Raw genomic sequence first — 57,671 nt, 5'->3', positions numbered from 1 at the left:
ACCGTCCTCGCGGACATCCGCGACACCGAGTCCCTGGAGCACATCTTCGAGAAGCGGCAACCCGAAGTCGTCTTCCACGCGGCGGCCCTCAAGCACGTCTCGTTGTTGGAGCAGTTCCCGGACGAGGCCTGGAAAACCAACGTGATGGGCACGCTCAACGTTCTCAATGCCGCGGCCAACGTGGACGTGGACGTGTTCGTCAACGTCTCCACGGACAAGGCCGCTAACCCCACCACCGCGTTGGGGCATTCCAAGCGGGTAGCGGAAAAACTCACGGCGTGGATGGCCGGTCAGACCGGGAAACGCTACGCGTCCGTGCGATTCGGCAACGTCTTCGGCTCGCGCGGTTCGATGCTCCCATTGTTTGCCGAGCAGATTCGCCAGGGTGGACCCATCACGGTGACTCACGCTGACGCCACCCGCTACTTCATGACCATCCCCGAGGCCTGTCAGCTGGTCATTCAGGCCGGTGCCATCGCCAGCGGGGGAGAGGTCCTCATCTTGGACATGGGCGAACCCGTCAGGATCTTGGACATCGCCGAACGACTGCGCACGATGTCCGGCCGCGAAGACGTGGAGATCGTGATCACCGGTCTGCGCCACGGCGAGAAGCTCCACGAGGATCTGATCGGCGCGGGCGAGAGTGACGAACGCCCACTGCACCCCAAGATCTCTCATGCCCGGGCCGAACGCCTGGACCCCGCACATCTGGACCGCCATGTGTGGAAGGTGCGCGGCGGCATGCTGTTCACCGGTTCCATCCCCGTCATCACGGACAGCACCCAGCCCCGCATCACCGACTTTTCCGTCCCCCGGGCACGAGAACACCAGAAGCCATCCCCCCACGCTGACCGCAACGGGGGAGACCGCTCATGACAGGTTCCATCATCACCACAATGTTCATCTCGTCCCGCGTCGAAGGCCCGGGAGCCATTCCGGAGGCCGAGATGCTGGAGGAGTTGTTGACTCTCGCTCTCTGGCTGGGCGGCGGGGCGTTCCTCATCTCCGTCCTCCTGCCGTTCGTGATCAAACCGCTGTTGGCCCGTTGGGGAGTCATCGATATCCCGTCGGACCGGTCATCTCATGATCGTCCGGTGATTCGCGGCATGGGACTCGCCGTGGCCGTGGCCATTGGCGTGATGTACACACTGGCCCTGGCGCTCGGAGTGGTTGAGGTCGACCGTTCCGTGTCATTGATCGTGCTGGCCATGATGGTCGCGAGTGCCGCTCTGGGCTGGCTCGAGGATTACCGGGGCGCGTCCGTGGGAACCCGCCTCGGGGTACAGCTGCTGATCGGTGCGCTGGGTACGGGCGCCCTGATCGTGTCTCTGGGGATCGCCGTGTGGTGGTGGCCGGTGGGCGTGATTGCCACGGTCGCCTACATCAATATCGCCAACTTCATGGACGGGATCAACGGGATCTCCGGAATGCACGGCACGGTGGTGGGCCTGTTCTACGCCTGGGCCGGTGCGGCGAACGACATGACCTGGATGATGTGTGCTGGTCTGGTCGTTGCGGGTGCCTTCGCGGGCTTCCTGCCGTGGAACCTGAGCCGAGGCACCGTCTTCCTGGGCGACGTCGGCTCCTATGTGCTCGGCGGAAGCTTGGTCGCGATCGCGATCGGAGCATTCCTCTCCGGTGTGTACGTGGAGTACTTGCTGCCGCCCCTGCTGATTTATTTCGCGGATACCACCGTCACGCTCGTCAAGCGGGTTCAGCGCGGCGAGATCTGGTACAAACCGCACCGCGAGCACGTGTACCAGCGCCTCACTGACGTGGGTCTGTCTCACGTTCAGTCCTCGCTGGTCGTCACACTCGCGACGGTCCTGGTGAGCCTCATTTCCTTGTGGGGGCTGAGGGCCGACGGCGCCGGTTCGGTTCTCGCGGGCCTGGCCACCGCCGCCGTGGTGGTCCTCTACCTGTGCCTGCCTCGTATCCTTCGACCCTTGACCCGCCGTGGTCGACGGATCGTGACGCCATCATGAGCTCAGGGGAATCCGTTTCCGTCCCGACGACGCCGGCACGGGAGGTCTACGGCCGTCCCGTTCTGGTTCTGAGCGTCACATCCATACTTCTTGCTGTGATTCTCATCACCTGCGTGGCCGTCATCGATGTGGATCCGTTGTGGCGATCCATTGGTCTGGGCACTGGGTTGGTGATTCTGAGTACGGGCCTCACGGTCTTCGTGACCGTACTCATGTACCGACTGGCGCCGGCCGCTACCGCTCCCGCACTGGCCCTGCTGTACCTGCTCAAGGTCGTGGTCATGGGGTGGTACCTGCTGTCGGTGGGTGCTCCCGACTGGCTGCACTCGCTGGGGTTCGCCATCTCGGTTGCCGCCGGCCTGGTCCTGTCCTGGCTGGTCCTGGCACCCATTGCCATGCGGGCCAGCTCCGTTTTGGCCAGTGAATACACGGCGGTGGTACGCGCAAAGGAAGAACAGGCCGCAGCCGAAGCGCAGGCCGAGTCGCCAACTATCCTGGATGGAAACTCATCCGAACCGACCGAAGGCGGAGAGCATGACCGAGCGTGAACCCGATCTTTCCAACTCACCGCAACATGACGGGCGGCGTGTCGGAACGCCCGCGGCCGGCTCGGAATCCGACGAGGCGCTCAGTACCGCGGGCGAGCTCGTTCAGAGCGGTGGATTGGCCGGGGGGCTGACCATGTTGCTGTACATCGTGGTCGGTGGAGGGTTCTGGAGTTTGGTAGGCTGGGGCGCGGATCACCTGCTGGGAACAGGGTGGTTGGTGATCGTGGGAGCCGTATTTGGTGCGGCTGCCGGGATCTATCTTGGTTACCTCCACATGCGGGAGGGCCTGAACTCCAGTCCGACCCAGATGGAGAACCCGACAAAGACATCGACGTCTGATCAGGGCCCCTCGCCCCGAGTGTGACCGGTCTGGATACCGCAGAAAGGACCCGTATTGAACCCCGCCTTGAGGATTCCGGCCGAATTTGTGGCCCCGTCAGTTGAGGACGCGCACCTGCCTCCCTTCTTCACCGTGGGCACACTTGAAGTCGGCAAGCATTCTTTGTTGATCCTGTTGTCGGTGGTTCTCATCGCAGGGTTCTTCATGTACGTGGTCCGCCGCCGCGCCCTGGTCCCCTCCAAGGGTCAGTACCTGGGCGAAATGGGATACGGCTTCGTCCGTAATCACCTGGGCCGCGACATCATCGGCGAGAAGGAATTCCGCCCGTACGTCCCGCTGCTCTTCACCTTCTTCTTCTTCATTCTGGTCAACAACCTGTTCGGCTCCATTCCGGTGCTGCAGCTTCCGACCTTCTCCCACCCGGGCACCGCCTATGTCTTCGCGGCCGTCGCCTACGTCGTGTGGGTCTTCGTGGGCATCAAGCGCCACGGTTTCGGTGGGTTCTTCGTCAAGATGACCATGCCGCCGGATGTTCCCAAGGTCCTCTACATCGTTCTGATCCCGCTCGAGTTCCTTTCGAACATGATCATCCGCCCCGTCACGCACGCACTTCGTGTGTTCGCCACGATGTTCGCCGGCCACATGGCCATCATGGTTGCCGCCGGCTTCACCGCGTACCTCGCCACCGGCGTGGGTGGCGCACTCGGTATCGGCGGATCCGTCTTCGGCGTGATCCTGGGCCTCTTCATTTACTTCCTGGAGGTTCTGATTCAGATCCTGCAGGCCTACATCTTCACCCTGCTGTTTGCCGTGTATGTACAGGGCTCACTGCAGGAGGGGCACTGACCCCACGAAGCAGCGGTCCACTCGGACTGCTGATGTGACCATCGTCCATTTACGATTCCAGTAATGGCATCACTGCCCGACACGGGCACCCAGAAAGGAAATATCCATAATGGAAGGTTCGCTTAGCGTCATTGGCTACGGTCTCGCTGCCATCGGTGGTGGCATCGGTGTGGGTTTGATCTTCGCTGCTTACATGCAGGCAGTTGCTCGCCAGCCCGAGTCCCAGCGCGTGATTCAGCCGATGCTGTTCATGGGCTTCGCCGTGGTCGAGGCACTGGCCATCCTGGGCTTCGTGCTCGCACTCCTCTAAGAGCGGTACGTCCGCACTTAGCCCTTAACTAGAGAACAGGAATCGCGCACATGACCGCAATGTTGTTGGCAGCAGAAGAAGGGGCCAGCCCCCTTCTCCCCAACGTCTGGGAAATGCTGATCACTTTCATTGGGTTCCTGATTCTGCTTTTCATCGCGATCAAGTTCATCGCTCCGGCATTCGAGAAGGTCTACCGTGACCGCACCGAAGCCATCGAAGGTGGACTTGCCAAGGCCAAGGCCGCTCAGGCAGAGGCCAAGGCCGCTCGCGACGAGTACAACCAGCAGCTTGAGAGCGCCCGCCTCGAAGCCCAGAAGATTCGTGAGGAAGCCCGCACCGAGGGCGAGAAGATCCTCGCGGACTTCAAGGATCGCGCCAACGTCGAATCCGCTCGGATCACGGAGAACGCACACAAGGCCATTGAGGCCGAGCGTGCCGCCGCAGTGGTTTCCTTGCGCGACGAGGTCGGTACCTTGGCAACACAGCTCGCTTCCAAGATCGTCGGGGAATCCCTGAACGACGACGCTCGTGCAAACCGCGTGGTCGATCGCTTCCTGGCCGATCTTGAGACCGAGCAGGGTCGCACAGGAGCTGCACGGTAATGGCAGAAGCATCGAACGAACCATATCGTCCCCTCACAGTGGACATTGATCGCTGGGCTTCGGAAGCAAACGTCGAAACGGCTAAGCAGCTGTTCGGCATGCTCGACGTCATCGACGGCAACGGCGCTCTGCGCCGGGCGCTGACGGATCCGTCACGCGCTGCCGACGATCGTGTCAAGCTCGTACACAAGCTCTTCGGGGAGCGGACCCACAAGTCCGACACCGTGGAGGCTGTGTCCGGGTTTGTGCACCGACTGATGGGCAACGAGGAACACGATCCCGCTATCGAGATCGTGTCCGAGCTTGTGAAGCAGCGCTCCGCCAACGAGCGACAGCTCGGTGATGGCATTGAACGAACCGCAGTGATGATGGCAGCAGCGTCTGCCGAGAACCGCGGTGGGCTCAATGCCATGGAATCCCTGGTGGATGAACTGATTCAGTTCAAGAACACCGTGGATCACTCCGAGGAGATCCAGGGTGCCTTCGCCGATTCGCGCGCCAGCGCGGAAGCCAAGGCACAGCTCGCATCCCGACTGATGCCCAATGCATCTGAAGAGGGCAAGCTGTTGACTCAGCGTGCCGTCAGCGAGCCCCGTGGAGCTCTGCCCGGTCGTTTGATCGAGCGCTTCGCAGAGATCGTGGCCGATCGTCAGCAACGCTGGATCGCCCGAATCGTGACGTCTCGTCCACTGAGCCACGAACAGCTGGAGAAGCTGCGTCAGAGCCTCAACGCTCTGTACAAGCGCGATCTCAAGCTGGCCGTGGAGGTGGACCGTTCACTGATCGGCGGCTTGCGAGTCCAGGTCGGTGAAGAAGTCATCGACGGGTCTGTGACCCATCGTCTGGATCAGTTGCAGCAGCGAATCGGAGCCTGATCCCCTGGTGGAGCGGGGATCGCGGGGAGTCGGTCGATGCCGGCATCTCGTCGCGTTGCCTCCACCGGCCGTTGACACGGTCAGCAGGCGATGGGGCAACGCATCGCGACAAAAAGAAGTTAGGTCATTGCGCGGGCGATGATCACGAAACGTAGAGAGCAGGGACAGCAGATGGCCGATGTGACCATCAATGCCGACGAAGTCCGTAGTGCGCTGAACGAGTTCGCGGCGTCCTACGAACCCGGCAATGCAGAACGAGTAGAAGTCGGACGTGTCGCCAGCGCCGCTGACGGTATCGCCCGTGTCGAGGGTCTTCCCTCGGTCATGGCCAACGAGCTCCTGAAGTTCGAGAACGGCGTTCTCGGCCTGGCCTTGAACCTGGACACTCGCGACATCGGTGTCGTGGTGTTGGGTGACTTCCAGGGCATCGAAGAGGGCCAGGAAGTTCACCGTACCGGTGAGGTTCTGTCCGTACCTGTGGGCGAGGGTTACCTCGGCCGCGTGGTGGACCCGTTGGGTGAGCCGCTGGACGATCTGGGACCGGTGGCAACCGACGGCCGTCGCGAGCTGGAGCTGCAGGCTCCGGGCGTGACCATGCGTAAGTCGGTCCACGAACCGCTGCAGACCGGTATCAAGGCCATCGACGCCATGATTCCGATCGGCCGTGGCCAGCGTCAGCTGATCATTGGTGACCGTCAGACCGGTAAGACCGCCATTGCCGTGGACGCCATTCTGAACCAGCGTTCCAACTGGGAATCGGGCGACGTCGAGAAGCAGGTGCGTTGCATTTACGTGGCCATCGGCCAGAAGGCATCCACCATTGCTTCGGTGCGTCAGACCCTCGAGGACAACGGCGCTCTGGAGTACACCACCATTGTGGCTGCTCCGGCTTCCGAGTCCGCCGGTCTGAAGTACCTGGCCCCGTACGCGGGTTCCGCTATTGGTCAGCACTGGATGTACAACGGCAAGCACGTTCTGATCGTTTTTGACGATCTCTCCAAGCAGGCTGAGGCCTACCGTGCCGTGTCACTGTTGCTGCGTCGCCCGCCGGGACGTGAAGCGTACCCGGGTGACGTCTTCTACCTGCACTCCCGTTTGCTGGAGCGTTGTGCCAAGCTCTCCGACGAGCTCGGTGCCGGTTCGATGACCGGTCTGCCGATCATCGAGACCAAGGCGAACGACGTCTCCGCGTTCATTCCGACCAACGTGATTTCGATTACCGACGGTCAGATCTTCCTGCAGTCGGACCTGTTCAACGCGAACCAGCGCCCCGCAGTGGACGTGGGTATCTCCGTGTCCCGCGTGGGTGGTGCCGCTCAGGTCAAGGCCATGAAGAAGGTCTCCGGTACGTTGAAGCTGGACTTGGCGTCCTACCGCTCCATGCAGGCCTTCGCGATGTTCGCATCCGACCTGGATGCCGCGTCCCGCCAGCAGCTGACCCGCGGTGAGCGACTGATGGAGCTGCTCAAGCAGCCCCAGTACACCCCGTACCCCGTGGCGGACCAGGTCGTGTCCATCTGGGCAGGTACCACCGGTCAGCTCGACGACGTCGAGGTCGCCAACGTGAACGACTTCGAGAAGGCCCTGATCGAACAGGTCCGTCGAACCACCAACGTGATGGATTCCATTGAATCCACGGGCAAGCTCGAGGACGACGCCATTGAGGCGTTGAAGACGGCTGTTGCCGAGGTCAAGCGCGACTTCCGCGGTTCGAAGCACGGTATTGAGCCGGGTCACGAGGAGCACGAGTCCCTCGAGACCGAGGACGTCAACCAGGAAAAGATCGTCAGGAAGTAACCGAGTCAGCGGTGTGCCGGTGACGGCACACCGCTGCGGTGCCGAAAGGAAGTTTCATGGGAGCGCAGATTCGGGTCTACCGACAGAAGATCTCATCCACCTCGTCAATGAAGAAGATCTTCAAGGCGATGGAGATGATCGCGACTTCGCGCATCAACAAATCCCGTCAGAGCCTCGAAGCGGCGTACCCGTACGCCAACGCGCTGACCCGTGCGGTCTCCCAGATCGCGTCTCAGCACAACATTTCCCACCCGTTGACCTCGACCGTGGATGATGTTCGTCGTTCCGCAGTCGTGATCTTCACGTCCGACCGTGGTTTGGCCGGCTCCTACTCCTCGAACGTGCTCAAGCGCGCGGAGGGTCTGTTGGAGATGCTGAACTCGGAGGGCCGGGAAGTTCGGGTCTATCTGGTGGGTCGTAAAGCCAAGGCGTACTTCGATTTTCGTCGCCGCGATTACGACGAGTTCTGGACGGGCGATACCGATAACGCCAACCCCGAGCGTGCTGAGGAATTGACCGAGCGTTTGCTCGGCGACATCAGCGCAAGCTACGACGACGGTGGCGTGGACGAGATCCACTTGGTGTACACGGCTTTCAAGTCCATGGTGACTCAGGAGCCGCGCGTGCTTCGCCTGCTTCCTCTCGAGGTAGTTGATGCCAACAACCTCGGCGACGAAGTGTCCGAGGACTACCAGGATCTTGAGGAGACGAACAACAACTTCGAGTTCGAGCCGAACCCGGAGGAGTTCCTCAACGAGATCCTGCCGCGCTACATCAAGTCTCGTATCTACTCGACCCTGTGCCACGCGGCCTCCAGCGAGCTGGCTTCCCGTCAGCGCGCCATGAAGGCCGCCGGCGACAATGCGGATGAGCTCATCAAGAAGTACACCCGTTTGATGAACAACGCCCGCCAGGCCGAGATCACCACCGAGCTGACCGAAATCGTCAGTGGCGCCGAAGCCCTCTGATCAGGGCCAGCCACTACCCACCGCCGAAATGAAGTGAGAGAAATGACTGCCACTATCAATGAACAGGCCGCTCAGCCGGTCTCGGGCGGCGCGACCGGCCGAGTCGCCCGAGTGATCGGCCCTGTGGTCGACGTCGAGTTCCCTGAGAACCAGGTTCCCGGTGTCTACAACGCGTTGACCGCCGACTACGAGTTCAACGGTGAACCTCGCAAGATCACTTTCGAGGTCGCACAGCACCTGGGCGACAACATGGTTCGTGCCATCTCCCTGCAGCAGACCGACGGTCTGGTGCGCGGTACCCAGGTCAAGGACTCCGGCGCACCGATCTCCGTGCCCGTTGGCGACGTGGTCAAGGGCCACATCTTCAATGTGCTGGGTGACTCGCTGGATCTGCCCATCGAAGAGCTGGATGTCCAGGACCGTTGGCCCATTCACCGCAAGGCGCCGTCCTTCGCGGAGCTCGAGGGTTCCACGGAAATGATGGAAACCGGCATCAAGTCCATCGACCTTCTGACCCCCTACATCAAGGGCGGTAAGATTGGTCTGTTCGGTGGTGCCGGTGTGGGCAAGACCGTGCTGATCCAGGAAATGATCACCCGTGTGGCTCGTAACTTCGGCGGTACCTCCGTGTTCGCCGGTGTGGGTGAGCGTACCCGTGAGGGTAACGACCTGTGGGTCGAGATGGAAGAAGCCGGCGTGCTCAAGGACACCGCCTTGGTGTTCGGCCAGATGGATGAGCCGCCTGGAACTCGTTTGCGCGTGGCCCTGTCCGGGCTGACCATGGCGGAGTACTTCCGCGATGTTCAGAACCAGGACGTGCTGCTGTTCATCGACAACATCTTCCGTTTCACGCAGGCCGGCTCCGAGGTCTCGACCCTGCTGGGTCGTATCCCCTCTGCCGTGGGCTACCAGCCCACCCTGTCGGACGAGATGGGTGTGCTCCAGGAGCGCATTACCTCGACCCGTGGACACTCGATTACGTCGATGCAGGCCATTTACGTGCCCGCGGATGACTACACCGACCCGGCTCCGGCCACCACCTTCGCGCACTTGGACGCCACCACCGAGCTGTCCCGTGAAATCGCGTCGCGTGGTCTGTACCCGGCTATCGACCCGCTGTCCTCGACCTCCCGCATCCTGGACCCGCAGTACGTGGGTCAGGCCCACTACGACGTCGCAACGCGCGTCAAGGGCATCCTGCAGGAGAACAAGGAACTCCAGGACATCATTGCCATCCTGGGTGTCGAAGAACTCTCCGAAGAGCAGAAGGTCGTGGTGTCCCGCGCCCGTCGCATCGAGCAGTTCCTGTCCCAGAACACCTACACCGCTAAGCAGTTCACCGGTGTGGAAGGCTCCACGGTTCCCCTCGAGGAGACCATTGAAGCCTTCGGCAAGATCTGTGACGGCGAGCTGGACCACGTTCCGGAACAGGCGTTCTACAACGTGGGTGGCCTCGATGACGTCATGCAGCGCTGGGACGAGATCAAGTCCCAGACCGGCGAGAAGTAATCATGGCTGAGCTCATCGTTGAGGTCGTTGCCCTGGACCGCAAGATCTGGGCAGGTACCGCGAAGATGGTTCGTGTTCGCACCACGGAGGGTGACATTGGCATCCTCCCCGGGCACGAGTCCGTTGCGGGACTGCTCAAGCCGGGCGAGTTCGCTGTCGAGCGCGTGGACGGCGGCCGTCTGAGCGGTCACATTGATTCGGGATTCATCTCGGTCGACAGCAATCGCGTGACGGTTGTCGCGGACGAGGTCAATTTCGACGGACAGTCCGAGTCCGAGTAGTTAGTTCGTAGCTAGAACCGTGCATCGTGGCCCCCGTACCTTTTGGGTACGGGGGCTCGTGCAGTCTTTGAGCGTGGTCTCGACCGCGTGATCTGGAGGACCCATGGAAGAGAAGATCGAGGTTCACGGACCCACCAAGGTGTCCGGCGTGCTCCCGGTATCGGGGGCCAAGAACAGTGTGCTCAAGTTGATGGCTGCTACCTTGCTGGCATCGGGGGAGTCGACCATCACGAACGTCCCTGAAATCCAGGACGTCACCATCATGGCGGAGCTGTTGCGACGGTTGGGGTGCACGGTTCGTTATGATCCCGCACAGCAGACCGTGGATATCGATGTTCCCGAGGTCCTAGGACACCAGGCTGATTACGATCTGGTTCGTGCGATGCGCGCCTCCATCTCCGTCTTGGGTCCATTGGTCGCGCGCTGTCACCGCGCGGAAGTCGCCCTTCCGGGCGGCGACGCCATTGGCTCACGCGGGCTCGACATGCACCGCGCCGGGCTCGAGGCCATGGGCGCGAAACTGAGCATCGAGAAGGGCTTCCTGCGAGCTTCCGTTGCGGACAACCTGCACGGCACCACCTATCACCTGGACTACCCGTCGGTGGGTGCCACTGAGAACTTGATGATGGCCGCCGCACTGGCGGACGGTGTCACCGTACTGGAGAACGCCGCCCGTGAACCCGAGATCGTGGATATCGGCCGCATGATGCAAGCCATGGGTGCCCACATCGACGGACTGGGTACCAGCACCATCACCATCGAAGGTGCGCACAAGCTGCATCCGGTGACCCACCGCACCGTTCCGGACCGCATCGTGGCCGGCACGTGGGCCTTCGCTGCTGCCGTTACGGGTGGCCGGGTCGAGATCGTAGGTGCCGAGCCGGCGCACCTGACGATGGTTTTGGAAAAGCTGCGCGGTGCTGGCTGCACCATCGACACGTCGCAGGGACGTTTCATCGTTCAGGGCCCCGAACGTCCCACGGCGATCAACGTGTCCACACTGCCTTATCCCGGGTTCCCCACGGATCTGCAGCCCTTCGTCGTTGCCCTGAACGCCGTGGCGGAGGGCTCGGGTATGGTCACGGAAAACGTCTTCGAGGCCCGCTGGGGCTTCACCGCAGAGTTGGAACGGCTGGGTGCCCGGGTCCGATTGGACGGCCACCACGCCCGCGTGGACGGGCTTCCGGCGGAACAGTTGTCCGGCGCTCCGGTCGAGGCCAAGGACATTCGCGCGGGCGCCGCCCTGGCGATCGTCGGGATGGCCGCCACTGGTGTCACGGAAGTCTCCGGCGTGGAACACATCGATCGTGGCTACGAGCACTTCGTGGACCGACTCTCCAACGCTGGAGCCAAGGTTCAGCGGCGCATTGTGGGCGGTCTGTTCTAAATAACCCGCTGGAGTCTCAGTAGTGCTCGATCGGGGACCTGAGCTACACGCGCCCCGGCCCCGTGAGCCCGAGAGCGAGAGCCTGCGTTCTCCGCTTCTAACCCGGCCTTGCGCCCGGTGGTCGAAGCCGACAAACACAAAACCCCGCATCCACCTGGATGCGGGGTTTTGTTCGGGGTGAAACTATCAGATGACAGTCACGCCGGTAGCCTGGGGGCCCTTCTGGCCCTGACCGATTTCGAACTCGACGCGCTGGTTCTCTTCGAGAGTGCGGAATCCACCGGTCTGGATTTCGCTGTAGTGAACGAAAACGTCACCCTCAGCGTCGTCCGGGGTAATGAAGCCGAAGCCTTTTTCTGCGTTGAACCACTTAACGGTGCCCTGAGCCATAATGGGGCGCTCCTTCTGGAGTAAATAAATTCGTGTACTTGTTGTTGTACACCTGAACAGGTACCGCGAGAAGGCTGTGGATGCGGCTCACTAGATGTTGCGCCACAGCGCCAGTCAGAACTTCACGCTCGCTACCATTCCTGCGAGCATGTAAAACATGAAGCGAAGAACGGTACTAGCTTCACACACCCGGCGAGCAAGGTCAACAGCAGTCAGTCTGCTGATCACAAAAGTCGCTGGCCATTCACAGGTTGTTTACCTACCCACCGGTAACCATCGTGCCTAGAAGAGCCGCGATTGGGTGTCCACGTTGCCGCGCATTTCCTCGTAGTCCAAGGTCACACATTCAATGCCCCGGTCGTGAGCCAGGGTGCGGGCCTGCGGTTTGATCTGTTGGGCAGCGAAGACACCGCGCACCGGACGCAGCAGGGGATCGCGGTTGAGCAGTTCGAGATAGCGGGTGAGTTGCTCCACGCCGTCGATGTCGCCGCGGCGTTTGAGCTCCACCGCCACGCTGGCGCCGGAACCGTCGCGGGCGAGGATGTCCACCGGCCCGATGGCCGTGGGATACTCCCGGCGCACCAGGGAGAAATCGTCGCCGAGCAGTGTGATTTGTTCGGCCAGCAATCGCTGCAGATCGGCCTCCACGCCGTCCTTGATGAGACCGGGATCAACCCCCAGGTCGTGGCCGATGTCATCGTGGATCTCGTAGATGTCGATCAGCAGGCGGTCGTCGGACTTGGCCGCCTGCACGATCCAGGATTCGCGCACACCCTCCTCGATCTGCTCGGGCGTCGGCTCGCCCACGTGCAGTTTGGCGGGCGGGCTCATCCAGTTCAACGGCTTGTAGGAACCGCCGTCGGAATGCACCAGCACGGACCCGTCCGCCTTGAGCATGAGCAGGCGTCGGGCCAGGGGTAGGAGGGCGTTGAGGCGGCCTTCGTACCGCACGGAACAGTCAGCTATTACCAATCGCACCGGGCAAGCCTATCGCCCCGGGGACCGCGGCGCGCACCCGGGTGCGTACGACGTCGCTCGGCCGCTGTCATGGGGTTTCGCGCCGCACATGCCAAGCCGGTGCACTGGAGGCACTGAGGCTGTGGTGTGGGTGATCGGCGCATGAGGTGGGGCTACCCCGGGACCGGGCCGAGCGGCGTCGTCGGCGTGGGGTCGCTAGCGCGCGTCCTGGCGCGGGACGAAGACTTCCCGAACCAGGAGGAGGCCGGCGGCGGCCGTAGGGATGGCGATGACCGCGCCCAGGATTCCCCACAGGGCACCGCCTGCGGCCACGGCGATCACGGCCACTGCACCCGGGACCGCCACGGCGCGTTTCATGATGCGGGGCGAGACGAAGTACGCCTCGATCTGCAGGTAGGCGAAATAGCACAGGGCGAACGGAAGCACCGTGTCCCAGCCGCCCAGGATGGCGAAGAGGGTAACCAGGATACCCGCGAGCACCCCACCCACCAGGGGGATGAACGCGAGCACCGCAACGAACAGCACGAGCAGCGTGGCGTAAGGGACACCCGTGACCGTCATCAGGATGAAGGCCACGGAGGCGTTGATGACGGCGACGCACGCCTGGCCGACCACGTAGTTGCCCACGCCATTGATCATTTGGTCACCGAGCCGCTGGACCCGCGCGCGGCGGCTGGCCGGCGCCAACCGGTAGCCCCAGGCCTTGGCCATGGGAAGCGAGAAGAGGAAGTACAAGGACAGGGCCATCACGATGATCGTGCCCGTGACCGCGTTGATCACCACACCACCCACGCTCACGACCGAGCCGAACATACCGCCCAGCAGATCTTGGTTGGTGGAGAGCTGGGTCTGCCACGAGGCCACCGTCTGTTCGAAAGTTGCGGCAATGTTGAAGCGCTCGTCCAACGCTTCGAAGAACGAGGACCCCATGAACTGGTTGACCAGCTGGGGAATGGTGCCCATGAACTGTTGGGCCTGATTCACCATGCGGGGCACGACCAACACGATGAATGCCGACATGGCCAGGGCCAATGCGAGGATGACGGCGGAGACAGCCAAGGGTCGAGGTAGTCCGCGGGCTTCGAGCCAGCGCACAATGGGATCCAACCCCAGCGCAATGAAGGCCGCGGTGACCACCCAACCGGCCAGACTGCCCACGTTGGTCAGAACATAGAAACCGAGCAGGGCGATTCCGACGCCCAGGGTCAGGAAGAAACCGGTCTGAACAGGATGGCCTCCGGCGAACAGTCCTTTGTCCCACGGGGCGCGGCGAGGTGCCGGGGCGGCACCGGGAGTGATACCCGGTTCCGGAGGCACATCGAATCGATGGCGCGACGGACGGAATCTTTGGGAAGACTTCTCCGGCGGCAAAGGTGGTGTGGTCACGCCGGAAGCGTACAACGCACGCCTGTATTGGGGCAGTCGTGGCGCGCGTGGCGATAATGGCTGTAGTGAACGCAGAACGCGGTCCGACAACGACTCATTCGAGACGATGGGCCCGGACACGCGAGGACGAGACTCCGAAGGAGATCGAGCATGAGTGAATTCCCGCAGCAATCAGGCCAGCAGCGCCAGCCCGAGGCGCAGGAGCAAGCCGTGCCGGCGTCCGTGCGCGGAGCCATGGATCTCGGCACCATGCAGACCGGGGGAGCGGCAGGCCCCGGGGCGGCGCCGTCGGCCGGTGGTGGCGAGGGTGCCAGCTACCGCGTGAGCATCACCGCGCAGGATTTTCAGAAGTACGCCGAGCAGTCGGCGACCGTGCCCGTGGTTGTGGCCCTGTACGCGCCGCAGAGCCCCGAATCCGAGACCTTCGTGGAAACCCTGGCGCAGCTGGTGGACAGCTACCAGGGCAAGTTGTTGCTGGGCACCGTGGACGCGTCCAAGGAACAACAGGTCGCGCAGGTGTTCCAGGCCCAGACCGTTCCCACGGTCGTGGCCATGCTGGGCGGTCAGGCCGTGCCCCTCGTGAATTCGACTGTTCCCGCGGAGCAGATGCGGCAGCTTTTCGACGAGTTGCTCACGTTGGCCGCGCAGAACGGGGTGACCGGAACCGCCGAACCTACCACTGCTGCGACACCCAAGCAGTTGCCTCCGCTGCACCAGGAAGCCCTCGACAAGCTCGAAGCCGGCGATCTGGACGGCGCGGAGGCAAGCTACAACCAGGCTCTGGCCGAGAACCCGGGCGACAAGGATGCCAAACTGGCCCTGGCCCAGGTGCACCTGCTCCAGCGCGTCAGCGCCATGGACGCCAACGCCGTACGACAGGCTGCGGCCGACGACCAGCAGAACATCCAAGCGGCGCTGGACGTGGCCGATCTGGACGTGTCCGGTGGCCACGTGGAGGATGCGTTCCGTCGCTTGTTGCAGCTGGTACGGACGACCTTCGGCGATGACAAGGACACCGTGCGTGAACGCCTGGTGGAACTGTTCGACGTGGTCGGTTCCGAGGACCCGCGCGTCACGACCGCTCGTGGGCAGCTGATGCGGGCGTTGTTCTAAGCTCAGCCGCGACGACCTGAGTGCCATCAGGGTGATCGCCAGAACGAGGGCCTGTACTTAGGTACGGGCCCTCGTTCTCTTTCGACAAGATGTACGGGAGCGCGACCCGGGTGGGCTTCTGTCACGCCACGGGATGACACGGCAGGCCTCGAAATCACACCGGCGGGGGATGTGTGTCACACGAGTGGTTCATAGGCTGGAGGCATGAGCATCCACGCGCACAGTTCCAGGCCCGCGGAGCAACCTCCGCAACCACTCGCACCGAACCCAGCACTTCTGATCCAAGACCTGACCAAGGTGTACGGCCACCCCGGCCCCGGGGCGCGGCCGGCTGCGGATCGGGTCAATCTCCACGTTCCTCGTGGTTCGTTCTACGGGCTCGTAGGACGTAACGGCGCGGGTAAGACCACCACACTGTCCATGGCCACCGGCCTCTTGCGGCCCACCGCAGGCAAGGTCTGGGTGGGAGGCGGCAGCCAGGACCAACCCGTAGATGTCTGGGCGGACTCCGTCGCCGCCAAGCGGCGCATGGGTGTGCTGCCGGACGGAACCCACTTGTTTGACCGACTGACCGGTCGCCAGCTCGTGACCTACTCGGGCCTGCTGCGTGGTATGGATCGCGAACTGGTCAAGGATCGCACGGAGGATCTCATCCGCGCGATGGATCTTCAGGACGCCGCGGGCAAGCAGGTCCAGGACTACTCGGCCGGTATGACCAAGAAGATCGCGCTCGCGGCGGCCATGATTCACGCACCGGCATTGCTCGTGCTGGACGAACCCTTCGAATCGGTGGACCCGGTCTCCGCCGCCAATATCCGTGCCATCCTGCATCAGTACACCCAGGCCGGCGGCACCGTGGTGGTATCGAGTCACGTGATGGACCTGGTCCAGCGCATGTGTGATCACGTGGCGGTCATGGACAACGGTCGGGTCCTCGCGCAGGGCACGGTCGATGAAGTACGCGGTGAGATGTCCCTCGAGGATCGCTTCGTCGATCTCGTGGGCGGCCGCACGGACGCGGGGGAGGGCCTGTCATGGCTTCGACCCGAGTGAATTCACCAGAAACCACCGAGAACTCCGGCGCTCCCTGGGCGGACCCGTCCTCGCAGGGCACGGTTGATGTAGCCCCCGAGTCACTGCGACCCACCGGCCCCTCCGGTCCGTCGACGCACGCGCGTTCCATTGGTCCGCTCACCGAGGGCCTGCGCCTGGCAGCGCTGAAATGGCACCTGCTGATCAACACCCTCACGCGCAGCACATGGATCCTGGTCGGCACCATTCTGGGCGCCCTGTACATGCTGTTCATCGTGGGATCATTCGGCTCTGGACTGTTCATGGTGGCCAACGAGTCGCCGGAAGTGATCCGCACCGTGGCCGTCTTCTTCGGCACGGTGTTGCTCCTGGGATGGTGGATCATCCCTGTTGTGAGTTCCAAGGCGGATTCCAGCCTGGATCCGTCGCGACTGGCGCTGTTCCCGCTGCGTATTTCCGGGATCCAGATCGGACAGATCCTGGGGGCCGTGATCGGTATCCCGGGTATTGCAACGCTCCTGATCACGGCGGCGTGGATTACCTCGTGGCGGGCATCGGGTCTTGCCCTGGCCGTCGCTCTTCCGTGCGCACTACTGGGGTTGTTGTTGGCGTTCACCGGGTCCCGGGCCGTCACCGCCCTGTCCGCAAACTTCAACAAGCAGCGCCGCGCCGGTGAAATCATCTCGATCGTCCTGCTGGGCCTCGTGGTGTTGTTGGGTCCGTTGTTCGCGCTGATCGGTCGCGGTATCGACCAGGTGTGGGAACAGCTCCCGACCTGGGCAGGGTACCTCGCCTGGACGCCCTTGGGTGCCGCGTGGGCCATTCCCGCCGACGTCGCTGACGGCCAGTGGGTCACGGCGCTCGCACGATTGGCCATCTCCTTGGCCACGCTCGTGCTGCTCGCTGTCGTCTGGCGGGTTGCTCTGCGCCGCGCGCTGTCGGATGCCACCGGCGACGCCGCCCGGTCCGGTTCCAAGTCGGTGTCCGGGGTGGGCCTGTTCGGCCGACTGCCCGCCACTGGATGGGGCGCCGTGATGGCTCGTTGCCTGACCTACTGGTTCAAGGACCCCCGATACTCGGCCACGTTGTTGATCCTTCCGGCCATGGCCGCAGCCTTCTGGTTCATCAGCGGGGATGGAACCAGACCCATCTGGGCACTGGCGTGTTTCGTCGCGCTGCTCATGGCGTACTCGATTTCCGCGGATGTGGGCTATGACAACACCGCCTTCACATTGCATCTCCTGGCACCGGTCAAGGGAAGCGACGATCGCCTGGGCAGGGCGCTGGCCATGTTCTGCATCGCCGTGCCGTTCCTAATCGCGATGCTGGCGCTGACCATGATCCGCACGGGCGGCTGGGCCTACCTACCCGGCATGATCGGCATTTGTGCCGCCCTGCTGTTGGCCGGCGCCGGGGTGGTGTCGGTCATGTCCGCCCGGTACACGTACCCCGTGCCACCCCCGGGTGCTTCCCCGATGAAGACCCCGCAGGGTTACACGTTGCTCAACGTGATCATTCAGTTTGTCATCCTGGCAGCCGTGGCGCTCATGGCGCTTCCCCCGGTGATCCTGGTGATCGTCCAGGTGGTGTCCGGCGAGGCCATGTGGGGCTGGCTCGCGTTGGCCGTGGGCATCGTGGAAGGCCTGGGGATCTTCTGGCTGGGCATCGTGCTCGGCGGCAAGTGGCTGGACCGCCGCGGTCCGGAGCTGCTGCAGGAGGTGGCGCAGTACCGGTAGCGAGGCTGATGGTCGGATTGCTCACACCGGCCCTTTCGCACCGTGCTTCCGTAACCTGCCTCCAAGGCGCCGTTCCCTAACGGTCGCCGGGCAAACAGCACCCGCAACGCCTCAGCGTCCAGAGTTCTTTCAGAGCCTGGGCGCTGAGTCGTGTCCGGACCCGGGGGTAGACTGTCGGCCATGGAGAACACCGCAGCATCGATGAGCACTGGCACCACCGTTGAGCACCGCTCCACGGTGACCAACGGCCTGTTCGGCCGCAAGCCGGACACCGTGGGAGGCACCTCCACCATTGAGCGCGAGGACACGCGTCAGCTGCAGGAACCCGGCGATCACGAACGGTTCTCCCACTACGTGCGCAAAGAAAAGATCATGGAATCTGCGCTGTCCGGTGAACCCGTGATCGCCCTGTGCGGCAAGGTGTGGTTGCCCGGTCGCGATCCCCAGAAGTTCCCCGTCTGCCCCGCGTGCAAGGAGATTTATCAGGGTCTCCGCCCGGGCAAGGACGACTCGGACAACAACAACTAAGCACCAAGAGCACTCAGCATCAAGCACAGAATTCGTTGCGCGGGCCCATCGGTCGCGTGACCGGCGGCGCCCGCGCTCGCGGGCGCCTTGTGCTGTGCGGGACCACGCGGCGTCGTCGCGCCCGGAGAACCGCGCGGTACGTACGCGGAGAGGACGAGCACTACGTGTCTGAAGGCGATCAACTAGACCTGTTCGGAGCGGCGGCGGACCTGCCGCCGGCATACCCGGATCGCGCGGCGTGGGGTACGGCGCCCAAGCTGCGTGCGTGGCAGGCGGAGGCCATCCGACGCTACGAGGAAGCCCAGCCGCGAGATTTCATGGCGGTCGCAACGCCGGGAGCCGGTAAGACGACCTTCGCGTTGACGGTGGCCAAGAAACTCCACGATTCGGGCAAGATCCAGCGCATCACCGTGGTCACCCCCACCGAGCACCTCAAGCGCCAGTGGGCCGACGCCGCCGCGCGCGTGGGACTCGCACTGGACCCCAATTTCAAGAACGCGGACGGCAGCCACGGCTCCGCCTACCTGGGGGCCGCCGTGACCTACGCGCAGGTGGCCAACAAACCCCTGTTGCATCGGGCGCGCACCGAGGCCGGGCGCACCCTGGTGATCATGGACGAGATTCACCACGCCGGCGACGCCCTGTCCTGGGGCGATGGTCTGCGCGAAGCGTTCGAACCCGCCGCGCGTCGTCTGGCGCTGACCGGTACCCCGTTCCGTTCTGACACCTCGCCCATCCCGTTCGTGACCTATGCGGAGGACCGGGAAGGAATCCGCCGTTCCACCGCTGATTACACCTACGGCTACGGGGACGCGCTCAAGGACCACGTGGTGCGCCCGGTGATTTTTATGGCGTACTCGGGGCAGATGCGCTGGCGCACCTCCGCCGGTGAGGAAATGGCCGCCCAGCTGGGGGAGGGGTTCACCAAGGACATCACCTCGCAGGCGTGGCGCACCGCGCTGGATCCCAACGGACACTGGATCCCGTCCGTCCTGCAGGCCGCGGATCAACGGTTGACCCAGGTCCGCCGCACGGTACCGGATGCCGGTGGGCTGGTGATCGCGACCGACCACGAGGACGCCAAGGCGTACGCCGAGCAGCTCACCCTCATCACCGGCCGGCGGCCCACCGTAGTGCTCTCCGACGACAAGACCGCGTCGAACAAGATCGACGAGTTCTCGGAATCGGAAGAGCGGTGGATGGTGGCCGTGCGCATGGTGTCCGAGGGCGTGGACGTCCCTCGGTTGGCGGTGGGCGTGTACGCGACTTCGACCTCCACGCCGCTGTTCTTCGCGCAGGCCGTTGGCCGTTTCGTACGCGCGCGAAAACGCGGCGAGACGGCGTCCGTGTTCCTGCCCTCGGTACCCGCGCTGATGGGGCTCGCCAACTCCATGGAGGAGGAACGCGACCACGCGCTCGACAAACCCAAGAACATGCCGGGCGTGGTCGATTTCGACCAACCCATGGAGAGCGGCTGGGATGACGACCTGCTCGAGGAGGCCAACCGCGAGGAGAAGGCCTCCGGTGCGCTCGCACAAGGCAACTTCGAGGCCCTGGATTCCGATGCTTCGTTCCACGGCGTACTCTTCGACGGCGGCGCGTTCGGTGGCGGGGTGGCCGTTGGCTCCGAGGAGGAGGCCGATTTCCTGGGCATCCCGGGACTGCTCGACGCCGAGCAGGTCTCCACTCTGCTGCGCGAACGGCAGACCCGACATGCCCAGCGGCGCTCCGGCGACGCACCGGCGGAACCGCCCGCGCCCGCGGTGCCGGATCACCGTCGACTGAAAGAACTGCGATCCCAACTGTCCAAGAACGTGTCCGCGTGGTCCGCGCGCACCGGAACTCCGCACGGCATCATCCACAATCAATTGCGTGAGAAGTGCGGTGGCCCGGCGGTCGCTCAGGCGAGCGAGGATCAAATCACAGCACGGTTAGCCCTGCTGCAACGGTGGTTCATCGGGCGGAAGTAGTTGTCCCGGTGACGCTCTCGGGCACCCAATGGACCGACCACGACAATGGCTCCGAACCTGATGGTTCGGAGCCATTGTCCTGTGGTCACCGTGGGCCTAACGCTTCAGGTTCAGTGCGGGTCAGGGCACCTCAGTCGAGGTCCTCGACCACCGCGACACCGGCGTCCGCGAGTTCCTCAGTGGCGCGCTCGCCGGACTCCTTGGCCACGGGAGCGGTCAGCGGGAGCAACACCCGGGTCTCGTAGCCGGCGTCCACGGCGTCCTTCGCTGTGGCCTGCACGCAGTAGTCGAGGGCGAGCCCCACGACGTCCACGGCTTCGATGTCGTGCTCCTGAAGCCAGTCGTCCAGGCTGATCCGTTCCTCATCGGCGTCCTCGGGGTCTTCACCCATGGGGACGTCCACGTCCGGTGCGGACAGGCCTTCGAAACCGGAGTAGGCGGCGTCGTAGGCGCCCTTGCGGAAGAATTCCGTGACGTAGTCGGTGTCGAAGTTCGAGTGGGTCTCGGCTCCTTCGGTCTCGGCCACGCAGTGCACCGGCCAGCTGGACACGAAGTCCGGGTCGTCACTGAAATGAGATCCCGGATCGATGTGCCAGTCCTGCGTTGCGGCGACCACCTGGTAATCGGTGTGGTGGTCCTCCAGGAATTCCGAGATCTGCGCGGCGACCGCGGCGCCGCCGGTCACGGCCAGGCTGCCGCCCTCACAGAAGTCGTTCTGAACGTCAACGATGATGAGTGCTGTGCGCACGGGTGCCTCCTTGATCAGTGTGCGGTTCCGGGTTCGATGACCGTGGGGATCACAGGTTCGCCCTCGGACAGCCGGCGGGCGGCGCGGGGCAGCTCGGCCACGGATTGTGCGTGGCGCTCGCGGGCACGTTCCACGGCCTGGGCACCCACGTAGCCGTCGCGTAGTTCACCGCCGGTCACGTAGTCGACCAGCAGCTCGCGGTCGTCGCCGTCATCGGTGGGTTCGTGGGAAATCCCCACGATTTCCTGGGTGGCCACGCCCGCATCATTACGACGGCGCAGCGCAAACTTCTCGCCGCCCACCGAGGCCTTACCCGACGACGCCTTGGCCACGGGTTCCATGGTTCCCGAGGTTCCCTCGCGAGCCACGAGCTTGTAGACCATGGACGACGTGGGGGCACCGGAGCCTGTGACCAGGCGCGTTCCCACACCGTAGGAATCCACGGGGGCCGCACGCAACGCGGCGATCGCGTATTCGTCCAGGTCACTCGTCACGGTGATCTTGGTGTTCGTGTTACCGAGCATGTCCAACAGGGAACGCACTGCGGAGGCCTGGGTGACCAGATCTCCGGAATCCAGGCGAACGCCACCCAGATCCGGGCCGGCGATGTCCACCGCCAGCCTCACGGCGTTCTCCACGTCATAGGTGTCCACGAGCAGGGTGGTGCCGACACCCAGCGCATCGATCTGTGCGCGGAAGGCTTGTTCTTCCGTGTCGTGCAACAGCGTGAACGAGTGGGCCGCGGTGCCCACGGTCTTCACTCCGTAGCGATAACCGGCTTCCAGATTGGAGGTCGAGGCGAACCCTGCAATGACGGCCGCGCGAGCTGCTGCCACGGCGGCTTCTTCGTGCGCACGGCGGGATCCCATTTCGATGCACGGACGATCACCGGCCGCACCGATCATGCGGGATGCTGCGGACGCCACGGCGGAATCGAAATTGAGCACGGAGAGAATGTAGGTCTCGAGAACACAGGCCTCTGCAAAGGAGGATTCGACGGTCAGCAGCGGTGAATGAGGGAAGTACACCTCACCCTCCGCGTAACCGCGGATCTGACCGGTGAAGCGGAAGTTCTCGAGGTACTCGATGGTCTTCTGATCCACCACGTTGGTGTCCCGCAAGAACCGCAACTGATCCTCGGAGAAACGGAACTTCTCGAGCCCCTCCAACACTCGACCCACCCCGGCGAACACACCGTAACGGCGGCCATTGGGAAGGCGGCGGGCAAACACCTCGAACACGCTGCGTCGCGAGGCCGTACCCGCTCGCAATGCGGCCTGGAGCATGGTGAGCTCGTAGTGGTCCGTCATGAGGGAGGTCGGACTGGGTTCCCATGGGTAGCTGCGCTCATTCACGCTCCCAGCCTAATGGGATCGGCTCACTGCGCACATCCGCGGCTGACGGATACGATGGGCACATCATGATTTTCACTCCCTTATATGAGCGTGCCCGGTGCGCGCCCGTCCTCATGAGTGCGGCTCCCGCCGAGACTCCGGTGCTGACGGAAAACCCCGAGACTCACACGATGCTCAACGTTCCGTGGAATGTGGTGGTGTGGGACGACCCCGTCAATCTCATGAGCTACGTGGTGTACGTGTTCCGCTCCTACTTCGGATATTCGGATGCGAAGGCACGCAAGCTCATGCTCGAGGTCCACCACAACGGGCGCTCGATCGTGGCGTCCGGAACACTCGAAGAAGCAGAGACCCACGTGAGTGCCCTGCACGGATACGGCCTGTGGGCCACGTACGAACGGGCGGATCACAACTGATGGCACACGGATTCAAGAAGACCCGCAAAGGCATCGTCGGGCGTTTCGAGGCACCGGAAGTGCAATTGCTCCAGAAGCTCTTCTCGGATGTTGCCGAGACCCTTCAACCTGAGGCTCGCCCCGACGAAGACCCCTTGGCTGCCATGGTCGGCATTGATCAAGACGTCAGCGAACCCACGGACCCGGCGCTGAAAAGGTTGCTGCCGGCGGCGTCGTCGGACCCCGAACAAGCCGAAGAATTCCGCCGACTCACCGACCGGTCACTACGTGAAGCGAAGATCGGGGCCCTGAAGGCGTCGTCGTTGGCGCTGGAATCGGACCCCGTGACCCTGACCGTGGAACAGGCTCAGGATTTCGCGCGCTCGCTCAACGACATCCGGCTGGTGTTGGCTTCCCGTTTGGACATCACGACCTCGGAGGACGCCGAGCGGATCGGCGAGCAGGTCGATTTCGGGGAAGTGGAGGACATCCAGGACTACATGGCGGTCGTCTACAACTTGGTGTCCTGGCTGCAGGAGTCGCTCATGAATGCGTTGCTCAAGACGCTCTGACGGCACCCGGATGAACTCCGCGACACTGTGAGATGTCTCGCATGTGTTGCACTGTGCGACGTCACGAACCGTAGTTTCCGTTACCTTGGACGGGCACATTGTGCCGATTTTTTCAGTTTCTCGCGGTACCGGTGCTAGATCCGGTGACGACTGTGTCGCGGAGTGTGTCCACCTATCGGCGGCTCGGATAGGGAAAATCGGCGCGGACCATTACTGTCTTTCGATATGCAGGATGAGCACGTGAACACTTCAGGCCCCAATCCGAACTCGCCCATTGGCGTGTTCGATTCCGGCGTGGGTGGACTGACCGTTGCTCGTTCGATCATCGACCAGTTGCCCCACGAGGAAATCCTGTACGTGGGGGACACCGCGCACGGGCCGTACGGTCCACTGCCCATTGCCCGGGTTCGTTCCTTGGCCATGGACATCATGGACGACCTGGTCGACTCCGGCGTCAAGCTCCTGGTCATTGCGTGTAACACCGCCTCCGCCGCGGTGCTGCGCGATGCCCGCGAGCGGTACACCCGGGCCTACAACATTCCCGTGGTCGAGGTGATCCAGCCGGCCGTTCGGCGCGCAGTGGCGACCACCCGCAACGGGAAGATCGGTGTCATCGGCACGGAAGCCACCGTGGGATCTCGTGCTTACGACGACACGTTCGCCGCAGCGCCTCACCTGGATGTCACCTCCGTGGCGTGCCCCGAGTTCGTCGACTACGTCGAGCGCGGGGTGACCACGGGGCCCGAGCTGCTACGCGCTGCGCAGGGTTACCTGGAACCCCTCAAGGAAGCCGGCGTGGACACGCTGGTTCTTGGGTGCACCCACTATCCGCTCCTGACCGCGGTGATCTCCTACGTCATGGGTGACAGCGTGAACTTGGTGTCCTCCGCTGAGGAAACGGCGCGCGATGTTTACCGTGCGCTCATGGACAACGACCTGGAACGCGACGTCAACCTCACCCCGCACCACGAGTTCCTGGCCACGGGTGATCCCGGAAGCTTTGAAGTCCTTGCCCGCCGGTTCCTCGGACCCGAGGTGCTGCGCGTCCGTCATACGTCCTCGGTGGCCGAACAGTACCCGACGGGTTCTTTGGCCATGATCCATCCGGCTCAGCGTTGAGTCGGTACCACGAAAGGCATCCCCAGTCATGATGTTGACCGTCATTGGGAACACCGGTAGCTTCCCGGGCCCAAACTCTCCTGCGTCGTGCTATTTGTTGACGGGCGAGGATCACGAGGGCCGTACCTGGCGCGTGATTCTGGATATGGGCAATGGCTCCTTGGGCGTATTGCAGCGCCAGATCGCGCTGGAAGACATCGACGCCGTAATGATCACTCACCTTCACCCCGATCACTGCGTGGATCTGGCGGGCCTGCACGTGGCGGTCAAGTGGGACCCTCGGGGCTGGAACTCCGGACGCGTTCCGCTCTACGGGCCGTCAGGATTGCACGACTATCTCAATCGGTCGCATGCAATGCCCGCCGGCCACAGCATGGACACGGAGTTCGTGTTCAACGTGTGGCAGGAACGTCAGGCGGTCACCGTGGGCCCGTTCACGGTCACCCCGTTCCAGGTTGAGCACCCGTGCCCCGAGCCCTACGCGCTGCGCGTGGAATTCGACGGGCCCATGGGGTCTTCGGTCTTGACCTATTCCGGTGACACCGATTCATGCGAGGGGTTGGTGGATGCCGCACGTGACGCGGACCTCTTCCTGTGTGAAGCCGCCTACGAGGAAGGCCGTGAGGACCACCTCCGCGGGATCCACCTCACGGGTTACCGCGCGGGTCAGGCGGCAACCCAGGCCCAAGTACATCAGCTGCTGCTGACCCATTTGCCGGTGTGGAATTCACCCACCAGGACTCGCCAGGAAGGGATTGCCGCGTTCAGCGGACCGGTCGGTATTGCGGAACCGGGGTACACCTACAAGGTGGTTCCGGCGAATGTCACCATTTCGGGCGCGTTGGCAAGGCCTGCAACAGCGGACTAGGCTGGCGATATGACTTCGCCTACCGATCCGTCACAAGAAAATTCCACACTGGTCGGAGAGCGATCCACCCCTGATACGGCCGTGGCCGATTCGGCTGCCGCGAACGTCGTGCGTTCCGACGGTCGCGCCGTGGACGAGCTGCGGCCCATCACCATCACTCGTGGCTGGTCCAATCAGGCCGAAGGCTCGGCCCTCATCGAATTCGGCGGCACCCGCGTGCTGTGCACCGCGTCCCTGACCGAAGGCGTTCCGCGCTGGCTCAAGGGCGAAGGTCGCGGCTGGGTCACGGCCGAGTACGCCATGTTGCCGCGCGCCACCTCCACTCGTTCGGCCCGCGAGTCCGTCAAGGGCAAGATCGGTGGCCGCACCCATGAGATCTCCCGACTGATCGGCCGCGCGCTGCGTTCCATCATCGACCTCAAGGCGCTCGGCGAGAACACCGTGGTTCTGGACTGCGACGTGCTCCAAGCAGACGGCGGAACCCGTACTGCCGCGATCACCGGAGCATACGTGGCTCTGGCCGAAGCGATTTCTTGGGCCCACGCCAACGGCGTGATCAAGCCCAACGTCAAGCCCCTGGTGGACACCGTGTCCGCGGTCTCCGTGGGCATTATCGACGGCGTTCCCATGTTGGACCTGCCCTACGTTGAGGACGTCCGAGCGGAGACCGACATGAACGTGGTGGTCACCGGCTCCGGAGACTTCGTCGAGGTGCAGGGAACTGCGGAGGGCGCGCCCTTCAATCGACAAGAATTGGACGTCCTGCTGGACCTGGCGGTCGCGGGATGTGCGCAGCTGGCCACCATTCAGCAGGAAACGCTGGAGGCGGGCCGTGGACACTGACCCGGAACCGGCCAGGATAGTCCTGGCCTCCAAGAACCAGGGCAAGGTTCGCGAGCTCCAAGCCATGGTCGCCGCGGCCGTGCCTGATCTCGACGCCGCCACGGCAGTGGTCGACGCGCGCGCTGCTGGGCTGAGCGACGTCGTCGAGGACGGCGTGAGTTTCGCCGAAAACGCGCTGCTCAAGGCACGCGCCGCCGCCCGCGAATCGGGACTTATTGCGCTCGCGGACGATTCCGGGCTGGCCGTGGACGTCATGGGAGGTGCCCCGGGAATCTTCTCGGCGCGTTGGTCCGGCCGCCACGGTGATGACACGGCCAACCTGAATTTGCTCCTGGCACAACTGGGAGATGTTCCCGATGACCACCGAAGCGCACAGTTCGTGTGCGCCGCCGCCGTGGTGACCCCCGGCGGAGCGGAACACGTGGTGTTGGGAGAATTCCCCGGGATGATCCTGCGGGAACCGGTGGGTGAGCACGGGTTCGGTTACGACCCGATCTTCGCCCCGGACGGTTATGACGGTTTGAGCTGCGCCCAACTGAGCCCGGAGGAGAAGAACCGGGTCAGTCATCGTGCGCGGGCCATGAACGCTGTGCTGCCGCACCTCGTGGCGGCACTGGAAGAACAGGACGATCCGGCCGGGGATGATCCACCGCGGCCGGGCTCGGGGGACTGAGTCATGAGATTCGCATGCGGACATCTTCCGTTCGCCGACGCCGTTGACGCGGTGCTGGCCGAAGCGGGAGTCAGCGTGGACCGTTCCGATTGGGAGGTGCACGCGGGAGGTTCCGCGCACATCGTGGTGAATGCGGGGCACGTGATGAGCGTGCGCATTGCCAAGAACCCTACGTCGGGAGAGAACGTGCGACGTCGCGTGCGAGCGTTGTCGTTGTTGCCCGACTTCGATTTCGCGGTGCCTCAGCCGTTGACGCGGGTGCTCAATGTCGGGCGGTACACGGCCGTGGGCATGACCTGGTTGCCGGGGACCACTCGCGATCCCGGCCCGGTGTCGCCGAGTATTCTGGGCAGCGTGCTGGACCAATTACGTTCGGCAGAGGTCTCGGAGGAGGCGCCGTGGTTGGACCGTCCTGGGCAGCACTGGGGTGGTCATCGCCGTCGCCATGTGTTGCTCGACCAGGTGATCCCGCGTTTGATTCCGAGCAATCGTCCGCGCGCGTTGGAAGCCATCCAGGACTTGGTGGATCTGGAAACGGTGGAACCGAAACTCGTTCACGGCGACCTCATGGGTAACAACATGCTCTGGGAGGACGACCGGCTGGTGGGAGTCATCGACTGGGATCACGCGTGCGTGTCCGATCCCGCGTACGACACCGCGTCGCTGGGGTTGTGGTTCGGGTGGGACAGTGTTCGTCACGCTACGACACCGGAGGACTTCGAGCGTGCGCAGCTGCATTCGAGGATCTTCCCGCTGCAGGCGGTCGCCTACGCGATCCACCATGAACTGGACATCGCGCAGATCAACCAGGCGGTGGAAAAGGCTGACGACTGGTACGAAGCACACGCATCGGTCCACGCCTGAGCCAACACCACCCAGCAAGGTCACAGTGGCGGCAATGACCAGTCCGTGGCCAGCGTGTCTGAGGCGAGCAGTAGCCTGTCACCGTGCCCGTCAGTTTCACAGCCATAGATTTCGAAACAGCCAACCGTAGCTTCGCATCCGCCTGCGCCGTGGGCGTAGTTCGCGTGGCGGACGGCCAGGTCGCTGATACCCAGTACTCGCTTTTGCGTCCGCCGCCGGGCCACGATCATTTTGAGCCGGGGAATATCAGGGTCCACGGTATTCGGCCAACGGACGTGGTGGGCGCACCGTCGTACGGCCAGTACTGGCGATGGCTCGTGGACCGGCTCGAGACGGACGATCCGGACGGGATTCTGGTGGCCCACAATGCGGTTTTCGACACCGGCGTGATCCGGGCCGCCAATCAAGCGGTGGGCGAACCAGCACGTCCGTGGCGCTATGCGTGCAGTTTGCGCCTGTCCCGTGCGGCCTACCAGTTGAGATCGTACTCACTCCCGGCCGTGTCGCACGCCGTGGGAGTCCCGCTGGAGAATCACCACAACGCGCTGGCCGACGCCCAGGCGTGCGCGGGCATCGTGATGGACCTGGCTCGTCGTAGCGCCGCCGAGTCCATGGAGGAACTCGCGGCTCACTACGGCACCAAAATCCTCAGCGCCCAGCTCTAGACCACCGGTTCGCAGCGACCGATTAATGGCTCGGGGCCGCGACGCGGTGCGTCACGGGCACCAGCGATCGCACCACTGGCGTGCCAGTACGTCGAGTTCTGTGACCACGGCCCCGTCGTCGGTCGGAACGCTCGTGGTTCCCCAGCGGGCCGCGATCACCGCGGCTGCCACGGAACGCGCAGCTTCTGACGTGGCCGGATGCCCGTTGATCAGGTCGAGCGCGCGCGCCACGGTGCCTTGCGGGTCCTGGTTGCCGGCGTCATCGACCTGGGCAACTTTTGCAGCGGCCAACCCGAGTGCCAACGCCGACGACGCCGCGGTGCCGTCCGTCACCGCACGCGACAACGCGCCGTCGGCGGATCCGAGTTCCGCGCGATCCGTGACCTTCGAGACCATCCGCAGCAGTGCGTTGGTCTTCGGTGCGGGGCGAGTCATGCCGGCGCAGACCTCGATCACGGCCGCGAGGATGTGGGAGACATCCGCGTTCGTCTCGCGGGCCCTGACACTCGCGTGGATCGAGAGCGCGGTGGCGACCGCGGCCGTCTGTGCCTCGGGGTCGCCGTGAGTGATGGCCGCGGCATCGACCACGAGTGGAACGAGTGCCTTCCAACCGAGATTGGGGACCAAACCGTAGGGGATGCTGCGCGTTAGGACTTCGGGGCTGTTCGTCGTCGGGTCGATAGGGCGGACCACTTCACCGAACTCTCCGGTGGCCAGGACGGTGAAGCTGTCACCGTGGGGAGTTCCGGGGCTGGCGAGCAAAGGAAAATCACTCTCGAAGTCACGGGCCGGAGGTACCGGGGAGCTTGCCGGAGGCCGGGCACCGGCGGCCCGTGCCCACCGAAGATAGGAAAGCCACGCGCAGGCCGTGGGATCGGCGGAGAGACCGTCATTGGCCCATTCGGCCACTTCATTGAGGGCGTCGGCGGTTCGCGCGGCCAACTGGGCAAGCTCACCGGGTTCATCAGCGGCCGAGAGGGACGCGACGGCCAGACTCCGGAACACCGCAGTCACCGAGTCGCGGTAGGTGTCATGGGCCGGGGCAATGCCGCGGTCGGGGGAGAGCAGCTGCGAGGAAGTGGAGTCGGGCATGCCACCGAGTCTATGTGAGTCATGCGCGCCCTATGCGTGTCGGGGCGGGCGGATAGATTGACGATCATGAGGTTTCTACACACGTCCGACTGGCACTTGGGTCGCACCTTTCACGGCGTTGACGTCCTGGACGTCCAGTCCCGGGCCATGGACGAGATCGTCCACTGGGTGACGGAGCATCGAGTCGATGCCGTGCTGATTTCCGGTGACGTGTACGACCGCGCTCAACCGCGCACAGAAGTCGTAGAGCTGCTCAACACCACGCTGGCCAAGATTCGGCGCGCCGGAGCGTACGTGGTGGTGACGAGCGGAAATCACGATTCAGCCGCCAGGCTCGGTTTCGGCGCGGAAATCATGGCCCACGGTGGCGTGTTCCTCCGGACCCGCCTGGATCACGCCTCCCGCCCGGTGCTCTTCACCGAAGATGAGTCGGGAGTGGGAGTCACGGACACGGCGCTCTCGGGTGGTACCGGGAGCTCCGAGAAGCAGGGAACGGCGGAGTCTAGCCAGGCAGGAGAGAACGCGGTTGCGGTATACGGCATCCCGTACCTGGAACCTCGGTCCGTGGCTCCTGGGTTGGAGTGCCAGGCCACGCATCAGGCGGTTCTCCAGACCGTTGCACGTACTACCACGGAGGACCTCGCGCAGCGCCGCGACACCAGAGGTGTCGTGATGGCGCACGCCTTCGTCACGGGGGCGGCGGCCACGGAGTCCGAACGCATCATTGATTCCGGCGGTCTGGGCACGGTGAGCGCCGATGTCTTCGATTCCCATGATTACGCTGCACTGGGACACATCCACAGACGGCAGACCATTCGCGAGTCCGTGCGCTACAGCGGGTCACCCGTGGCGTATTCGTTTTCGGAAACCGGGCAGTCCAAGGGAGCCTGGCTCGTGGAGTTCACGGCCGGGAATGAACCGGAAGTGCTACCTCTCGATCACCGGGCGGGCCTGCACCTGGCCCAGCTGCGCGGTCACTTGGAGGACTTGCTGCGCGATCCCGAGCACTCAGATGCCGAGTCGGCATGGTGCCAGGTGGTCCTCACCGATTCCGAACGACCAGCAGCGGCCATGGATCGAATTCGCACCAGATTCTCCCAGACCGTGGAACTTCGGTGGGAGCCGGAAGGCGGCCGGGCGCAACCCCAGCTCAGTTACAGTGCCCGCGTGAGAACGGCCGAAAATCCGGAATCACTGTGCGCCTCGTTCTTCGACCACGTGAGACAGCGGTCCGTGACGGATCCGGAGCGCGCGGACATTGCCGCTGCAGTGGGTACCGCACAATCGGATGCACGGTCGGAGTAGGCGGAAACTAATATGAAATTGCATCGTTTGGAGATCACCGCGTTCGGCCCGTTTGCCGGTCACGAAGTGGTGGAGTTCGATCAGCTCAACGAGGCCGGGGTGTTCCTGCTCAATGGCGAGACGGGTGCCGGAAAGACCAGTGTGCTGGACGCGATTTGTTTCGCGCTGTACTCATCTGCTCCCACCACCGTGGCCATGGGTGGGCGGAAACCGGTCCACAGCGATCACGCGGAACCGGACACGGCCCCATTGGTCGAACTGGAGTTCTCATCGGGTGGTCGGCGCTGGTGCATCAGCCGTTCGCCCGCCTGGAGCAAACCGTCAAGCCGGGCGGCGTCGGGCTGGACGGAACTGCACGCCAAGGTGCTGTTGCGTGAATGGGTGGACGGCCAGTGGCTGGAACGTGGTCATCGCCCGGACGAGGTGGGGCAGACCATCGAACACGTGATCGGGTTGAACCGGGAACAATTCACCCAGGTGATGATGCTGCCGCAGGGCCGGTTTGCGCAGTTCTTGCGGGCCGGGTCCAAGGAACGGGAGAAGTTACTCGAGACCCTGTTCGGAACCGATATTTATCCGCGCATTCAGCAGGAACTCAAGGACCGGGCCGCGAACAGTCAGGCGGAGCTCGATGCTCTCCGGGTCGAGCAGCAACGGGACCTCGAACGCGTCACGCAAATGGATGCGCAGTTCGGAGAAGTTATCGGGGGCTTGCCATCGGGAACGGTGACAATTCCCAGGTCCCCTTCCCACGGTGCTGGTGCTGAATCGGCCGAGGAGTCCACGACCGTCTCAGAACGGGAGCTGGACGATGCACCGGCGGAACACCAGCCGGTCACGGTCACGGACCTGTGTGAGCGCCTTTCCACGGCCGCGGGGGAATTGGACTCCGCCCGCGAAGCGATTTCGGTCCGGCAGGTCCGAGCCTCGGACAGGGCTCGGGAACTGGCTCAGCGGCTTCAGAACATTGAGCGCCACGATCGACTGACGGCAGCCCTCGAGCAGCTCCGCTCAGAAAAGGACACGGTCACCACTCGAGAGGCTGCGCTGACGCGGCACCGGGCGGCGCAGAAACTCAGGGGTTTCGTGACGTCCGTCGAGACTGCCCGAGCGGCGTCGGAGGAGGCCAATAACTCGTTCGAGACCTCGCGAGAAGTGTTCTCGGAGACCTCATCCGATCTCGAACGGTTCCGGAGAGTCCTCGGGACCGCGACCACGGCGCTGGATGAATGGATCGACCACGGTCAGGATCTGGCTGCCGTGCGTGACGCGGCTGTCAGCGCTCGCCAAACGGCTGAGCAGGCGTTGGACGTCGACGAATCTGTCGGCTCGGCGCAACGCGCTCTCCGCGAGGTCGAGCACCAGGTGACGCAGCGAAGCGCGCGGCGACGAAGCGTCGAAGACCGCTTGGACGGCGCCGTCGAACAACGTGTTGCGGTCGAGCAGACCGCGACGGAACTGCGGTTGGCCACGCAGGACGCGGGAATGATCAGGGACCGTCACTCTCGAGCTCAGCAGACGCTGAAAGCGTCGGAAGAATTCCAGGGCCTGGCTCGGCAACGTGATGCCCAGGGGGAGCGCTACCGGACGGCCGAGGACAACCGCCGCGCGGCGGCCCGCCGCGTGGAGGACCTCGAAACCCAGCGCTTCGCCTCCGCGGCGGCAACCCTCGCTGCCGCCCTGCATAACGATGCACCGTGTCCCGTGTGTGGCTCCAGGGTGCACCCCGAACCGGCGGATCAGGAACAGGGCCAAGATGTCACGGAACACATGCTCACCGCGGCGCGATCCACTCGAGACCAGGCGCAGTCCGCAGCAGATCAGGCACATGCCAGCTGGCAAGAAGCTCAGCACCGCGCGGCGCAGGCACTCGGAGCGGGTGCGCAGGAGGACATTGATTCCGCGCGAGAGACGGCCGAGAAGTACGCCGCGGCGGTTCGCCAGCTCGACACGCACCTCGAAACTCTCAGCAAGACCGAGCAGGAACTGGCCGAACTGGATCGGAAGATCCAGGAATCCCGGGAAACCTTGCGGGAAATCGAGCTGCAGGCCGAACGCGATGAAACACGCCGGGAATCGTTGAGCATCCAACTCGACCGGGCCAGCGAGCACTTGGAGCGCGAACTGTTCGGCTTCGAATCGGTGAAGCAACGTATGGGTGCGGCTCGGGATCTAGTGGCCGCAGTGTCGGAGGTGGACAAGGCCCAACGGCGCGTCGACCGCGCAGACCAGGAGCTCGACTACGCGCGGCACACACTGGCATCGGAACTCGAGGACTCACCCTTCGCCAATTCCCAGGAGGTCAACTCGGCACTTGTGGATCACACGCGGGCCGAGCAGATCGAGACCTGGCTCAACGAGTATCGCGAGCAATGGGGAAAGATCACCGCAGAGCTCGCCACGGAGGTCATGACCGCAACGTCCCTGTTGACCCCGGAGGAGCGAGCGGAAACCACGTCCGAAACGGTGATGCACGCGAAACGGACCGGCGAGGAACTGGCCGCACAGCGAGATCACATCACGGCGGTGTCGGGAACGGTTGCCGCGTTGAAGCGTTCCGCGGTGGACCTGTCGCGTACTGGCGGGCAACGCAGCGAAGCCCTGGCCCGTGTGCAGGAACAGGCCGAACGGCTCGCAGGCCTCTCCGCGGTGGCCAACGGGCTCTCCACCGACAACAGTCTTCGCATGACACTCACCTCGTTCGTGCTGGCCGCGAAATTGGAACACGTGGCCGCCGTTGCCTCCGAACACCTGCAGCACATGTCCTCGAGTCGTTTCAGCTTGATCCACACGGACCAGGCAAAGGGCGGCGGGAAGGCAGGGCTCGGCCTGGAAGTGGATGATTCCTGGACCGGCATCAAACGCGGAACGGAAACGCTGTCCGGCGGAGAATCGTTCTTCACCTCTTTGGCCCTGGCCCTCGCGCTCGCAGACGTGGTGCGAGCTGCGGCCGGCGGTCAGGACATGGACACCTTGTTCGTGGACGAAGGCTTCGGTTCCTTGGACGAGGACACCCTGGAACAAGTTCTGGAGACCATTGACGGCCTCAGACAGAATGGGCGCGTCATCGGTCTGGTGTCCCATGTGGCGGAGATGAAACAACGCATCGGTACTCAACTGGTCGTGACCAAGACTCCCAAGGGGTCACACCTGCGCGTCATGACCGGTCTGGAAACGAACGCGTAGGCTGATGCCGTGAGTTCCTCAGTGCCTGCGCCCTCGCCCATCACCTCCAAATCGGCACCTGAGCTGATCAGAGATGTCCAGGTGCTCAACGGGCTGGGTGGGCGCGGCCTGACCTGGATCACGTTGGCGCTGCGCCTGCCGCAAGTGCTGGCCCCGCTCGGCGTGATTACGTGGGTGGCAACCCAGACGGCTTCGCCCTGGGCGGCTGCCCTGAGTTCCGCAGCAGTGTGCCTGGGGAGTGCACTGTGCGGCGTTCTCATGACCTTCTTTGTCAACGTTCCCTGGCGACAATGGGGCATGGTGGTGCTGGCACTGCTGCAGGGCATGGTCATGTGGCTGCTGCCGTTGGCGCCCATTGAATCCGTGCCCACGGGGATCGACAGTCTGGGAATGTTCCTGCCGTTCTTCTTCGCGGGTTTGTCGTTGGCCCCGCAGGGCCTGGTGTGTCGAATCCGCTGGAACTCCCTCCTGGAACATCGCCAACGCGCGGATTTGTTGCCCACTGCCATGCGAGCGGAGTCCGTGAGCGAGGCCATGTCGGTGGTCACCGGTGCCGCTATCACCGGATTGATCGCGACCACGGCCGGTCCCCAAACGGTATTGCGTGTTTCCGCTGTGCTCTCGGTGGTCATGATCACCATCTTCATGCTGCACCCCTCCGCGAGGCTCAAACAGCCGGTTCTCACGGTCTCGCTCCGGGATAGTTCGGAGCGGCTGCAACAGGCCCGACGCTGGTCCGCTCAACGATTGCGCTCCATGTTGGTGGTCGGTTGCAGTGGGCTCGGCGCGTTACTCGGGGCAATCCAAGGGTGTCTGGTGGTGTTTGCCGTGTCGGTGGACATCGTGCCGTCAATGGGTGCCCTCTACGCCTTCTTGGGTCTGACATCCGCTATCGCAGCTGTGGTGACCGTGTCCTGGCGTACCAGGGTCCGTCCGTGGAATCTCTGGATCCTCTATTCCACGGCCGCCCTCTTGGCTTCCATGATGTTGTCCACGCCGTCCGGGGCCTTCGGATTCGCAGTGGTGCTGGCCTTGATCGGATTGTGCATCGGTCCCAGTCTGCTGTGTCTCTATGGACTCGCGGCGTATGCCGCACCCGAGGACATGTACATCGGGCTCGTCTCGAGGATGACTGCGGCGACCTCAGCCGGTATGGCCCTGGGCCTGGTGCTCAGCGCGTACTTCGGCGTCCGCTACGACTACATTTCGGCCGCGCTCGTGCCCGTCTCGGTGGCATTGATTCCCTTGGCCGGATCCCTTGTGTTCATCTACATCTGGCGTAGGTCACCGCTGTCCAGCCCGCACACCTGAGACCGACGGCCGCGATGGCAGAGAAAACAGCGCTGCAGCCGACGATCGGCTGCAGCGCTGTTCGCTACCTGGCACCGAATGAGCGGGCTCAGTGCCCGCGGGCAATCCATTCGCTCACGTGCGGCTTCTCGTCGCCCACCGTGGTGGAATCCCCGTGACCGGTGAGAACCCGGGTTTCCTCCGGCAGGGACAGGATGCGTTCCTGGATGGACTCGATGATGGTGGGGAAGTCCGAGTAGGAACGACCCGTGGCGCCGGGGCCACCCTGGAACAGCGTGTCCCCGCTGAACAGAACTCCATGGCCGCCCACCTCGGGGCCGTAGAACACCACGGAACCGGGGGAGTGGCCGGGAGTGTGGAGCACGGTCAACGCGGCGGTTCCGGCCACGATCTTCTGGTTGTCCTCCAGTGGCTCGGGTTCGGGGCCGTCGGAGAACACCTTGCGCCACAGCACCAGGTCCTCCGGGTGCATGTAGATGTCGGCGTCCGTGTCGGCCAAGTCCACGAATTCACGGACCGCGGCAATGTGGTCATCGTGTCCGTGGGTCAGCAGCACGTGGGTGATCGTGCGGCCGGCCACGGCGTCGACCACGGCTTGTGGATTGTGCGCGGGATCGATGACGGCGCATTCCACACCGTTGCCGATGATCCACACGTTGTTGTCGACCTCCCACGTGCCACCGTCCAGGCTGAACGTTCCGGAGGTGACGCAGTTGTCGATCCGCAGACCGGTTTCGTCGTCACTGAGGATAGTGGTCGGCTGTTCGCTCATCGGGGCATCTCCACTACAGATCGCAGGACCTTACCGGCCTTCATGGTCTCGAATGCTTCGTCCACCTGGTCCAGCTCGATTCGTTCGGTCACGAACGCGTCAAGGTCCAGGCGGCCCAGCTTGTACTGGTCCACGAGCATGGGGAAGTCACGCGATGGCAGGGTATCCCCATACCACGCCGATTTGATGGAGCCGCCGCGGGAGAAGATCTCGTCCAGGGGCAGTTCAATGGTCGTTCCGGGATCGGGCACGCCCACCAGAACCACGCGTCCGGCCAGGTCACGTGCCTGGAACGCCTGCTTGAACGTGGGCTCGATGCCCACGGCGTCGATGACCAGGTCAGCACCGTTACCGTCGGTGAGTTCCTGGATGGCCTTCACCGGGTCGTTGTTCTTGGAGTTCACGGTGTGGGTCGCACCCAGTCGCTTGGCGGTGGCGAGCTTCTCGTCGTCGAGATCGACAGCGATGATGGTCGTCGCCCCGGCCAAGGCGGCACCGGCGATCGCGGCGGTTCCCACGCCGCCGCAACCGATCACGGCCACGGACTCACCGCGTTTGACGGCACCTGTATTGATGGCGGCACCGATACCCGCGGTCACGCCGCAACCCAGCAGGCCCACAGCCGCGAACTGGTCGTCCTCGAGGGGTGTTTCCACGCGGGTGCACTGCCCGGCGGCCACCAGGGTTTTCTCAGCGAACGCGCCGATACCCAGGGCCGGCTCCAGCTCCGTGCCGTCTTCCAAGGTCATCTTCTGGGTCGCGTTGTGGGTGTTGAAGCAGTACCACGGTTCACCCTTCCGGCACGCCCGGCATTCGCCGCATACCGCGCGCCAGTTGAGGATCACATGATCGCCTACCTCGACCTCGGTCACACCCTCGCCCACGGCGCTGACCACGCCCGCGGCCTCGTGGCCGAGCAGGAAGGGGAAGTCGTCGCTCACGCCGCCCACCTTGTAGTGCAGATCCGTTTGGCACACGCCGCACGTCAGCACGTCCACGAGCGCCTCTCCGGGCCCCGGATCCGGTACCAGAATCGTTTCCACGGTGGCCGGTTCGTTCTTGGCCTTGACCACTACACCTTTGACCTTGTGCATCTGTGTGCCTTCCTGTTGGCGTGTTCCGGGCATCACATCCAGCTTATGTCAGGCACCGTGGGAGGCACCGGGAGTTCGCCCCGGGAGGAACCGCACTGCGGTGTCGCGCACCCGTTTGGAGGTCACCACGTTCACGTGGTCGCGTTTCGGTTCCACATGCACCTCGGTGGGTGGTTCGCTTTCCCCGGTCCGACGACGCCGCCGCGCCGCCAGGAACACGGCGTGGTCACCGGGAGTGGACCAGGCGTCGTCGGCGCCCGAGAAGAGGAGCGCAGGCTGGTGGGGTACAGCGGCGTCGGCGTGGAAGGGATCGGAAACGAGGCACCTGGCGAGGTGACGCTGAGCGGGGTCGACCAGGAAGTCTCGTGTCTCGAGTACGGCGGTCAACCGATCTACCATGCTGAATCCGCCCAGGACCAAACGCGAAAACCGGGACGGAGCCGAGGCTGCGCACTGGTACAGCAGCTGGGCACCCAAGGAATAGCCCACCGCAACCACCGGGTCGCTGGAGATCCGCCGCGCATGTCCGATGATCTCGGCGCACAATGTCTCCCTCGTGATTGAGGGAACGGGTCTGACCATGCCGTGCGCGGGCAGATCCACGGCCCACACGTGGAACCCGGCCGTGCCCAATGACCTGACCCACCGTGTGGCCACCCAATTGGCGGCGGAGGACGAGGCCAAACCATGGATGAGCAGCACGCTCGGTCCGGGTGTGGTAGTCAGCTCCCGCAGGACGGTGGCCGTTGGCGTGTCAGCCGTAGTCGGGTTAACGGCCGAAGCCGGTTCATCGCCCAATTGAGGGACGTGCGAACCGGCTTCGATCCGATCTTCGGACATGCTCACTGTTATTTGTCCGAGCTCTTGGAATCCTTCGAGTCGTTGGAAGAACCTTCAGAGTCCGACGAATAGTCGATGTGGTCGTGCTGCAGACGCAACTTGCGACCCTCGGCTTCCAGCTTCTCTTCCTTGGCCTCGAGCTTCTCGGTCTGGCGGACGTCACGCGGGGGCAACTGGATGGTGCCCTCGGCCCGCAGTCCACCCTGGAGCTGGCGGCCGCGTTCGACCTCCGCATCGACCTCCGCACCTAACAGGAGCACATTGTTCATGATCCACAGGCCCAGCAGCAGGATGATCACGGAACCGATGATGCCGTACGTCGCGTTGTAGCTCGCGAAGTTGGACACGTAGAAGGCGAAACCAACGCCGGCCAGGATCATGACTACCAGCGCGATCACGGCACCCGGGCTCATCCACCGGAACTTGGGCTGCTTGACGTTGGGGGTCGCGTAGTAAAGCAGCGCGATCATCAGCACGAGCAGGAACAGGATGACCGGGATCTTGGCCCAGTTCCACACCGTCACGGCGGTGGAGCCCAGGCCCACCAGGTCACCCGCGGTCTGAGCTATGTCACCGGAGAGCAACACCATGAACATGACCAGCGCAACAATGAGCACCACGGCCAAGGTCACCAGCAAAAGGACGGGCTTGAGCTTCAAGAAGGGACGGCCTTCGCTCACCTCGTAGATGCGGTTCATGGCGCGACCGAACGCACCGGTGTAACCGGAAGCGGTCCACAGGGCACCAGCAACACCGACGACCAGGGCCAATCCGGCACCGGACTGGGTGGTCAACTGCGAAATGGGCCCGGATAACAGGCTGACCAGTTCCGCGGGCGCGTACTGCTCCAGGAAGTCCAGGATGGCCGTGGTAGTGGCCTCGCCCTGACCGAACACGCCCAGCAGCGAGACCAGGGCCAATAGCGCCGGGAAGATCGACAGCACCGCGAAGTATGTCAGGGACGCGGCCAGGTCCGTACAACCGTCCTTGCTGAATTCCGAGATGGCACGTTTGAACACGTATCCCCAGGACTGCCCCTTCAGATCAGTGGGGGAGTCAGGCTTGGCGTCATGGTCCGGATCCGGGGCCGCGTGATCGCGGCGCTGCGTGGATTCAAGGTTATGGTCGCTCATCGAGCAGTCCTCTCGAAGAAATATGTCGCTGGTGCTGATGACAGTTCTTCGACAGTCTACTGAACCGGACGTGCTGGATCGTGCGCCGCGCGGCTCGCGACTGCCCTAGGACCGCGTGATACCGAACTCACCGTTCCTATTGGGACAGGGACATCGAGTACTGGTGGACACGTTCGTTCAATCGGGTCAGCACACGGATCTCTTCAGGATCGAGCGCGGTGCTGATGAGTTCGGCAACCATTTGGTCATGGCCTACAGAAATGGCTTCGTACAAATCGGAACCCTCGTTAGTGAGTGTGACGCGCACACCCCTCAGATCTTGAGCGTCCTGTCGTCGGCTGACCAGGCCTTTGGATTCGAGCCGCTCCAGCATCCTGGACAGGCTCGACTGGGTGAGCAGCACATGGCTGTTGAGATCGCGCAGCCGTAGGCCGCTCCGATCTGCGGTGTACAAAGTTGCCAGAACTTCGAACTCTCGGCGCGACAAGCCGTGCAAATTCACGTTGCGTTGCAGCACCCGGGTCACGGATACGTGGCAACGGCTCAAGGCCTCCCACGCTTCGATGCTCCCTCTAGATGGCATAATTCCCCCTTTAAACGTCCACCCCCTATGGACGTTCTACCAATGCTACGAAACCGTAGACGATGCTCCTGTGTCGCAGATGTCCACATTTGTGACACCCGGTGGTAACCCTGTCCACGTAAGAGTGCACATCCTGGATCTCGAACGGCACGTGGAAATGACACGGGAGCATTTGTACGAAGTGTACAAATGCTCCCGTGAATTCACAGCCCCCACCCGGGCTGCTGGGTGAATCAACTAGTCAGCGGATACCCAACACTTTGGACGTGTGGCCCACGATCTCGTCAGCGAGCTGCGGATTGTCATTGAGCTTCACACCGTACGCGGGAATGAGTTCCTTCAGGCGGGGTTCCCACTCGGACACCTTGGAGGGGAAGCAGCGCGACAGCAGGTTCAACATGATGGGCACGGCGGTGGACGCGCCCGGGGACGCGCCCAGGAGGGCACCGATGGAACCGTCCGCGCTGGTCACCAGCTCGGTACCGAACTGCAGCACGCCGCCCTTCTGCGGATCCTTCTTCATGACCTGAACACGCTGACCGGCCTCGATCAGGTCCCACTGGCCGGCCTCGGCGGTGGGGTAGTACTCGTGCAGGGCGTCCATGCGCTGGGAGCGGGTCTTGGTCAACTCGCTCACGAGGTATTTGACCAGGTCGAGGTTGGCCAGGCCCGCACGGGTCATGGGGTACAGGTTGTGGGCGCGCACGGACATGGGCAAGTCCAGGAAGGAACCGTGCTTCAAGAAATTCGGCTTGAACCCGCCGTAGGGACCGAACATCACGGCTTTCTGGCCGTTGACGTAGCGGGTGTCCAAGTGCGGCACGGACATGGGCGGTGCGCCCACGGAAGCCTGTCCGTAGACTTTGGCGTTGTGCTGGGACGTCACGGCGGGATCGGTGTTGCGCAGGAACAGACCCGAGACGGGGAAACCGCCGAAACCCTTGGCTTCCTTGATGCCGGACTTCTGCAACAGGTGCAGGGCGCCACCACCGGCACCCAGGAACACGAACTTGGCGTGGATGATGCGATTGTTGTCGCTGTTGAGTCGGTCCTCGACCTTGACCAACCACGAGCCGTCCGACTGACGGTTCAGGGTGGTGACCTGTTGGCCGTAGCGCACCGTGGCGCCCTTACTGGCCACGTGGTCGATCAGCTGATTGGTCAGCGCACCGAAGTCCACGTCGGTGCCTTCCGGGGCGAAGGTGGCGGCCACACGCCCGGCACCGCGACCGTGCATGGTCAGCGGAGCCCAATCGGCGATCTGGTCACGGTCCTCGGAGAACTCCATTCGTTCGAACAGCTTGTTCTGCTTGAAGGAGTCGTAGCGAGCCCGCAGGTAGTCGGCGTGGTCCTCGCCGAACACCATGGAAATGTGCGGGACCGGGTTGATGAAGCTGGAAGCGCCCTTGAGTACACCGTTCTCCACGAGCGTGGACCACAGCTGGCGGGTCACGTGGTACTGCTCGTTGATATTGAGTGCCTTCTGGGCGCTCACCGAGCCGTCTGCGGCCTGGGGTGCGTAATTGAGCTCACACAGTGCCGCGTGGCCGGTACCGGCGTTGTTCCATGCGTTGGAGCTTTCCAGCCCGGCGCGGTCCAGACGCTCCAGGATGGTCATGTCCCAATCGGGCTGCAGATCCTTGAGGATGGTCGCCAATGTGGCACTCATGATGCCGGCGCCAACCAGAAGAACGTCGGTGGATTCGGTGGGCTGAGCTGAAGTCAATGTGTCTCCCGGAATGCGTTGCGGGCGCCTCGGTGCGCCGCGTGAGGTTCGCATCCAAGACTATCCCCAGCCCGGGAGGATCACCGAATAAGGTTCCTTACGAACTGCCGGTCCGTCAGCTGTTACGCAGGGTCAGGTCGTTGAACAATTCGTGACCGGTGGACGTCAAGGGGAACGTTTCGACCCGGTTGTTGACCGCCACGGCGGAGACCGGGTGGGCCAGTGGGACAGCCGGCAACAACTCGGAAACGCGGTTGTTCAGGGCGCGGTATGTATTGGCTCGAGCGGCATCTCCGGACATGGCGGCAGCTCGATTGACCGCGGTGAACAAGCCCGGGTCCCGGACGCCGAGTTCTGCATTGGGGGATCCGAGCAGGGGCCCCAAGAAATTGTCCGGGTCGCGGAAACCACCGCTCCAGCCCAGCAGACTGAGGGCGTGAGGTGACTGTGGATCCGTGACCTTCTGCACGTAGTCGTCGTCCCAGTTCACGGCCACCGGGTCCAGATTGAATCCCGCCCGTGTCAGTTGGGAGGAGATCATCGCGAAGACCTGCTCCGGTTGCTGGAGGTACAGCCGCGACGTGTTGCGCGGATAGTAAAAGGTGAGCGGGGCGCCGTCGTAAGTGGAATCGGCCAGCAACTCACGGGCACGCTGGTGGTTGAAGCCGGGGACCTTGAGATCCTCGCCGTCCACATTGAAGCGCGCGGGGATGAACTGATCGGCCACATTGGTGCCGTTGGGAAAGAGCTCGCGGGCAATGGCACCGCGGTCGATCGAGGCCGCGATCGCACGGCGCACCTTGATGTCCCGGAGAATTGGCACACGCTGATTGATGCCCACGTAGGACACCGAGTAGGGGTCCCGGAAGAGCACCTGCGTGCCACTGCGCGCCAGGGGAGCGAAAGCGTCGAGGCCAACCTGGTCGTAGGCGTCCACCTGGCCCGAGACGAGGGCCGCGTAACGCACCTTTGGGTCAGGGATGCTGCGGAACTCCACGGTGCCCAGATGACCAAGTTCTCCCCAGTAGTCCGGATTGACGCTGAGTTGGACGGACCGCGCCTCGGCGGCGATGAAGCGGAACGGTCCGGTCCCCACGGGATGGACGTGTGAGGTACCGGAGGTGATGGCCTCCGGCGAGGCAATGCCGAACGACGGCTGGGTCAGCGCGTGCAACAAGGGATAGTAGGCGTGCCGCAGAACAACTTTAACGGTGCGATCGTCGATGACCTCGCAGCCCTCGTAGCTGGACGATATGGAAGGCTCCGAGTTCCCGTGGCGGAAGACGGTGGCAAAGGATGTGCGGGGTGCCCAGGGTTCTTCCGACTCGGCCTGTGCGCGCCACTTGTCGAAATTGGCGCGCACCGCGTGCGCGTCGAGTGCGGCGCCGTCGTGGAACGTGATGCCTCGTCGGAGCGTGAAGGTGACGGAACGATCGTCGTCGTTGGTCTCCCAGGATTCGGCGAGACCGGGCTGTGGTTCTCCGGTTGAGGGATCGGCCTTGACCAGCCCCTCGAGGATCTGTGCGGCAATGCGCGACGTCTCCACGGAATTGCTGATGGACGGATCCAGAGTCGCCGGTGCTGCAGCCTGGGCGAACACGAATGACGCATCGGGCGCGGCAGGGGAGGAACCCGATCGCGGATCGGACGAGCCGCAGCCTGTGAGCACCACTCCCAGCCCGGCCACGGCCAAGAAGCCGCGACGACCGATCTGGAAATCCGAGGTGCTCAACGGAGCTGATCCTTTCACCGAACGACAGCTGAACCGGAGCTATCCGGGATGGTGCGCAAGACGGGAATCGAACCCGCACGCCGTGAGGCACAGGAACCTAAATCCTGCGTGTCTACCAGTTCCACCACTCGCGCAGCTCGCGCGGGGGTCGCCCGGCGAACGTCAACCATGGTAACCGGACAACCACCGCGCATTGTGCCGCCCCGCGGGCAGGGGCCCGCAGGGCAGCAGCAACGACGCCGCTCAGTCCAGCTTGAGGTCGCGGCGCAGCTTGGCCACGTGGCCCTTGGCGCGCACGTTGTGTTGGGCGAGCTCCACGTTTCCAGCGGCGTCCACCACAACGGTGGAGCGGATAAGACCTTCATAGGTCTTCCCATAGTTCTTCTTCTCGCCCCAGGCTCCGTAGGCCTCGGCCACTCTGTGATCCTCGTCGGAAAGCAACGGGAAGGTGAGTTCTTGCTTGTTCGTGAATCGCTCGAGGGCTGCCGGCGCGTCAGGGGAAATGCCCAGCACCGCGAAACCCTCGGACGTGAACGCGGCCAGGTTGTCGCGGAAATCACAGGCCTGCGTGGTGCAGCCGGGCGTTGAGGCCTTCGGGTAGAAGTAGACGATCACCCGCTGGCCGCGGAAGTCGGCCAGCGACACGTCCCGACCGTTAGCGTCGGGCAGGGTGAATTCGGGTGCGGGTTCTCCGACGATCAACGTGCTTGTCATAGAGGGGATTCCTTTCCAATGAGTGACAGTCGTCTCGCATCTCGACTGGCTGCGCGATAGCATGACAGTGTTACAACTGAAGAGTTCGAAGGCAGGTTCATGCGTAGGTTATCCGCTTGAGCGTAGAAATCTATGTCATAAACTTGCCTTATCAGTACCCTGACCATAGTCTGATGGGTTGATCCGAAGCGGGTATAGTAGAGCGTATGTCTTATAGAAACCAGTGGCCCACGAATCGCCTGCTTTCCGCGGCAGCGCGTCTAGTGGAGCATGCGTGGAACGAGAGCCTGGCATCTCTCGGTATTACCCACGCGGGCGTGATGGCCCTGGACGTCCTGCAAGCTGAGGGCAGCATGACCCAAGCGCAACTCGCACACAAGGTCCGCGTTCAAGCGCAGACCATGGGCAAGACCCTGCACCGACTGGAAGTCCACGGGCACATCACCCGATCCAAGAACGTTCGTGATCGCCGTTCACACGTCGTGTCCATTTCTCCCGAGGGGGAGCAGGTGCTGGCCACGGCCTCCAAACTGGAAAACGATCTGCTGGGTGAAGGCACCCTGGTGGATGAGAACCTCCGTCGTTCCTTGGCGGAGATCATTTCAACTCTGGGTGGCGCCCGGTGGAAGCTGGAAGTTTCCGACGACGGTGTGGTGCGGCAGGACAGTGACGATCCCGTGACGGCCAAACAGTAAATTTCTGAGCAACTGCGCCACCCTTCCCAGGGTGGCGCAGTTTTTCTGTGCACCGGAGGCTCGGAAAGTAAAAAAATCCGGCCACATTGCTGGTGCAATGCGGCCGGATCATTCGGGGTGCGCCCCCTGGGACTCGAACCCAGAACCCATTGATTAAGAGTCAATTGCTCTGCCAATTGAGCTAGAGGCGCTGGCGTTACCGAAGAAGAAAGTTAGCACATGATCGGATCCGTGAGGAACCGCTCCGTGCCGGGTTTCCCCTGCGCAACGAGAGATAACTTTAGCACCGCATGGCGATCTGTCCAATTAAGCGTGCGTGGCGCCGGACACGTTCCCAGCGGGGCTCGCACGTACCATGGAGCCATGACTTCTCAGCACCCCGACGTTGCCTTGTCAGACCTGCGCGTGATCTCACTGCCCGAGCAAAAACTCTTCGATCAGATCAGCGACGAACTCAGGGACTTCACCTGTGTGCTGTGGGATTTGGAAGGTGAGCCTGAGGGTTGCGCCCGCGAGGACATCGATATCGCCGTGGCTCCGTACTTCAGCGGTCGCTGGATGAAGGACCCGTCCGTGGTGGAGAACGTCAAGCTTCTGCAATTGCAGTCCACCGGCTACAACGGGGTGCCAGAACGAATCGGCCCGGACGTCGCACTCGCCTCGGCGGGCTGGGTACACGCAGCCGGCACCGCTGAGATCGCGGTGGGTCTGATCATCGCCGCCCAGCGAAACATGGATCGGGCGATCCTGCAGCAGAAGGAAGGTGTCTACAAGCGGTACTTTTCCCGCGCCGTGGCCGACTCCCGGGTCGCCGTGGTGGGCATCGGGGAAATCGGATCGGCCGTGATTGACCGCCTGCGCCCGTTCGAGGTTGAGATCACCCGCGTGGCGTCGTCGGCCCGGGAGGATGAACAGGGCCAGGTGCGCGGCGTTGATGAACTGGACCAGATCCTGCCCGAAACCGACATTCTGGTGGTGGCCCTGCCCCTGACCGAGAAGACGGAGAACTTGTTCAACGCCGCGATGCTCGCCAAACTGCCCGACGACGCCCTGGTGGTCAACGTGGGTCGCGGCTCGTTGGTCAACACGGACGCGTTGACCGAAGAAGTGGTCGCGGGCCGGCTCCGTTGCGCTCTCGACGTGGTTGATCCTGAACCCCTGCCCGGTGACCATCCGCTCATGAGCGCGGCGGGCTCCATCGTGCTGCCGCACGTGGGTGGCTCCAACGTGTCTTATCGGCCGCGCGTGCGGGGTCTGATCCTGCAGCAGATCGAACTCATCAAAGCCGGTAAGGCGCCGCAATTTTTGGTGCAATCCGGGCGACTCGATCTCGATTCCGCGGGGGAGTAGTTCATAATGTGAGACATGGTGTCCGAAGATTGACACAAGAGACGCGCGCCTCACTACAGTGGGTGTCATGCAGTTCGCACCCAGTGACGTCGTAGACCTTGGAGTCGTTGTTCTTATCGGACATCGGGCCTGAGGAAAATACGTCGCGCGTGGACACAGGCCCGAACGCTCACGAAACCCGTGGCGTGAGGGCCTTTCCTTATGTATAACGACCCGCATCGGCTCACCGTTATCGGTCAGGGGACGGCCCGCCCGGCGTTCAGCACCAACAGCAGGTAAAGGAAATATCCACTATGAGTAAGGATCAGCCGATCTCACCGGCCGTGATGGCCCATCGGCGAGCCGAGAACACCTCCGCGTCACTGGTGGGCGCGGAGACGGATCAGCACCCCGTGGCCACCGCGGTGGTCGGTGCTGAGGGCCCGGAGGAAATGACGGGTTCGCGAGCCATCATCCGTTCACTCGAGCAGCTCGGGGTCACGGATGTCTTCGGTCTCCCGGGTGGTGCAATCCTTCCCACCTATGACCCCCTGATGGACGCGGAGAAGATCAACCACATCCTGGTGCGTCACGAGCAGGGCGCGGGACACGCCGCCGAAGGTTATGCCTTGGCATCCGGTCGCACGGGTGTCTGCATTGTGACCTCGGGCCCCGGTGCCACCAACCTGGTCACCGCTCTTGCGGACGCCAATATGGACTCGATCCCCATGGTGGCCATCACCGGTCAGGTCTCGAGCGCATTCATTGGAACCGACGCGTTCCAGGAAGCGGACATCGTGGGCATGACCATGCCCATCACCAAGCACTCCTACTTGGTGACCGATCCCAACGACATTCCCCGGGTGTTGGCCGAGGCCTTCCACCTGGCTTCGACCGGTCGTCCGGGTCCCGTCCTGGTGGACGTCTCCAAGGACGCCCAGGTCTCGACCATGACGTTCAACTGGCCGCCCCAGCTGGATCTGCCCGGTTATCGCCCGGTCACGCGCGGTCACTCCAAGCAGATCAAGGAAGCGGCCCGCCTCATTGCGGCCGCCGATCGCCCGGTGCTCTACACGGGCGGCGGAACCATGCGCGCCGACGCCGCTGCGGAGCTCCTCGAACTCGCGGAGCTCACCGGAGCGCCCGTGGTCACCACGCTGACGGCGCGAGGCGTGTTCCCGGATTCGCACGAGCTGAACCTGGGTATGCCGGGCATGCACGGCACGGTGCCGGCCGTGTACGCGATGCAGCAATCGGACCTGCTGATCACCCTGGGCGCGCGCTTCGACGACCGCGTCACCGGTCAGCTGGACACTTTCGCACCGAACGCCAAGGTGATCCACGCGGACATCGACCCCGCCGAGATCTCTAAGAACCGTACGGCGGACGTCCCGATCGTGGGCGACCTCAAGACCGTGATTTCGGACCTGACGGATGCGGTCCGGCAGGAATTCGAGACCGCCGAGAAGCCGGACCTCGGCACGTGGTGGACCACGCTGTCCACCTTGCGCGACACCTACCCGCTGGGCTACACCCGCACCGATGACGGACTGGGCAGCCCCCAGCACGTGATCGAGCGCATCTCGGCCCTGACCGGCCCGGAGGCCGTGTACGTGTCCGGCGTGGGTCAGCACCAGATGTGGTCCGCCCAGTTCGTTGACTACGAGCGTCCCCGCCAGTGGCTGAACTCGGCAGGCCTGGGCACCATGGGCTTCGCCGTTCCCGCCGCCATGGGCGCACAGGTGTCCCAGCCGGACCGCGTGGTGTGGGCGATCGACGGCGACGGCTGCTTCCAGATGACCAATCAGGAACTGGCCACGTGCGTGATCAACAACATCCCCATCAAGGTCGCGGTGATCAATAACTCGTCGCTGGGCATGGTGCGTCAATGGCAGACCCTGTTCTACGACGGTCGTTACTCCAACACCGAGTTGAACACCGGTCACAATTCACGCCGCGTACCGGATTTCGTGAAGCTGGCCGAGGCCTACGGTTGCGCTGCCCTGCGTTGCGAAAGCGACGACGAGGTGGATGACGTGATCAAGCAGGCCTTGGAGATCAACGACCGGCCCGTGGTGATCGACTTCGTGGTGTCCGCCGACGCCATGGTCTGGCCCATGGTGCCCTCGGGCGTGTCCAACGACCAGATCCAAATTGCCAAAAACCTGACTCCTGACTGGAACTCGGAGGACTAATCAATGAGCCGTCATACTCTCTCCGTTCTGGTTGAAGACAAGCCCGGCGTGCTGACGCGCGTTGCCGGTTTGTTCGCTCGCCGTGCGTTCAACATCCACTCCCTGGCCGTGGGCCCCACAGAGCTGCCCGGGATTTCCCGGATCACCGTGGTGGTGGATGCTGACGGCGAATTGCTGGAGCAGGTCACCAAGCAACTGAACAAGCTCATCAACGTCATCAAGATTGTTGAGCTCGCCCCGGAGAACTCCGTGCAGCGTGACCACATCATGGTCAAGGTGCGCGCGGACGCGTCCACGCGTTTGCAGGTCACCCAGGCTGCAAACCTGTTCCGGGCCACCATCGTGGATGTCTCCACCGAGTCCGTGGTCATCGAATCCACGGGCGCGCGGGACAAGATCCACGCCCTGCTGGACGTGTTGGAACCGTTCGGCGTGCGAGAAATTGTTCGCGCTGGCACGCTGGCCTTGGGACGCGGTCCCAAGTCCATGTCGGACCGCGCGCTGCGGCACTAGCACCACCTCACCCTTGATCGGGTTCCGCTCGGGACGCGGTGCTCGATCTGAACAGCAGTCCCACCATCGAATGAGGAGATAGACAACCCCATGGCAAAGATCTACTACAACGACGATGCAGATCTGTCGATCATCCAGAACCGCTCCGTGGCCATCATCGGTTACGGCTCCCAGGGTCACGCCCACGCGCTGAACCTGCGTGATTCCGGCGTGGACGTCCGCATCGGTCTGGCCGAGGGTTCCAAGTCTCGTGCGAAGGCCGAAGCACACGGTCTGCGCGTGCTCACCGTGGCCGAGGCCGCCAAGGAAGCCGACGTCATCATGATCCTGACCCCGGACCAGGTCCAGGCCAAGGTCTTCGAGGAGTCCATCAAGGACAACCTGAACGAGGGCGACGCCATCTTCTTCGCCCACGGTTTCAACATCCGTTTCGGTTACATCAAGGCCCCTGAGGGCGTTGACGTGGCCATGGTCGCACCCAAGGGTCCCGGCCACACCGTGCGCCGCGAGTTCGAAGCCGGCCGCGCCGTGCCCGACCTCGTGGCCGTCGAGGTCGACGCTTCCGGCAAGGCACTCGAGCTGGCACTGTCCTACGCCAAGGGCATCGGTGGCACCCGCGCCGGCGTCATTGAGACCACCTTCACCGAGGAGACCGAGTCGGACCTGTTCGGCGAGCAGGCCGTACTGTGCGGCGGCATGTCGCACCTGGTGCAGCAGGGCTTCGAGGTCCTCACCGAGGCCGGCTACCAGCCGGAGATCGCCTACTTCGAGGTGCTCCACGAGCTCAAGCTGATCGTGGACCTGATGGTCGAAGGCGGCATCGCCAAGCAGCGCTGGTCCATCTCCGACACCGCTGAGTACGGCGACTACGTCTCCGGCCCGCGCGTGGCTGACGCTCACGTCAAGGAGAACATGCAGGCAGTTCTCAAGGACATCCAGGACGGCACCTTCGCCGAGCGCTTCATGGAGGACCAGTCCAGCGGCGCCAAGGAGTTCAAGGAGCTGCGCTCCAAGGAAGAGTCCCACCCCATCGAGGAGACCGGCCGCGAACTGCGCTCCCTCTTCGCGTGGGAGCAGACCGATGAGGACTACACCGAGGGCACTGCCGCTCGCTGATCGGTCCTGATCCGGCACTCCAGTTGGGTGCCGTAGTTCGATCGCCGACGCCGCCGCGAGAGTTCACGCGAACTCTCGCGGCGGCGTCGTGCTGTCCGGTGTTCCCGAAGCAAGAAAAGTGGCGGACGGTCGCTAGAGTGGAGGGCGTGAGCGAGCAGATTCCCTACTACCTGACCACCGCGATTTCCTACCCGAACGGGTCCCCGCACATCGGGCACGCGTACGAGGCGATTGCCGCGGACACCATGGCGAGATTCAAGCGACTGGACGGCTACGACGTGCGCTTCCAGACCGGAACGGACGAGCACGGCCAGAAGATGCAGCAGACCGCCGAGAAACAGGGCGTGTCGCCCCGTGAACTCGCGGACCAGAACGCCTCCCAGTTCAAGGAGATGGACGACGAGCTGCAGGTCAGCTACGACCGTTTCATCCGCACCACGGACGAGGATCACTACGCCGCGAGCCAGGACATCTGGAAGCGGATGGAGGCCAACGGGGACATCTACCTGGACAAGTACGCCGGCTGGTACTCCGTGCGCGACGAGGCCTACTACGCCGAGGACGAAACGGAGGTCCGCGAGGACGGCCAGCGCTACTCGATCGGCACCGGTACCGAGCTGACGTGGACCGAGGAGGAGAGCTACTTCTTCCGCCTCTCGGCCTACCAGGACAAACTGCTGGAACTGTACAAGACGGGCTTCGTGCAGCCCGAGACTCGCTCCCACGAGATCGCGTCCTTTGTGAACGGCGGTTTGCAGGACCTGTCGATCTCACGCACGACGTTCGACTGGGGTGTGCCCGTACCCGGCAACCCGGACCACGTGATGTACGTGTGGGTGGACGCCCTGACCAACTACCTGACCGGTCTGGGCTACCCGGACACCGAGGACACCAACTTCCAGAAATACTGGCCCGCGGATCTGCACTTGATCGGTAAGGACATCGCGCGATTCCACGCCGTGTTCTGGCCGGCATTCCTGATCTCGGCCGGACTCGAGCTGCCCAAGCGCGTGTATGCCCACGGCTTCCTGTTCAACCAGGGCGAGAAGATGTCCAAGTCCGTTGGCAACGTGATCGACCCGCACTCACTCATCGAGGAGTACGGACTGGACCAGCTGCGCTTCTTCCTGTTGCGCGAGGTTCCTTTCGGCCAGGACGGCAATTACTCCCACGACGCGATTGCTTCACGCATCAACTCGGATCTGGCCAACGATCTGGGCAACCTGGCCCAGCGCAGTCTGTCCATGGTCGCCAAGAACCTGGGGGGAGTGGTCCCCGAACCGGGTGAGTTCACGGCCGAGGATCGGGCCATGCTCGATGAGGCCAACGCCGTGGTCGAGACGTTCCGGACCGCGTTCGACGCCCAAGCTTTCCATCGCGGATTGGAGGGCGTATGGCGCGTGATCGCCAACGCCAACCGCTACTTCACTGCGCAGGAGCCGTGGGTGCTGCGTAAGACGGATCCGGAGCGGATGGCCACCGTGCTGTACGTGACGGCGGAGGTGCTGCGCATCGTGGCGATCCTGGTGCAGCCGGTCATGCCGGATTCCATGGCCAAGCTGCTGACCCAACTCGGTCAGCCCGAGGGCGAAGCCCGGCAGTACGCGGCGATTTCCCAGCGCCTCGCGCCCGGCACCGAGCTGCCCAAGCCGACCGGTGTGTTCCCGCGCTACGAAGAACCCGAGGTCCTCAAGGACTGAACGCACGAGCTGTAGGTGATGCGGCGGCGTCGTCATGCGAACGTGACGGCACCGCCGTTTTACTGTCTCAATATCCGAGACACGAATTCACGTTGTGGAATACCCGCCCTCGCCGGATTTAGGCTGGGAGCATGAGCGAAGCATCGTCGAACGCAGCCACCAAGTACTCGATCGCCGTGATTCCCGGAGACGGAATCGGCCCCGAGGTCGTTGCCGAGGCGGTGAAAGTACTCGATGCCGTGACCGAACCCGCGGGCATCACCCTGGACAAGACCACCTACCCGCTGGGCGCGGAGCACTGGTTGGCCACGGGCGAAGTCCTCAGCGACGAGACCATGGACAAACTTCGCGGCCACGACGCTATCCTGTTCGGCGCGGTCGGTGCGGCCCCCAATGACACCCGCATTCCCTCCGGAATCCTCGAGCGTGATCTGCTGCTGAAACTGCGCTTCACGTTCGATCACTACATCAACCTGCGCCCGGCCACCCTGTACCCGGGAACCACCAGCCCGCTGGCCGAGCCCGGAGACATCGATTTCGTGGTGGTCCGCGAAGGCACCGAGGGCCTCTACGCCGGCAACGGCGGCCGCGTGCGCCAAGGCACCGAGCACGAGATCGCGACCGAGGTCTCGATCAATACCGCCCACGGTGTGCGCCGCCTGGTCAAGTACGCGTTCGAGCTGGCCCAGAAGCGTCCCCGCAAGAAGCTCACCCTGGTGCACAAGCACAACGTGCTGGTCAACGCTGGTCGCCTGTACCAGGAGACCGTCAACGAGTTCGCGCCGCAGTACCCGGACGTCACCGTGGACTATCTGCACATCGATGCCGCCACGATCTTCCTGACCACCGATCCCTCCCGGTTCGACGTGATCGTGACCGACAACCTGTTCGGCGACATCCTCACGGACCAGGCGGGCGCCGTGACCGGCGGTATCGGCCTGGCACCGTGCGGTAATATCAACGCAGATCGCACCGCGCCGTCCATGTTCGAGCCCGTTCACGGTTCCGCTCCGGACATCGCGGGAACCGCAACAGCTCAGCCGGTGGCTTCCATCCTCGCCGCCGCCATGATGCTGGAACACCTGGGCCACGAGGATCTCGCAGACCAGATCAACCAGGCAGTGCGCCGGGATCTCGAGACGCACGGCAATGAGCAGCGCAGCACCGATCAGGTGGGTGACCACATTGTGGCCGCCCTGAAAGCCGCCTGAATCCGAGCAGTCGAAGGAGAACACTCTTGAGCACCCAGTTCGTCCGTCAGCCCAACCCGCATCCGGCCACCGGTGAGGTTCGGAACGCCATTTTGGCCAACCCCGGCTTCGGCGTGCATTTCACGGACAACATGATCTCCATCGACTGGACCGGTGACGTGGAGAAGGGCAACGGACAGTGGGAGAACCCGCGCCTGGAGGCGTACGGTCCCATCGCGTTGGATCCTTCCGCTGCCGTGTTCCACTACGGCCAGGAGATCTTCGAGGGGCTCAAGGCCTACCGGCACGAGGACGGCTCGGTGTGGACCTTCCGCCCGGAGGCGAACGCGGCTCGGTTGAACCAGTCCGCTGAGCGGCTGGCGCTGCCGGCCCTGCCCGAAGAAACGTTCGTGGATGCCGTGCGGGAATTGGTGAGCACGGACGAGAAGTGGGTGCCCTCCGGTGACGGCGAGTCCCTCTACCTGCGTCCTTTCATGATCGCGACGGAACCGTTCTTGGGCGTGCGTCCTTCGCGGCAGGCGCGGTTCTCGGTGATCGCGTCCCCGGCCGGTAATTACTTCGGCACCGTGGAGCCCGTGGACATCTGGTTGTCGCGCACCTACGCTCGCGCTGGCAAGGGCGGCACCGGTTCGGCCAAGTGCGGTGGCAACTATGCGGCGTCGTTGATTGCCCAAATGGAAGGTGACGCCCACGGCTGCAGCCAGGTGCTGTTCCTCGACCACGAGCGCGACGATGCCATTGAAGAACTCGGTGGCATGAACGTGTTCTTCGTGTTCAAGGACGGCCGCGTGGTGACCCCCGAACTCACCGGAACCATCCTCGAAGGCGTGACCCGCCGCTCGATCATCGAACTCGCCAAGGAACGCGGTCTGCAGGTCGAGGAACGTCGGTTCACGCTGGATGAATGGCGCGAAGGTAAGGCCTCGGGCGAGTTGACCGAGGTGTTCGCGTGCGGCACCGCGGCGGTCATCGCACCGGTTCGTCGTCTCGTCAGCAACGATGAAGTCATCGGTAACGAGGACGACCAGCCGGGCGAAGTCACCATGTCCCTGCGTCAGCAGCTGCTGGACATCCAGACCGGTCGCGTGGAGGACACGCACGGCTGGCTCACGCGACTGGCTTGATCGCTCACCGCTCAACGCGGGGTCGAGGTGGACCGTGCTGTGTAGCCTAAAGGCATGCGCATTGCACGGTTCACCTTTGACAATGAAATTCACTTCGGCGTGGTCTCCTGCCCCGAGGGTCAGGAGAAAATCACCTATCTTTCGGGCGACCCCCTCTACGTGGGCGTGCAGCCCCTCGATCGCACGGTGGACATCTCCGAGGTGCGGTTGCTGGCACCGGTGATTCCGCGCTCCAAGATCGTGTGTGTTGGTCGCAATTACGCGGACCACGCCGCCGAGATGGGTAACGAGCTGCCCACCAGCCCCATGCTGTTCTTCAAGCCCAACACGGCCGTCTCCGGTCCCGGCGACCCCGTGTCGTTGCCGTCCTGGACCGAGCAGGTCTCCTACGAGGCGGAGCTCGCCGTGGTCATCGGGCGCATGTGTAAGGACGTTCCGGTCGAGCGCGTTCCCGAGGTCGTCTTCGGCTACACCGGGGCCAACGACCTCACCGCCCGCGACGCGCAGAAGACGGACGGTCAGTGGGCACGCGCCAAGGGTTTCGACGGCGCCTGCCCCCTGGGTCCGTGGGTCGAGACCGAGCTGGATACCACCTCACTCGCCGTACAGTCCCGCGTCAACGGGGAACTCAAGCAGGACGGCAACACCGGAGACATGGTCTTCGATGTGCCCACTCTGGTCTCCTACGTGTCCCAAGCATTCACGCTGCTGCCCGGTGACGTGATTCTCACGGGCACCCCGGCCGGTGTGGGCATCGTGGACGAGGGCGACACCTTGGACGTGGACATCGAAGGTATCGGTCGCCTCACCACGGTGCTGCGCCGATAGTCCCAGTCCCCGCAGCCGGTCTCCGGTGGTCGCAGTCCGCAGGGCTCTTATCCTGTAAAGCTGTGATCACCGGGTCCTGCAGAATGCCCCGAAGAACGGCGTGAATGCGGGCGCGGTGACACGTGAGCCTAGAATGGTCACATCATGACTGACCTCCAGACTTCACTTCACCCCACCGTTTCCGCCGACACTCCCATGCGCGTCCGCTTCTGCCCGTCACCCACGGGCACTCCGCACGTGGGACTGATCCGCACCGCACTGTTCAACTGGGCCTGGGCCCGCCACACCGGCGGCACCATGGTCTTCCGCATCGAGGACACGGATGCCGCCCGCGACTCCGAGGAGAGCTTCGGCCAGATCCTCGACGCACTCGCCTGGTTGGGTATCGACTGGGACGAGGGCGTCAACGTGGGCGGCCCGCACGAGCCCTACCGCCAGTCCCAGCGCGGTGACATCTACCAGGACGTCCTGGCCAAGCTGGTCGAGTCCGGTCATGTGTACGAGGACTTCTCCACTCCGGACGAGGTGGAGGCGCGCCACAGGGCCAAGGGTGAGGACCCCAAGCTCGGTTACGACAACTATGACCGTGACCTGACCGATGAGCAGAAGCAGGCATTCCGCGACGAGGGCCGCAAGCCGGTGCTCCGTCTGCGCATGCCGGACGAGGACATCTCCTTCAACGACTTGGTCCGCGGTGAGATCTCCTTCAAGGCGGGGTCGGTGCCTGACTTCGTGGTGGCACGCGCCAACGGCAAGCCGCTCTACACCCTGGTGAACCCGGTGGATGACGCCTTGATGGGTATCACCCAGGTGCTGCGCGGCGAGGACTTGCTCTCCTCGACCCCGCGCCAGATTGCGCTGTACCGCGCGCTCATGGACATCGGAGTGGCCGAATTCATCCCGGAGTTCGGTCACCTGCCCTACGTGATGGGTGAAGGCAACAAAAAGCTGTCCAAGCGCGATCCCGAATCCAACCTGTTCCACCACCGGGACAACGGCTTCATTCCCGAGGGTCTACTGAACTATCTTGCTCTGCTGGGCTGGTCACTGTCCGCGGACGAGGACATCTTCAGCGTGGAACAGCTCGTGGAGAACTTCGACATCCACAACGTTCTGGCCAACCCCGCGCGCTTCGACGTCAAGAAGGCCACGGCCATCAACGGCACCCACATCCGTTTGTTGGATCCGCAGGACTTCCGCAATCGTTTAATTCCGTACCTGCAGTCCGCCGGACTGGTGGGGGAGACCCTGACCGATGAGCAGAACACGATCCTGGATCAGGCAGCACCCCTGGTGCAGGAACGCATGAACCTGCTGGGCGAGACCCCGGGCCTGCTGGGATTCCTGTTCCGCTCCGATGATCAGATCCAAATCGCCCCGGATGCTCAGAAGCAGCTCAAGGAGAGCGCTCCGCAGGTTCTGCAAGCCGCCATTGATGCACTCGAGCCGCTGGAGGACTTCACTGCGGAGAACATCGAGACCGCTCTGCGCGAGGCAATTGTCGAGGGCTTGGAAATCAAACCGCGTCTGGCCTTCGGTCCCGTGCGCACAGCCGTGTCCGGTGAGCGAATCTCCCCGCCCCTGTTCGAGTCACTCGAAATCCTGGGTAAGGGATCCTCCCTGAACCGGATCAAGGCCCTCGCCGCGCAGCTCAGCTAGGCGCCCTTTCGTCGGTTTGGCTCCCGCGCAGCGAGCGGGTATAGTTATTGCTCGTTGCGCGGGAGCGAAAGCCCTAGCAAAACATTGGGATATGGTGTAATTGGCAACACAGCGGTTTCTGGTACCGTCGTTCTAGGTTCGAGTCCTGGTATCCCAGCGCTGACCATCCACTGATCTAGCAGCGGATGGAATGCACCGAGCGAGCAAGTTGGTGCTGGCACAATCTGATGTTACTGTTTAGTCCGTCGATTGAGCCGAAAAGCTTCTCGGTCAACTAGGGCCCCATCGTATAGCGGCCTAGTACGCCGCCCTCTCACGGCGGTAACGCGGGTTCGAATCCCGCTGGGGTCACGCATGTGACGAAACCCCGTCTCCTTTTGGAGGCGGGGTTTTTTCGTGCCCTGACGGCGGTGCCTATAACCCGGGTTAAAGGCCAGAAACGGGTTATAGGTCATAAACGTGTTGCTAGTTCGGGCGTGTTGAGTTGGGTTAGAAGGCTCTACCTGCGGGTTTTAGGCCAGAAACGTGGTGCTGGTTCGGGTGTGTCATGGGTTCTGCCCACATCTGAGGGGCCGTTGGAACCCTCTACAACACTTCAGGCGTCGTTAGAGCCTTTTTCGGCGACCGGGAGGGTTCTTACAGTGCACCAGGTGGGTCGGAGGGTTCTCGCGGCCCCCGGGATGTGGGTGACGCTGCCCGAGGAGGCGAGGAGGCGAGGAGCCGGCGTCGTCGGCTGGATGTACGATTTTCGGTCGGTTCATAGACTGATGGCATGATCTTTCGCGTTTCCGACCTCACATCCGATGACCTCGAGGCGCTCACCGGCCTGATCATGGACGACGACGGGTACTCCATGCGCGTGTTCGGGCGGCCACCCAAGGCCGACGCCGCTCGAGACGTTCTCCACGCTCGGCCACCTAGTCTTGGCCCCGAGTCCAAGATCACCCTGGGGTTGTGGGACGATGACCGACTTATTGGGGTGGCAGATGCTGTGCGCGACTACCCGCAAGCACATGTCATGTACGTGGGTCTGCTTCAGGTGGCCCCCGACAGCCACGGCAAGGGGGCCGGGCGAGCCCTTCATGATGCTCTGGTGGACCAGGCACGGAACTCTTCCGGGATCGCCACAC

54 protein-coding genes and 4 tRNA genes (2 of these 58 cut by a window edge) are annotated in these 57,671 nt (G+C 63.5%); 42 read left to right on the top strand and 16 right to left on the bottom strand.

Features of this window, described 5'->3' with window-relative positions; translation table 11 throughout:
* The 13 genes from RF638_RS06490 to murA form a co-directional block, all read left to right on the top strand.
* Positions 1-876, top strand: the end of a protein-coding gene (locus RF638_RS06490; RefSeq protein WP_368841612.1) for a polysaccharide biosynthesis protein. 1,035 nt of this gene lie to the left of the window's left edge; only the last 876 of its 1,911 coding nucleotides appear in the window; the start codon falls outside the window, past its left edge; it ends in the stop codon at positions 874-876.
* Positions 873-1,985, top strand: coding sequence for a glycosyltransferase family 4 protein (locus RF638_RS06485; protein ID WP_368841611.1), 1,113 nt, complete (start codon positions 873-875; stop codon positions 1,983-1,985). The genes RF638_RS06490 and RF638_RS06485 overlap by 4 nt, the downstream gene beginning before the upstream one ends.
* A gap of 95 nt (positions 1,986-2,080) precedes the next feature.
* A complete protein-coding gene (locus tag RF638_RS06480) occupies positions 2,081-2,533 on the top strand; it encodes a hypothetical protein (protein ID WP_368841610.1) in 453 nt (150 codons plus the stop codon).
* Positions 2,520-2,897, top strand: coding sequence for a hypothetical protein (locus RF638_RS06475; protein ID WP_368841609.1), 378 nt, complete (start codon positions 2,520-2,522; stop codon positions 2,895-2,897). The genes RF638_RS06480 and RF638_RS06475 overlap by 14 nt, the downstream gene beginning before the upstream one ends.
* 30 nt (positions 2,898-2,927) lie before the next feature.
* The gene (gene atpB, locus RF638_RS06470) at positions 2,928-3,719 is read left to right on the top strand and encodes a F0F1 ATP synthase subunit A (RefSeq protein ID WP_129701895.1); all 792 of its coding nucleotides are present in this window, start codon (positions 2,928-2,930) and stop codon (positions 3,717-3,719) included.
* Positions 3,720-3,828: 109 nt separating this feature from the next.
* Positions 3,829-4,029 (top strand): ATP synthase F0 subunit C, encoded by a 201-nt coding sequence (locus tag RF638_RS06465; protein WP_016996283.1) that lies wholly within the window; start codon positions 3,829-3,831, stop codon positions 4,027-4,029.
* Positions 4,030-4,079: 50 nt separating this feature from the next.
* The gene (locus tag RF638_RS06460) at positions 4,080-4,631 is read left to right on the top strand and encodes a F0F1 ATP synthase subunit B (protein ID WP_016996282.1); all 552 of its coding nucleotides are present in this window, start codon (positions 4,080-4,082) and stop codon (positions 4,629-4,631) included.
* Entirely contained in the window at positions 4,631-5,506 is an 876-nt protein-coding gene (gene atpH / locus RF638_RS06455) for an ATP synthase F1 subunit delta (protein WP_016996281.1), read from the top strand. Before RF638_RS06460 ends, atpH begins: the two co-directional genes overlap by 1 nt.
* Positions 5,507-5,677: 171 nt before the next feature.
* The gene (atpA, locus tag RF638_RS06450; RefSeq protein WP_368841608.1) at positions 5,678-7,303 is read left to right on the top strand and encodes a F0F1 ATP synthase subunit alpha; all 1,626 of its coding nucleotides are present in this window, start codon (positions 5,678-5,680) and stop codon (positions 7,301-7,303) included.
* A 56-nt stretch (positions 7,304-7,359) separates the two neighbouring features.
* Complete coding sequence (locus tag RF638_RS06445; RefSeq protein ID WP_368841607.1) at positions 7,360-8,271, top strand: F0F1 ATP synthase subunit gamma; 912 nt, start codon at positions 7,360-7,362, stop codon at positions 8,269-8,271.
* A gap of 42 nt (positions 8,272-8,313) precedes the next feature.
* Positions 8,314-9,780, top strand: coding sequence for a F0F1 ATP synthase subunit beta (gene atpD, locus RF638_RS06440; protein ID WP_095797346.1), 1,467 nt, complete (start codon positions 8,314-8,316; stop codon positions 9,778-9,780).
* Positions 9,781-9,782: 2 nt separating this feature from the next.
* Positions 9,783-10,061, top strand: coding sequence for a F0F1 ATP synthase subunit epsilon (locus RF638_RS06435; protein WP_095797345.1), 279 nt, complete (start codon positions 9,783-9,785; stop codon positions 10,059-10,061).
* Positions 10,062-10,164: 103 nt separating this feature from the next.
* A complete protein-coding gene (gene murA / locus RF638_RS06430; RefSeq protein ID WP_095797344.1) occupies positions 10,165-11,448 on the top strand; it encodes a UDP-N-acetylglucosamine 1-carboxyvinyltransferase in 1,284 nt (427 codons plus the stop codon).
* A 186-nt stretch (positions 11,449-11,634) separates the two neighbouring features.
* Here the strand turns inward: murA and RF638_RS06425 are convergent, their stop codons facing one another.
* The 3 genes from RF638_RS06425 to RF638_RS06415 form a co-directional block, all read right to left on the bottom strand.
* Positions 11,635-11,838, bottom strand: a complete 204-nt coding sequence (locus RF638_RS06425; protein ID WP_095797343.1) for a cold-shock protein — start codon at positions 11,836-11,838, stop codon at positions 11,635-11,637.
* Between the two features lie 282 nt (positions 11,839-12,120).
* Positions 12,121-12,816, bottom strand: coding sequence for an endonuclease NucS (gene nucS / locus RF638_RS06420; protein ID WP_095797342.1), 696 nt, complete (start codon positions 12,814-12,816; stop codon positions 12,121-12,123).
* 195 nt (positions 12,817-13,011) lie between these two features.
* Entirely contained in the window at positions 13,012-14,202 is a 1,191-nt protein-coding gene (locus tag RF638_RS06415; RefSeq protein WP_259916201.1) for an AI-2E family transporter, read from the bottom strand.
* 150 nt (positions 14,203-14,352) lie between these two features.
* Between RF638_RS06415 and RF638_RS06410 the strand changes: the two genes are divergently transcribed.
* The 5 genes from RF638_RS06410 to RF638_RS06390 all read left to right on the top strand — a co-directional run bounded on the left by RF638_RS06410 (position 14,353) and on the right by RF638_RS06390 (position 20,581).
* A complete protein-coding gene (locus RF638_RS06410) occupies positions 14,353-15,315 on the top strand; it encodes a co-chaperone YbbN (RefSeq protein WP_129701899.1) in 963 nt (320 codons plus the stop codon).
* 204 nt (positions 15,316-15,519) lie between these two features.
* A complete protein-coding gene (locus RF638_RS06405) occupies positions 15,520-16,368 on the top strand; it encodes an ABC transporter ATP-binding protein (protein WP_129701900.1) in 849 nt (282 codons plus the stop codon).
* A complete protein-coding gene (locus RF638_RS06400; RefSeq protein WP_368841606.1) occupies positions 16,350-18,083 on the top strand; it encodes a hypothetical protein in 1,734 nt (577 codons plus the stop codon). Before RF638_RS06405 ends, RF638_RS06400 begins: the two co-directional genes overlap by 19 nt.
* A 201-nt stretch (positions 18,084-18,284) precedes the next feature.
* A complete protein-coding gene (locus tag RF638_RS06395) occupies positions 18,285-18,611 on the top strand; it encodes a DUF3039 domain-containing protein (RefSeq protein WP_095797553.1) in 327 nt (108 codons plus the stop codon).
* A gap of 164 nt (positions 18,612-18,775) precedes the next feature.
* On the top strand, positions 18,776-20,581 hold the full coding sequence (locus RF638_RS06390) for a DEAD/DEAH box helicase (protein ID WP_368630535.1): 1,806 nt from the start codon (positions 18,776-18,778) through the stop codon (positions 20,579-20,581).
* A gap of 130 nt (positions 20,582-20,711) precedes the next feature.
* Here the strand turns inward: RF638_RS06390 and RF638_RS06385 are convergent, their stop codons facing one another.
* The gene (locus RF638_RS06385; protein ID WP_368630534.1) at positions 20,712-21,329 is read right to left on the bottom strand and encodes an isochorismatase family protein; all 618 of its coding nucleotides are present in this window, start codon (positions 21,327-21,329) and stop codon (positions 20,712-20,714) included.
* Between the two features lie 14 nt (positions 21,330-21,343).
* A complete protein-coding gene (locus RF638_RS06380) occupies positions 21,344-22,684 on the bottom strand; it encodes a nicotinate phosphoribosyltransferase (protein ID WP_368630533.1) in 1,341 nt (446 codons plus the stop codon).
* Positions 22,685-22,854: 170 nt separating this feature from the next.
* Between RF638_RS06380 and clpS the strand changes: the two genes are divergently transcribed.
* From clpS to RF638_RS06340, 8 genes are all read left to right on the top strand, one after another.
* Complete coding sequence (clpS, locus tag RF638_RS06375) at positions 22,855-23,100, top strand: ATP-dependent Clp protease adapter ClpS (protein ID WP_368630618.1); 246 nt, start codon at positions 22,855-22,857, stop codon at positions 23,098-23,100.
* Complete coding sequence (locus RF638_RS06370; protein ID WP_368630532.1) at positions 23,100-23,651, top strand: DUF2017 domain-containing protein; 552 nt, start codon at positions 23,100-23,102, stop codon at positions 23,649-23,651. The genes clpS and RF638_RS06370 overlap by 1 nt, the downstream gene beginning before the upstream one ends.
* A 225-nt stretch (positions 23,652-23,876) precedes the next feature.
* On the top strand, positions 23,877-24,770 hold the full coding sequence (gene murI, locus RF638_RS06365) for a glutamate racemase (protein WP_368841605.1): 894 nt from the start codon (positions 23,877-23,879) through the stop codon (positions 24,768-24,770).
* Positions 24,771-24,798: 28 nt separating this feature from the next.
* Positions 24,799-25,638 (top strand): MBL fold metallo-hydrolase, encoded by an 840-nt coding sequence (locus tag RF638_RS06360; protein WP_368841604.1) that lies wholly within the window; start codon positions 24,799-24,801, stop codon positions 25,636-25,638.
* A 9-nt stretch (positions 25,639-25,647) separates the two neighbouring features.
* The gene (gene rph / locus RF638_RS06355) at positions 25,648-26,481 is read left to right on the top strand and encodes a ribonuclease PH (RefSeq protein ID WP_368841603.1); all 834 of its coding nucleotides are present in this window, start codon (positions 25,648-25,650) and stop codon (positions 26,479-26,481) included.
* Positions 26,471-27,154, top strand: coding sequence for an RdgB/HAM1 family non-canonical purine NTP pyrophosphatase (gene rdgB / locus RF638_RS06350; protein ID WP_368841602.1), 684 nt, complete (start codon positions 26,471-26,473; stop codon positions 27,152-27,154). Before rph ends, rdgB begins: the two co-directional genes overlap by 11 nt.
* Before the next feature lie 3 nt (positions 27,155-27,157).
* Positions 27,158-28,018, top strand: a complete 861-nt coding sequence (locus RF638_RS06345) for a phosphotransferase family protein (protein WP_368841601.1) — start codon at positions 27,158-27,160, stop codon at positions 28,016-28,018.
* Between the two features lie 83 nt (positions 28,019-28,101).
* Positions 28,102-28,683, top strand: a complete 582-nt coding sequence (locus RF638_RS06340) for a 3'-5' exonuclease (protein ID WP_095797329.1) — start codon at positions 28,102-28,104, stop codon at positions 28,681-28,683.
* Between the two features lie 51 nt (positions 28,684-28,734).
* Here the strand turns inward: RF638_RS06340 and RF638_RS06335 are convergent, their stop codons facing one another.
* Positions 28,735-29,775 carry an ADP-ribosylglycohydrolase family protein gene (locus RF638_RS06335; protein ID WP_095797328.1) on the bottom strand — a complete coding sequence of 347 codons (1,041 nt, stop codon included), beginning with the start codon at positions 29,773-29,775 and terminating at the stop codon, positions 28,735-28,737.
* A 66-nt stretch (positions 29,776-29,841) separates the two neighbouring features.
* On the opposite strand from RF638_RS06335, the gene RF638_RS06330 reads away from it, so the two are divergent.
* Genes RF638_RS06330 through RF638_RS06320 form a run of 3 tightly spaced genes read left to right on the top strand, consistent with a single transcriptional unit; the run spans position 29,842 to position 35,577 of the window.
* Entirely contained in the window at positions 29,842-31,080 is a 1,239-nt protein-coding gene (locus tag RF638_RS06330) for an exonuclease SbcCD subunit D (protein WP_095797327.1), read from the top strand.
* Positions 31,081-31,092: 12 nt separating this feature from the next.
* A complete protein-coding gene (locus RF638_RS06325; protein WP_368841600.1) occupies positions 31,093-34,266 on the top strand; it encodes an AAA family ATPase in 3,174 nt (1,057 codons plus the stop codon).
* A gap of 9 nt (positions 34,267-34,275) precedes the next feature.
* Positions 34,276-35,577: a hypothetical protein gene (locus RF638_RS06320; protein ID WP_368841599.1), complete on the top strand. Its 1,302-nt coding sequence runs from the start codon at positions 34,276-34,278 to the stop codon at positions 35,575-35,577.
* Positions 35,578-35,665: 88 nt separating this feature from the next.
* Here RF638_RS06320 and RF638_RS06315 read toward each other — a convergent pair whose 3' ends face one another.
* The 9 genes from RF638_RS06315 to bcp all read right to left on the bottom strand — a co-directional run bounded on the left by RF638_RS06315 (position 35,666) and on the right by bcp (position 44,171).
* Positions 35,666-36,349 (bottom strand): MBL fold metallo-hydrolase, encoded by a 684-nt coding sequence (locus RF638_RS06315; RefSeq protein ID WP_368841598.1) that lies wholly within the window; start codon positions 36,347-36,349, stop codon positions 35,666-35,668.
* Positions 36,346-37,443 carry an S-(hydroxymethyl)mycothiol dehydrogenase gene (locus tag RF638_RS06310; RefSeq protein WP_095797324.1) on the bottom strand — a complete coding sequence of 366 codons (1,098 nt, stop codon included), beginning with the start codon at positions 37,441-37,443 and terminating at the stop codon, positions 36,346-36,348. Before RF638_RS06310 ends, RF638_RS06315 begins: the two co-directional genes overlap by 4 nt.
* Before the next feature lie 48 nt (positions 37,444-37,491).
* Entirely contained in the window at positions 37,492-38,283 is a 792-nt protein-coding gene (locus RF638_RS06305) for an alpha/beta fold hydrolase (RefSeq protein ID WP_368841597.1), read from the bottom strand.
* 8 nt (positions 38,284-38,291) lie between these two features.
* On the bottom strand, positions 38,292-39,416 hold the full coding sequence (locus RF638_RS06300) for a YihY/virulence factor BrkB family protein (protein ID WP_129701926.1): 1,125 nt from the start codon (positions 39,414-39,416) through the stop codon (positions 38,292-38,294).
* A 136-nt stretch (positions 39,417-39,552) separates the two neighbouring features.
* Positions 39,553-39,999, bottom strand: a complete 447-nt coding sequence (locus RF638_RS06295; RefSeq protein ID WP_238663254.1) for a MarR family winged helix-turn-helix transcriptional regulator — start codon at positions 39,997-39,999, stop codon at positions 39,553-39,555.
* Between the two features lie 241 nt (positions 40,000-40,240).
* Entirely contained in the window at positions 40,241-41,725 is a 1,485-nt protein-coding gene (locus RF638_RS06290) for a malate:quinone oxidoreductase (protein ID WP_095797320.1), read from the bottom strand.
* Positions 41,726-41,840: 115 nt separating this feature from the next.
* Positions 41,841-43,457 carry an ABC transporter substrate-binding protein gene (locus RF638_RS06285; RefSeq protein ID WP_368841596.1) on the bottom strand — a complete coding sequence of 539 codons (1,617 nt, stop codon included), beginning with the start codon at positions 43,455-43,457 and terminating at the stop codon, positions 41,841-41,843.
* Positions 43,458-43,506: 49 nt separating this feature from the next.
* Positions 43,507-43,591, bottom strand: a tRNA-Leu gene (locus RF638_RS06280).
* A gap of 109 nt (positions 43,592-43,700) precedes the next feature.
* Entirely contained in the window at positions 43,701-44,171 is a 471-nt protein-coding gene (gene bcp, locus RF638_RS06275) for a thioredoxin-dependent thiol peroxidase (protein WP_095797319.1), read from the bottom strand.
* A 206-nt stretch (positions 44,172-44,377) separates the two neighbouring features.
* Between bcp and RF638_RS06270 the strand changes: the two genes are divergently transcribed.
* Positions 44,378-44,866, top strand: coding sequence for a MarR family winged helix-turn-helix transcriptional regulator (locus RF638_RS06270; RefSeq protein WP_368841595.1), 489 nt, complete (start codon positions 44,378-44,380; stop codon positions 44,864-44,866).
* 118 nt (positions 44,867-44,984) lie between these two features.
* Here the strand turns inward: RF638_RS06270 and RF638_RS06265 are convergent.
* A tRNA-Lys gene (locus RF638_RS06265) sits at positions 44,985-45,057 on the bottom strand.
* 172 nt (positions 45,058-45,229) lie between these two features.
* On the opposite strand from RF638_RS06265, the gene RF638_RS06260 reads away from it, so the two are divergent.
* The 12 genes from RF638_RS06260 to RF638_RS06205 all read left to right on the top strand — a co-directional run.
* Positions 45,230-46,216, top strand: a complete 987-nt coding sequence (locus RF638_RS06260) for an NAD(P)-dependent oxidoreductase (protein WP_368841594.1) — start codon at positions 45,230-45,232, stop codon at positions 46,214-46,216.
* A gap of 293 nt (positions 46,217-46,509) precedes the next feature.
* A complete protein-coding gene (locus RF638_RS06255) occupies positions 46,510-48,390 on the top strand; it encodes an acetolactate synthase large subunit (RefSeq protein WP_129701930.1) in 1,881 nt (626 codons plus the stop codon).
* Positions 48,391-48,393: 3 nt separating this feature from the next.
* Entirely contained in the window at positions 48,394-48,903 is a 510-nt protein-coding gene (gene ilvN, locus RF638_RS06250) for an acetolactate synthase small subunit (RefSeq protein WP_095797315.1), read from the top strand.
* 90 nt (positions 48,904-48,993) lie between these two features.
* Positions 48,994-50,019, top strand: a complete 1,026-nt coding sequence (gene ilvC / locus RF638_RS06245; RefSeq protein WP_129701932.1) for a ketol-acid reductoisomerase — start codon at positions 48,994-48,996, stop codon at positions 50,017-50,019.
* A gap of 146 nt (positions 50,020-50,165) precedes the next feature.
* Positions 50,166-51,719: a methionine--tRNA ligase gene (metG, locus tag RF638_RS06240; RefSeq protein WP_368841593.1), complete on the top strand. Its 1,554-nt coding sequence runs from the start codon at positions 50,166-50,168 to the stop codon at positions 51,717-51,719.
* 131 nt (positions 51,720-51,850) lie between these two features.
* A complete protein-coding gene (locus tag RF638_RS06235) occupies positions 51,851-52,930 on the top strand; it encodes a 3-isopropylmalate dehydrogenase (protein WP_095797312.1) in 1,080 nt (359 codons plus the stop codon).
* Positions 52,931-52,956: 26 nt separating this feature from the next.
* Entirely contained in the window at positions 52,957-54,054 is a 1,098-nt protein-coding gene (locus tag RF638_RS06230) for a branched-chain amino acid aminotransferase (protein ID WP_095797311.1), read from the top strand.
* Between the two features lie 54 nt (positions 54,055-54,108).
* On the top strand, positions 54,109-54,882 hold the full coding sequence (locus RF638_RS06225) for a fumarylacetoacetate hydrolase family protein (RefSeq protein WP_095797310.1): 774 nt from the start codon (positions 54,109-54,111) through the stop codon (positions 54,880-54,882).
* 144 nt (positions 54,883-55,026) lie between these two features.
* Positions 55,027-56,541 carry a glutamate--tRNA ligase gene (gene gltX / locus RF638_RS06220; RefSeq protein ID WP_368841592.1) on the top strand — a complete coding sequence of 505 codons (1,515 nt, stop codon included), beginning with the start codon at positions 55,027-55,029 and terminating at the stop codon, positions 56,539-56,541.
* A gap of 85 nt (positions 56,542-56,626) precedes the next feature.
* Positions 56,627-56,698: transfer RNA gene (locus tag RF638_RS06215), tRNA-Gln, on the top strand.
* Positions 56,699-56,819: 121 nt separating this feature from the next.
* Positions 56,820-56,892: transfer RNA gene (locus RF638_RS06210), tRNA-Glu, on the top strand.
* Between the two features lie 421 nt (positions 56,893-57,313).
* Positions 57,314-57,671: the 5' portion of a GNAT family N-acetyltransferase gene (locus RF638_RS06205; RefSeq protein WP_129700496.1), read on the top strand. It continues 146 nt past the right edge of the window; 358 of the gene's 504 nt are visible here — the first part of the coding sequence; the start codon lies at positions 57,314-57,316; its stop codon lies off the right edge, out of view.

It is taken from the genome of Kocuria sp. CPCC 205235 (assembly GCF_040980905.1).
GTDB lineage: Bacteria > Actinomycetota > Actinomycetes > Actinomycetales > Micrococcaceae > Kocuria > Kocuria carniphila.
Note: the sequence above shows the minus strand (reverse complement) of the source record. Positions and strands in the feature narration are given on the sequence as shown.

Coding starts and splice junctions, on each gene's coding strand:
- RF638_RS06485 (WP_368841611.1), top strand. CDS start 873: ATGACAGGTTCCATCATCACCACAATGTTCATCTCGTCCCGCGTCGAA.
- RF638_RS06475 (WP_368841609.1), top strand. CDS start 2,520: ATGACCGAGCGTGAACCCGATCTTTCCAACTCACCGCAACATGACGGG.
- RF638_RS06465 (WP_016996283.1), top strand. CDS start 3,829: ATGGAAGGTTCGCTTAGCGTCATTGGCTACGGTCTCGCTGCCATCGGT.
- RF638_RS06460 (WP_016996282.1), top strand. CDS start 4,080: ATGACCGCAATGTTGTTGGCAGCAGAAGAAGGGGCCAGCCCCCTTCTC.
- atpH (WP_016996281.1), top strand. CDS start 4,631: ATGGCAGAAGCATCGAACGAACCATATCGTCCCCTCACAGTGGACATT.
- atpA (WP_368841608.1), top strand. CDS start 5,678: ATGGCCGATGTGACCATCAATGCCGACGAAGTCCGTAGTGCGCTGAAC.
- RF638_RS06445 (WP_368841607.1), top strand. CDS start 7,360: ATGGGAGCGCAGATTCGGGTCTACCGACAGAAGATCTCATCCACCTCG.
- atpD (WP_095797346.1), top strand. CDS start 8,314: ATGACTGCCACTATCAATGAACAGGCCGCTCAGCCGGTCTCGGGCGGC.
- RF638_RS06435 (WP_095797345.1), top strand. CDS start 9,783: ATGGCTGAGCTCATCGTTGAGGTCGTTGCCCTGGACCGCAAGATCTGG.
- murA (WP_095797344.1), top strand. CDS start 10,165: ATGGAAGAGAAGATCGAGGTTCACGGACCCACCAAGGTGTCCGGCGTG.
- RF638_RS06425 (WP_095797343.1), bottom strand. CDS start 11,838: ATGGCTCAGGGCACCGTTAAGTGGTTCAACGCAGAAAAAGGCTTCGGC.
- RF638_RS06410 (WP_129701899.1), top strand. CDS start 14,353: ATGAGTGAATTCCCGCAGCAATCAGGCCAGCAGCGCCAGCCCGAGGCG.
- RF638_RS06405 (WP_129701900.1), top strand. CDS start 15,520: ATGAGCATCCACGCGCACAGTTCCAGGCCCGCGGAGCAACCTCCGCAA.
- RF638_RS06400 (WP_368841606.1), top strand. CDS start 16,350: ATGGCTTCGACCCGAGTGAATTCACCAGAAACCACCGAGAACTCCGGC.
- RF638_RS06395 (WP_095797553.1), top strand. CDS start 18,285: ATGAGCACTGGCACCACCGTTGAGCACCGCTCCACGGTGACCAACGGC.
- clpS (WP_368630618.1), top strand. CDS start 22,855: ATGCTCAACGTTCCGTGGAATGTGGTGGTGTGGGACGACCCCGTCAAT.
- RF638_RS06370 (WP_368630532.1), top strand. CDS start 23,100: ATGGCACACGGATTCAAGAAGACCCGCAAAGGCATCGTCGGGCGTTTC.
- murI (WP_368841605.1), top strand. CDS start 23,877: ATGCAGGATGAGCACGTGAACACTTCAGGCCCCAATCCGAACTCGCCC.
- RF638_RS06360 (WP_368841604.1), top strand. CDS start 24,799: ATGATGTTGACCGTCATTGGGAACACCGGTAGCTTCCCGGGCCCAAAC.
- rph (WP_368841603.1), top strand. CDS start 25,648: ATGACTTCGCCTACCGATCCGTCACAAGAAAATTCCACACTGGTCGGA.
- RF638_RS06345 (WP_368841601.1), top strand. CDS start 27,158: ATGAGATTCGCATGCGGACATCTTCCGTTCGCCGACGCCGTTGACGCG.
- RF638_RS06335 (WP_095797328.1), bottom strand. CDS start 29,775: ATGCCCGACTCCACTTCCTCGCAGCTGCTCTCCCCCGACCGCGGCATT.
- RF638_RS06330 (WP_095797327.1), top strand. CDS start 29,842: ATGAGGTTTCTACACACGTCCGACTGGCACTTGGGTCGCACCTTTCAC.
- RF638_RS06325 (WP_368841600.1), top strand. CDS start 31,093: ATGAAATTGCATCGTTTGGAGATCACCGCGTTCGGCCCGTTTGCCGGT.
- RF638_RS06315 (WP_368841598.1), bottom strand. CDS start 36,349: ATGAGCGAACAGCCGACCACTATCCTCAGTGACGACGAAACCGGTCTG.
- RF638_RS06310 (WP_095797324.1), bottom strand. CDS start 37,443: ATGCACAAGGTCAAAGGTGTAGTGGTCAAGGCCAAGAACGAACCGGCC.
- RF638_RS06305 (WP_368841597.1), bottom strand. CDS start 38,283: ATGTCCGAAGATCGGATCGAAGCCGGTTCGCACGTCCCTCAATTGGGC.
- RF638_RS06300 (WP_129701926.1), bottom strand. CDS start 39,416: ATGAGCGACCATAACCTTGAATCCACGCAGCGCCGCGATCACGCGGCC.
- RF638_RS06295 (WP_238663254.1), bottom strand. CDS start 39,999: ATGCCATCTAGAGGGAGCATCGAAGCGTGGGAGGCCTTGAGCCGTTGC.
- bcp (WP_095797319.1), bottom strand. CDS start 44,171: ATGACAAGCACGTTGATCGTCGGAGAACCCGCACCCGAATTCACCCTG.
- RF638_RS06270 (WP_368841595.1), top strand. CDS start 44,378: ATGTCTTATAGAAACCAGTGGCCCACGAATCGCCTGCTTTCCGCGGCA.
- RF638_RS06260 (WP_368841594.1), top strand. CDS start 45,230: ATGACTTCTCAGCACCCCGACGTTGCCTTGTCAGACCTGCGCGTGATC.
- RF638_RS06255 (WP_129701930.1), top strand. CDS start 46,510: ATGAGTAAGGATCAGCCGATCTCACCGGCCGTGATGGCCCATCGGCGA.
- ilvN (WP_095797315.1), top strand. CDS start 48,394: ATGAGCCGTCATACTCTCTCCGTTCTGGTTGAAGACAAGCCCGGCGTG.
- ilvC (WP_129701932.1), top strand. CDS start 48,994: ATGGCAAAGATCTACTACAACGACGATGCAGATCTGTCGATCATCCAG.
- RF638_RS06235 (WP_095797312.1), top strand. CDS start 51,851: ATGAGCGAAGCATCGTCGAACGCAGCCACCAAGTACTCGATCGCCGTG.
- RF638_RS06225 (WP_095797310.1), top strand. CDS start 54,109: ATGCGCATTGCACGGTTCACCTTTGACAATGAAATTCACTTCGGCGTG.
- gltX (WP_368841592.1), top strand. CDS start 55,027: ATGACTGACCTCCAGACTTCACTTCACCCCACCGTTTCCGCCGACACT.